Here is a 57,671-nt window from a genome sequence, read left to right as displayed (position 1 = left end):
TGTCATACATCAAGCCATCGTTTTCATTTTTGGAAGTGAGGAAAGAAAAAGGAGGTCCGGTCGTCGTGCCACCAATGACAACAGTTCCTTTATCTTTCCATTTTTGTAAGGAATCGTCCCCGGAAGTAGAAGAAGAGGCTGGTGTGCTGCTTCCGGATTGGGAGCAAGCACTCAGGAGGAGCATGACACTTACGACGAAAGCTAACGCGGTCATCCATTTTTTCATGAATCGGTACCCCTTTCTCTTTATAAACAGACTGGTATTGCCCCAAGATAAAATGAAAGTGAACTGGCCATTACTTTAGGGATAACAGATTCCCTTCTCATGATAGCACCTTAGCGTGCGGAAGTAATTCACCTCCCATAAAAATTGTCGCATTTTGAGTAAAATTTTGAATTATTGAATTACAACTTGTTGAATTGCAATTCATATGCCAAATCAGCATAACGGTATCAGCGCTGCAAGTCCCTCCGCTTTTTCACCTCTCCCCCCGCTCGTTACCCTATTAACCACCCGAAATTTAACCCAAAAACGGGTAATTTATCGAGTGCTATCCTGCTGCTCCTTTGGCTGCTCCCTCTTCCTGCATCCGTCGACTCAGGCTCGGAACGTACAGCCACAGAAAGAGGGAACGCGACAGATTAAACAACAGATACGCAGCCCATACCCCGTGATTGCCGAATAGAGGCGTCAGCACTCCCAGCATCCCCAAGTACAAGAGAAAAGAGGCTAGCATCGCATTGCGAATTTGACGGACTTCGGTCGAACCGATGAAAATGCCCTCAAGCTGCAGCCCCCAAAAGCTTGCGATCGGATAGAGGATCATCCACAGCAGAAAATGGGTGGCGTATTCCTGTACAGCCCTGATCGACGTAAAGACGGCAAGCAGTGAATTTCCTGCGAGCCCGATTCCCAGAGCCAAAGCGATCGCTGTCCCCATCCCCCACCATGCTGTCAGTGAATACGCCCGCCTATAGAGGGCTGGATCTTTTTTTCCTACCGCTCTCCCTACAAAAATGCTGGAGGCATCTGCAAAGCCGCTAAATAAATACGCCATGATGAAATGAAGCTGGAGCAGAATCGCATTGGCAGCCAGAGTCAGCTCGCCCAAAGCCGCCCCCTTTGCCGTCATGATCGTAAAGACAGACAGCAGGCAGATCGTACGAATGAACAAGTCCTGATTCACCTTGAGCATTTTCAGCAGCGGCTTCGTTTCCAAGATGGCCGCCATATTTTTCCTGCTCAGCACCAGCTGCCGCATACGAAAGACGATCACAGCTCCGATCGTGAACGTACACAGCTCCGAGAAAAGCGCTGCCGTCGCTGTACCTGCGACGTTCCAGCCCAAGCCGATCACGAAGAAAACGGATAGAGCGATATTGAGGCCGTTCATGAACATCAGCAGCAGAAAAGCATAACGAATTTTCCCCATGCCCATGAGCCAGCCGTTGATTACCGAAAGCATCAGGGCAAAGGGCGCCCCCCATATTCGGATCGAAAAATAGCTGGAAGCATACTTGCTGACCCCCTCCCCCGGACTGATGAGAAAAAGGGCGGATTGGAGAATGGGATGTTGGGCGATCACGAACAGCCCACCGAAAAACAGCGCGATCGCCAGCGGCCGAAGAAATGCCAGCGTCATTTCGTGCTGACTGTTTACCCCTTGTGCCTGCGCCGTAAAGCCAATCGTACCTACCCGCAGAAAACCGAGTGGCCAGTACAAATTGTTAAAAATGAGAGAGCCCACCGCCACTGCCCCGATGAAGGCCGGATCAGGCAGAGTACCGACGACAGCGGTATCGACGGCGCCAATGACCGGTGCCGATATCCCCGCCAAAAGGACGGGGACCGCGACCGCCAGAAATTGTCGCTGCGTAATCGGCGTGATCATACAGCCTCGATCAGAGCAATTACCGCATCCAAGGAAAAGATTTCTTCCTCGGAGACGTAGTGGATCATAATCATGCCTGTTGCAGGTGCCTCTACATCGAGGGTAATTTTCTCCGTTTCGATCTCGGCGATGGCCTCTCCTTCCGCTACGAAAGAGCCCACTTCCTTTAGCCATCTGACCAGAACCCCGCTCTTCACACTGGACCCGAGCTTGGGCACTTTCACTGCGATTGGCATGTTTCTGCACCGCCTTATCGTTATACTTTCAACCTTTTCCAAGCCAGCCAGCTCCAGTGACTCGATCGTATAAGAAAACCTCTATCGCGGCCTGTTCAAGGAGGAGCGACCGCGTTTTGGCGGAAAGTTTTACCGAAGGAATGCCAGAAGCGGACGCTGAGGCACTTCGTCATGCGCTCCAGAATTCATAAGCATTACGCTTATAAATTCTTATACGTTGAAAAAGGCATAATCTGCGAGGAGATTATGCTAGGTTGTGTGTTGCGATCGAACTAGCGTAGCTCTTCCAGCTGTTGAATGTACGCTTTTGGAAAGCCAAATTCGCGTGCGCCTTTAATCATGTGATCCATGTACTCCGTGCTAGGCGAGGATTTGCTCGTAGGATTTTTGATGGAGTGGGAAACCGTCTGATAGGTCTTTCCGTTCTCACCGTTCACTTCGATATATTTTTTGGTGTAGGAGCCAAACTCCACACGAGTCAGCCGATCGATCAGAGCTACATCGTCCTCAGATACCTCGTAAAGGACACCGTAGAGCAGGTTGCCAGGGGCGCTTTCCAGATGGCATCCCCCATTTTTAATCACATCAGAGCCATCTTCATGAAAGGAAGTAAAGGCTACCTTGTAATCGGCCAGCGTGACCTTTGTTTCAAACTTTGCATGGGGCACATAGCGTTTTACCAAGTCAGAATCCAGCCACTCGCAATACAGAAACAGATACATAGCAAATCTCCTTTGAAAATGAAATGGTAGGGGGAGAAGAGGTCCTCCCCCGAGATGCACACGGTGAAACTAGCGCGTCGCAGCCGACTTTCCTGGAATCGCCGAAGGGTTCGGACGATCTGCACGCGGGCATGGCGCCGCATCGTCATAGATTTTCTGAACCTGCTGAATGTACGCTTCTGGCAGATTCCAGTTTTTCAGACCAGCAGGGATGTGCTCCCAGTAGAAGTTTGGTGGACGCATCGCGATACCTGGCGTGATCAGACGATAGGTCCAGCAATCGTATGCTTTGCCGTCTTCCCCATGCACGGTCAGCGAGCAGCGCTCAAAATCGTCGTAATCCTCTTCGTAATGCTTCGGATCGTGCGAAAAAATGACTCCGTGTGCCTGATGACCATAAGCGGTTCCCGTGTCGTCCAAATGGCACCAGCCACGGTCTTCCCGCTCCCCTGCCGCATGAAAGCGGATCAGATGGTTTTGCGCATACCCTTTTGCCACAAACTCAGCATTTGGCATGTAGCGGCGCAGCTCAGGATCGTTCAGCCAGGTGCAATAAGCGAAGTAATACATGTTTCATGACCTCCTCAAAGTAAGTTGAGATAGCTTTGTGATCTCGCTTTTCCTTTAGTGCAACACCCGTGCCAACGAAAAAAAGGACAGAATCTTCTAGGATTCGTCCTTTTTCTATGCGGAGCACCCATTCCTTCACCAATTTTATTACCGAAAAACGGGTAAATCCTACTCTGTCTTCGATGAGCTATGCGCGAATCGAATCGATAAACGGCCGCAGATTGTAACGGTCAATCTTGTTATTCAACGTTTGTTGGGGGATATCCAGATCGCGGGCTGCTTTGGAGATGTTGGCTCCGGTCTCGATCAACGCTTCCTTGATGATCTTGATCTCCAATTCGACGATCTCTTCCTTCAAACGGACTCTTCCATTCTTTTTGGTCACCGGAGAAGGAGATGAGATGTCCTTTTGCTTTAATGCCAGGTAGGGGGAAAGCTCTGTCTCATCAAAGCGGATCACTTTGCCGTTGGTGACGTTGAACAAACGCTCCACGATGTTTTTCAGCTCGCGGATGTTCCCGGGCCAGTCGTAGCCCATGAAGAAGTCCATCGTCTTCTCATCAACACCGATGACCTGCTTGTTAAACTTTTTGTTGTACTCCTGGATGAAGCTTTGGACGAGATAGGGGATATCCTCTCGCCGCTCTCGGAGTGGGGGAATCTCCAGATAAAGCACGTTCAGACGATAGTACAAATCTTCCCGAATGTCGCCATTTTCCAGCAGAATTTCAGGCTTGACGTTGGTAGACGAGATCAGCTTGATGTTGATCGGAATCTCGCTTTTTCCTCCGACGCGTCGCACCTCGCCTTCTTGGATAACCCGCAGGATTTTCGCCTGCAAATTTTTGGGCATGGAGTTGATCTCGTCCAGAAAAAGGACACCGCCATTTGCCAATTCAAACAAGCCTTGGCGGTCTTCTGCGCCTGTGAAGCTGCCTTTCACCGTTCCAAACAGCAGGCTCTCCAATAGGGATTCAGGAATAGCTGCGCAGTTCTGGGCGATAAACGGAGCGTTTTTGGAGTTGCTGCCGAGCGAAAAGATGGACTGGGCCAGCAGTTCCTTTCCGGTACCTGTTTCCCCGTAGATGAATACGTTCGAAGGGCTGTTGGCAGTAATGACGGCTCGCTCCTTCAGCTTTTTCATGCTGCTGCTCTGGCCGATCATCGAGTCGATCGTGTAGAACCTGTTGTCCTCTGCCTTTTGCTTGATGAAAATATCGTTTTTCTTTTGAATCAACTGATTCTTGATCAAATCCTCAGAAAGCTTGCTGATCCCGGAGATGTCCTCTGCTACCTCGTACACACCGATTACCTTTCCGTCTTCCTTGATCGGATAGGTCGAGGTGAGCGACATTTTCCTCTCGCCTCTGCTCGTGATATAGGTACAAATATTTCCGATCACCGGATTCCCCGTCTCAAATACTTTTACGATCGTGCTGTTCTCCTTTTTCAGCTGCGGGAACACCGTAAAAATGGTCTGATTCAACACACTTTCTTTGTTATAGCCAAACTTTTGCGGTCCGTTGACATAGATGATTTCCATGTCCTCGTTCACGACGAAGATTTCCTCCTTGATCGTGGAGAGGATTTGATGCAGGAATTTCTTCTCGTGCAATAAGGCATTTACGCTCATCAGTAATCACCCTACTATTTCTCAAAGTAGTTACCTTTATGAATAATAGAAATAGTATATCTGAAAAATAAGACTCTTTTAAAGAGTCTTTCTTTTCCGAAAGAGGGAAGAACCGAAAATGCAAGATATAGTATAATATGTAAAAAATATTACAAAGGGTTTGATAAGGATGCTTCCCCTGCAAAAAATCCAGGTCGAAAATAAAACGTATTGGCAATTGGCTGCTATCGTTTTATATCTTATTGGTGCGCTGGTCGTCTGGAATACGGTGCAGAATCAAAACAGGCAGTTCCATGAAGATGTTTGGTCACAGCGTTCTCTGTTCACAGGGTATATGTATCAGATCGAGTTCGACAAAGTGATCGATGGACAAAAAGGGGATCTGTACCTATTCAGCACCCCCTCCGGACAGCTTGAGAGAATGCAATACGATCAAAATGAGCAGCATGTGTTGTTCAGAATTGAGCGAGAAATTCATTCCATGGCAAACGAAGAGGATGACATTGTTTTTTCTGTCATCATGCTTTCGTACGTATGGCTCTGCTGGTTGGTCCTGCGCAAGTACCTAATGAATACCAACATCCTTCTCCTTCCTGTCCTTGCTTCCTACTATTTTGGCATATCGATCTGGCATGATTGGCAATCTCTTCAGGATCGCGCAGAGGATGTCGCGAGATGGATAAGCAGGCTGTAGCATTACTTGATGGACAAAAGGGCAAAAAGCTCTCCGGCAAAAAATGGAGAGCTTGCGTTTTTTCCTATGATTTTCTCGAGACGAGAATCCTCGCGGCATGACGATGCGGGATTCCGCTCGATTGGCAGTCAAAAATCATTTCTTCCGTGAGTACGGTTTCCCAGCCCGTATAATAGCCTAGCAGCTCGTCCCTCTCGTAGAGATATTCATTTTCTCCCCAGTCCGGAGCGATCTCCACCTCGGGATGCCGGGTGAAGGCAAACAGCACATGCAAACCGCCAGGCGCGGTGCACTCCTGCCACTGCTTGAATTGTTTTGCCCGATTTTCGGGATGAATATATTGCAAGGCTCCTATCGAATAAAGCAGGTCAACAGGCTCCGTAAGAAGAAATTGATTGATATCCCCTTCCACCGTATGGAGCGTCGTTCCCATTTCCTTTGCCAGTTGTTTGGCTTTTTCCAGACCGGCAGGAGCAAAATCCATAGCCGTTACCGCAAAGCCTTGCTTGGCCAAAAATACGCTGTCTCTTCCCTCTCCTGCACCCAGGTCTACGGCTCGTTTGCCTGGAACAGGTTCATGCTGGTAATAATTCAGGACGCTTTTGGCCAACTGATTCGGTTCTTTTCCCCAATAGTACTCTTCCTGTAAATAGAGCGTCTGCAATTGTTCCTTGTCCAAAGGTATTCCCCCCACGTTTTTTCTTTTTCATCGTAGGGCTTCACGCGGCGTTAAGGTCAATCCTTTTTGAAAAAAAATCAAAAACCCTCTTGCACCTTACGCGACGTCAGGTTTTAAGCTAAAGTCACCGGTAAGCAGCTAGCGCCTAGAAAGGAGTGGATTATGCAACAGCATTGGAAAGTCGGGGATCTTGCCAGTTTGACTGGACTTACTGTACGCACCCTGCGTTATTACGACCAGATCGGCTTGTTTTCACCGTCCGGGCATTCCCCCACTGGTCATCGCATGTATAATGAGGCGGATATCCAGCGGCTGCAGAAGATCCTGTCTCTCAAAGATTTGGGATTATCTCTGGAAGAAATAAAAAGAGTCCTGGAAGGTCAGACGTATAGCTCTGCGGAAATCGTTGCGATCCAAATCGAGCGCGTCCGAAAGCATTTGAAAATCCAGCAAAAGCTTCTGGCTGAGCTGGAGCGTGTAGCCGAAAAAATGAACCAGCAGGAGCCGCTTTCCATTGACGCCTTTCTTTCCCTTCTGGAATCGATGAAGCAAAGCCAAGAAAAGTACATCATCGACCATCGGTTAAACTGGGAAAGCCATTTGGATTTGCTCGGCGAATTTCTGAACGATAAATAATAGGGATGCCTTTTCCTACAGGGAGGTTTTTTGGATGAGCCAACGCTTTACCACTCACTCTACCTTCAAAATTGAGCGGATGTACCGCGCTAGCTTGGAGCGTGTCTTTGCGGCGTGGTCGGAGCAAAACGCCAAAGCTCGCTGGTTTCAGCCAGCTGAGGAGTTCGACTTCCGCGTCGGCGGCCGAGAAGTTAGTCGCGGGGGTCCCCCCGGTGGACCTGTCTTCACCTTCGAGGCTCTCTACCAAGAAATCGTGCCGAATGAACGCCTCGTCTACACATACAGCCTGGACCAGGAGGATATCCGGATATCCGTCTCCATCGCGACTGTCGAATTTCTGCCTACCGATGAAGGCGTGAAGCTGGTTTTCACCGAACAAGGAGTGTTTTTCGATGGGCACGACACTCCAGCGCAGCGTGAACAGGGCACGCATGAAATGCTGGATCTTCTCGGTCTCTCTCTCGGAGAAAGCCATCCCGACCGCTTCGAGCTGCTGTCTCGCCGGACACTGCCTGCCCCTCGCAGCCTCGTCTACCGGGCTTGGACAGAGCCTGCGCTGCTCGCCCAGTGGTGGGGCCCAAACGGGTTCACAAACACCTTTCATACGTTTGATGCCAGCCCAGGAGGCATCTGGGAATTCACCATGCACGGTCCAGAGGGGGCCAACTTCCCAAATCGAAACGTGTTTCACGAAGTCAGCGAAGATCGTATCGTACTTCGTCACGAATCCAGACCCCACTTTATTCTGACCGCCACATTTGCTGACGTCAGTGGCGGGACCGAGATTACTTTCCGTCAAACCTTCGAAACTGCCGAGGACTACAACAATCTCAAGCCCATTTGCGAGGAAGCGAACGAGCAAAATTTAGACAGGCTCCGTGCAGTTTTGAAAGGACTGTCTTCCGCTGAATGATAGTCGCGTGGGGATGTGTATGAAGCAAAAAGGGTCCAGACCTGGATAAACACCAGGCGGACCCTTTTTCACGCTTTTAAAAAGGCAGCTTGATTTTACTCACCATGCGTTTGCTCCGACTGTACCTCGATGCCATGTCGGCGAAACAGTGCTGCTGTCAAACCTGTCCCCGTCACCTTTTTGCCAGAAAACGTCCCATCGTATACGAACGTGCTGCCACAGGATGGACTGTTTTCTTTCAAAATCGCAGACGTGGCTCCCACGGTTTGGGCCAGCTTCAAAGCTTGGCGTGCCCCAGCGAGAAATTCTTCCGTTACGTCATTCCCTTTTTGATCGACGATGCGTGCTTTACCGTCCAATACATCAAAGCCGTCTCCTCCCACGATCTCGGCTGGCGGACGAGGGGTAGGCAATCCTCCCAGCTGCTCTGGGCATACCGGGATGACCTTGCCTTCTCGCAGCAGCTGCTCCAGCTCCTGGTCGCGGCAAGACTTTTGATCGTAACGGCACTCACAGCCGATCAAGCAGGCACTGATCATTTTCATGGTCTCCCCGCACTCTCCTTTACAGCTTGCGAAGTTTTACACTCTGCACCATATGATCCTGCCCCTTATCGAGAATCAGCTGCGCGCGGACACGGGTTGGCAAAATATTTTGGCGGAGGTTGGCTCCGTTGATTTCTTGCCAGATGCCTGTCGCGACTTCTGTTGCTTCTTCATCAGAGAGGCTCGCATAGCGGCGGAAGTAGGAGGATGGATTGGAAAATGCCGTCTGCCGCAGCAACTTGAAGCGCTCGACGTACCAATGGCGGATATCTTTTTCATCGGCATGAACGTAAATCGTAAAGTCAAAGAAATCGGAAACGATCACTTCCGAGATGCGCTGATCTTTATCCGTATCTCTTGGCGGCTGCAGCACGTTCAGCCCTTCGACGATTAGGATGTCGGGCTGGCGAACCATTTGCCATTCGTCAGGGACAATATCGTAAACCAAATGAGAATAGACAGGTGCTTTTACTTCTGGAATCCCTGACTTCACATCGGACAGAAAACGAATGAACTTGCGCAAGTCATAGCTTTCGGGGAAGCCTTTGCGTTTCATGATCCCCCGCTCTTCCAGCACACGGTTTGGATACAAAAAACCGTCTGTAGTCACGAGATCCACCTTGGGATGGTTTGGCCAGCGGGACAGCAGTGTTTGCAGAATCCGCGCAGTCGTGCTTTTGCCTACAGCCACGCTGCCGGCAATCCCGATAATAAACGGGACTTTCCCGTCTTGATTCCCAAGAAACATATGGGTCGCCTGATACAGCTCCTGAGTGGCACCTACATGCAAATTGAGCAGGCGTGAAAGAGGCAGGTAAATCTCCGCTACTTCTGTCATGGAAATATTCTCGTTCACGCCCTGCAAACAGGCTAGTTCCTCGTCAGATATGGTAAGCGGCGTGGAAGCCCGCAGAGCTCTCCACTGCTCGCGGTTAAACGTTACGTATGGTGATGCCATGGGAACGTACATCCTTTCCTGCATGAAAGTGCTTTCTTTTTATCATCACACAGCTAGTTTACACCAGCAGGCGACTCTTGGGAACAAGGGGGTTGTCCTCATTCCCGCAGAAAAGCATTTTCACGATCGAGAAAACCTTGGATGGAGGCTCATACTGGGAAGAGCGAACTCGTCTGATGCCATGATCTTCCTCTCTTGAGCATATGGAAAAAGACAAGCCAATACCAGCACTACCTGGCATCAGCTCGCCTTTTTGTCCCTCACGATTATTTGCCTAAAAACGATTTCAGCATCCAGACGTGTTTTTCCAGCGTCTCGGTCATGCCTAAAAACATGTCGCCAGTGGCTTCGTCATCAGCCGCCTCTGCAGCTGTGATTCCTTCTTTCAGTTCGCTGACCATGGTCGTAAAGTCGCTCACGACGGCTTGCACCATTTGGTCGGCAGACTCTCCACCAGCTGCTTCCTTGATGGATGCGTTCTCCATACAGGATTTCATCGTCGACACAGGCTTACCTCCGACAGCCAAAAGGCGCTCTGCCAGATCATCCACGTACTGGGCTGCTTCGTTGTAAAGCTCCTCGAACTTGGCATGCAGGGTGAAAAAATTCGGGCCTTGCACGTACCAGTGAAAGTGATGGAGCTTTATATACATCACCGACCAGTTGGCCACCTGTTTGTTCAATACCTCAGTCACAGGACGGGTCATCGTCATGCTCAAAGAGACGCACCTTCTTTCCATGGGAATTAGGTAGATCGTCTGTATTGTGCCGCCGTCCACCCTCAGATATACTCGTTATCCTCTGGGAGCCGTTTACTTTTCCGTCTGCAGACGCTTTGCGCGCTCCTGCAAAAAGGTCATGGCATTGAAGGCTTGCATCGCTGCTCCGACAGCCAGGCTATTTTCATCCAGATCGAAGCGCGGGTGGTGAACAGGGTAAACGCAATCCTTTTCCTCATTGCGTACGCCCAAATGGTAAAAGGCACTCGGAACATGCTCCGCAAAGAAAGCGAAGTCCTCTACCCCCATCATCGGAAAATCGTTTACGCGAACGTTTTCTGCCCCTAGCAGCGCTTCCCCGCAGCGTTTCACCTGATCCACCATTTCACTGTCATTGATCAGAGAGGTGTACCCTTCCTCGAAGAAAACCTCTGCCTCGCCCCCCAGGCTGCGTGCTGTCAAATCGGCTACCTCGCACACACGTTCTTTTACAAAAGCCCGGACACTCTTATCCAGAGTGCGGATCGTTCCCGTCAGCTTCACTTCCTGCGCCAAAATATTCGATGCCGTGCCGCCGGAGATGACGCCCAAGGTAATCACCGCTGCCTCCCGCGGATCTACGTTGCGGCTGACGATGGTCTGCAGAGCTGTGATCACATGAGCTGCAATCACGATGGCATCCTTCCCTTTATGCGGATAGGCTCCATGTCCGTTCTCTCCACGCACCGTAATATGCAGATCGTCCGAGGCGGCATTCATCTGCCCGTACTTCACGGCGATTTTGCCCACCGGCAGATCAGCTGAGACGTGCAGGCCAAAAGCAGCCTCGACCCGCGGATTTTCCAGCACGCCCTCACGAATCATCGGCAAAGCTCCGCCTACCGTTTCCTCAGCCGGCTGGAAGAACAGCTTGACGACTCCTGCCAGCTCCTGCCTGGAATCGTTCAGAATCCGCGCCGCTCCCAAAAGGCAGGTCATGTGAGCGTCGTGTCCGCAGGCGTGCATTTTTCCTTGAACCTTCGAGCGGTAGGACGTCTCGTTGCGTTCATCAATCGGCAGGGCATCCATATCCCCGCGAAGCGCGACAACCGCGCCAGGCGTGGCCCCCTCGATCAGCCCGACGACTCCCGTGCCAGCGGACTTGTAATAAGGAATCCCCATTTCCTCCAGGTAACGAATGATCTGCTCCTGTGTGCGGAACTCCTCCATGCCAAATTCGGGGTACTGGTGAAAATCGCGGCGAACCTCTGTCAGCCACGGCAAAATCTCCTGCGCCTGTCGCCAAATGCGAGCGGTTTGTTCTGTACTCATACCGTCACACTCTCCTCGATCGTCAATTCGCAGCCCGTTGCATCCAGACTCGCTTCCACCCCGAAAGGCAGAGCCATATTGGTCGTTCCGTGTCCGATCTGCACATTCCAGAGCGTAGGTTTTCCATACGGCACGACGATGTTTTGAAAGACATCCAGAACGCTGAAGCCTTCCCGTTTTTTCGGCAAGCAATCGGTCCATGTCCCGATGATCACGCCTGCACAATCGTCGAACAAGCCGCCAAGCGCCAGCTGCGTCAACATGCGATCGATTCGGTACGGCTCCTCGTCGATATCTTCGAGGAACAGCAGCTTTCCTTTGGTATCCACTTGGTAGGGAGTGCCCATCAATGCAGCGACCAATGCCAGATTTCCGCCCACGACCTGACCGCTTGCCTGACCTTCTACCAGACACGAGATCTCTTCCCCTGGTGGATTGACGATTTTCCCCAATGGCTCTGGACGTGTCATCGCGCGCAGCAAGTATTGCTTGGTCCAGTCGTTCAGACCGTGTGCAATGTCAGAGGTCGCCATCGGGCCGTGCAGCGTTGCCAAACTCGCATGCTGCCCAAACGCCGAATGCAGGGCGGTAATATCGCTATAGCCGATGAACAGCTTCGGGTTTTGCGCGATTAAATCGTAATCGAGGTAGTTCAGGATTTGAGGAGCCCCATATCCGCCACGCATGCACATGATTCCGTCTACTTCCTCATCCGCAAACATCGCATTCAGCTCAAACGCACGCTGCTGGGGTGTTCCTGCGAGATAGCCTCCATACGTTTCCCGGCATGTACCGGAGACTTTCACCTTGAAGCCGAAGTCCTCCAAGGCTGCTATCGATTTGACGAGCACTTCTTCTGTCGCCGGACTCGAAGTGGCAACTACCCCAATCGTGTCACCTGCACGCAACGCTTTTCCTTTGTTCATCCCGCATTTCTCCTCTTCGTCCATATATGCCCATTTGAAGTCGATTTTGCCGAGTGGATGGATCCGCACACCTTTGACCTTGTCGCTCTGCACCCAGGTGTTTACGTCGCTGAAAATGCCTGTTACCGGCATTTCCTCCATCAACAACGCTTCGGCTTCCAACAGGATTTGGGCTCGTTTTTCTGTATCTGGCTCTGCGTATGCCTTTTGTATCAGCCCGGAATAGGCGGGGCTGTGCCAGCGCGTAATGTTGGTTGCGCTGTACTTATCTTTGAACTTCTGCAAAAAGTTGATCGGGTCGTTGTAATCCGCTGCCCAGCCAGACCGGGTGATCGCAAACTTGCCTTGCTCCTGATCGTCCAGATACACCTTGGTCTCTTTGTTCAGCAGCTTAACCTCCACACCCAGGACGTTTTTCCACTTTGCCTGCAGCGTTTCTGCAATGGCCTTGTTTCGATCGGACGTATTGTAGAGATAGGTGATCGGCGGGAGCTTCGTGATGCCAAGCTCCCGCATTCCTTCGGCCAACAGCCTTTTCGCCTCTTCGGGTTGATTGTCTGCAAAAAAACCGTCTGGCTTCAGACTGGCAGTGTACGCGGTAATGCCCATCAACGGCTTTTGGCCTGCCTGACCGATATACTCAGCAATCTCTTGCCGGTTGATGGCATAGGCAAAGGCTTTCCGTATTTTCGCATTCGTAAATGGCGGACGCTCGGCATTGAAGCGCAGGTAGTAGGAACTGGCCTTTGCCTGGCTCCTCAGCTTGCCTTCCCGCTTGAGAGGTTCGACAGCATCGACAGGCAGTGCGCTGATCGGACCTCCCGCCCAGTCGAGATCGCCATTTTCGAACATGGCCAGCTCTGTGCTGGGATCCGCAATCATGGAGAACTCGATTCGCGCAAGCTTCACGACATCCTTTTCCCAATAGGAGTCGCTCTTTGCCAGGACGATTTTATTCTTATGCTCCCACGCTGCAAGCCTGAACGGTCCATTGCTGACCAGCGTCTTCGGGTCGTTCGCCCACTTTTCATTGGCCAGCACCGTCTCTTGGTGGATCGCCGGAAGAAAAGCAGCTGTGGTCGGAAAAAACGGGGAAGGATGCTCGAGCCTGACCTGCAGTGTCTTGTCATCGAGTGCCTTGACCCCTACCTCCTCCGCTTTTGCCTTCCCCATCGTAAACGCCTGCCCATTTTTCAGGACGTAGTACCGGTAGGAAGCTGGCGATCCTGTCTTCGGGTCCAGTGCATGCTTCCAGGCAAATTCAAAATCGTGAGCCGTGACTCTATCGCCGTTCGTCCATCTAGCCTCTCTGAGCGTAAAGGTGTAGGTCAGCTTATCAGCAGAAACCTCCATGCCTGAGGCTAGCGATAAGATCGGCTCTCCTTTGTCGTTCAATCGTGTCAGTCCGTCAAAAATAGCGTAGATAATCGCTCCCGAGGTAGAATCCTCGGCAAAGGTGGGATCGAGCGCAGCTGGCTCCTCCGCGTTCATACGCAGCACTTGCGGCACGCTTTTCTCAGGTTCCCTCTGCTCTGCAGCTGGCGAATGAGAGAAGGGGGATGCCGCAGCGAGTACTGCTCCATCACCTGCCATGCTCGCGATCAGCAAGGTCGCCATGATGCTTGCAGAACGAATCAAGGTAAATAGAAACGACAAGTCATCCCTCTTTTCCATGATTACTGTTTCAATTTTGCAAAAACGATGCCAATCCGAATTCCTTTTGATTCGTGATCAGCCTATTCAACGGAGAATACATATTCTCACAAACGCTCATCCAGCTTGTCGTTTCTCACTATTCTACGCTGAATACGACTATTCACGAGAGAATACCCATTTACGCAGCTTTCGACTGGCAGAAGGCTGGCTGATTCCGAGCGCTTCCGCTACCTTTATCGACGTCTTATGGATGTCAAAAGCGCGCTGCATCAGCTGCTTCTCCACCTCCTCCATCGCTTCCTGCATTTGCATGACCCGCTCCACCTTTATTCCCTGACTCGCACTCGCCTCCTGAGCATGGATGTATCGCGGAATCTGGGCCGGGGTGATCACCTCTTCATGCGAAGTCACAACCAGTCTCTCCACCACATTTTCCAGCTCGCGAACATTTCCGGGCCAGTCGTAGTCCTCAAGGATGCGGTAGCACTGGTCGCTGAGCTGCCGATCCAGGCTGTACTTTTCGGAAAAGACGCCGAGAAAGTAATGAACGAGCACGGGAATTTCTTCTCTTCGTTCTCGCAGCGGCGGGATCTCCAGCGGCACGACGTGAATCCGGTAGTACAGATCCTCGCGAAACTTGCCGTCCCTCACCATCTGCCGCAGGTTTTTATTCGTTGCCGTGATCAGCTTGACGTCCACTTTCCTCGGTACAGAGCTGCCTATCGGGGTGATCATTTTCTCTTGCAGTACCGTCAGCAGCTTCACTTGCAAATTGAGCGGAAGTTCACCAATCTCGTCCAAAAATAGGGTGCCCCCGTTCGCCTTTTCAATCAATCCGGATTTGCCGTCTTTATCCGCGCCTGTAAACGCCCCTTTTGCGTAGCCGAACAGCTCCGATTCCAGCAGCGTCTCCGGAATAGCACCACAGTTGATATGCACAAAAGGCTTGTGGGTGCGGGGACTGCACTCATGAATGTATTTCGCGAGTACGCCTTTGCCGACGCCGGACTCTCCCAGCAGGATCATGGAGGACTCCACCTGCGCTAGCTTTTCCGCCATGGCGGCAACCTGCTGCATGGAAGGGCTGCGGTAGATCAGAGCGGTATTTCCCTTTTGCCGCCCTCTCTCCTTGGTGATTTCACTTTGGTAAAGTGTCCCAATGTATTTGATTTCATTCAGCCCTTGTTCCAGCTTGTCCTGATCCGTGATGTCCACGTACGTATGCACGACCCCGCTTAAGCTGCCCTCCTGATCCCAGATCGGGGTTCCCTCCACGAAGAGCTTGCGGTTGCGGAGAGTAGTCTGAATCGTTTGCACCTTTTTCCTGTCCCGAATCACACGCATGGTAATCGTGGGTAATAAGAGACCTTTGTGAAAAAAATCCTCGATGGGCTTGCCGAGCATATCCTGTGGGTCGATGCCGAAGTACTCTGCATATCCGCTCGAGCAGTAGAGCGTCTTGCCTTGCGCGTCCGTGACATGGACCATGTCGAACAACGAACCCAGGACGGCCTCATGATCGATCATCTGGCTGCCCCCTCCCGTTATGATTTGTGCACCCGCATGTAGCGATTGGTCGGTCTGCCGATTCCACCGTAGCTGACGTCCAGTCGTACCTGTCCGACCTTCACCAGATAGTCCAGATAGCGTCTGGCTGTTACCCGTGCGATCCCGACGCGCTCAGCTACCTCTTCAGCGGAGAGAGACTGGCTTTCCTCGGCCAATTGACGTGCTATTTGATCCAGTGTAACAGCGTGCAATCCCTTGGGCAATGCCTCTGTTTCCCGAGCTGCATCGCCAGCTCGACCGGCCGGCTCAGACGTTTTGCGAAACAGGAGACGATCCACCTCCTCCTGCGAGGCAAAGCCGCCTTGTCCCAGCTGTAGACGGTACTGCCGGTACGATTCGAGAGACTGCCGAATCCGCTCGAACTGGAAGGGCTTGATGATGTAATCCACCGCTCCATTTCGCAGCATCGCCTGGATGGTCGGCTTGTCCTTTGCTGCGGTGATGACGATGACATCAACGGCCTCGTTATTGACACGCAGCTGTGCCAGTGCTTTTAACCCGTCCTGGACAGGCATGAACACATCCATGACAACCAGATCGGGCGACAGCTCCCCAACCAGCCTCACTCCCTCTGCGCCATTTCCGGCGACGCCCACTACCTGATAGCCTGCGACACGCTCGATGAACTGCGTGTTGATTTCCTGCACCATCGGATCATCCTCGATGACGACTACCCGTATCACTTCCTCTTTCACTGCTCGTCCACCTCCTTCATGGGAAACGTAATGAGAAAGCTGGCCCCTTCTCCTGGCCGAGACTGGCAGGACAGCTCCCCTCTTCCTTTTTTCACTTGCTGATGCACCAGATACAGGCCCAGTCCCCGATGCTGCCTTTCCTTGGTCGAATACCCGCGCTCCAGCATGCGAGACAGTGTCTCTTCGTCCATACCGTCTCCATTGTCCTCTACCAATAGGGAGCAGATCTCGCTGTCCTGCTCGATGCTGATGGTGATTTCCTTGTCGGGGCGATCGCTCTTTTCCAAGGAGTCAAAGGCATTTTCGATGAGGTTCCCCAGAATGAGCACAAAGCTGTGATGATCCATATAGGGAGGAAATTGCTCCAAATGGCTGAACCGGTCAATCGTGACACGGATGCCCAGCTCTCTGCCCCGGCTCACTTTGCCGAGCAAGAGGCCGGATACATTCTCGTCCGCAATCTGGCTGCTTAAAAAGGAGGTCAGCTCCTCCTGCTGATCGTGGACTTCAAACAGATAAGCAAGCGCCTTGTCGTACTCCTGGAGCTGGAGCAAGCCTGCGATCGTGTGCAGCTTGTTCATATGCTCGTGGTTTTGGACGCGCAGGGCTCCCACGAACTCCTTGACCCCTGTCAGCTCCTCTGCCATCCGGGCCACCTCTGTGCGATCCTGGAAAATCGCCAATGCACCTACGACCTTGTCTTCCACCCGGATCAGAAAACGATTGGACCACAGCAGGGTGTTGCCTACGTGGATTTCCGTATTCGTGAAGTTCGTTTGCAGCTCCAGCACCTCTGGCAGTCTCGTATCATGCAAAACGGAACGAATCGGCTTGCCCAGCACCTCGATGTCGTTATCGATACCGAAGATCTGCTTGGCGCGATCGTTGAATATCGTAATCCGCTCGTGGTTGTCAATCGCGATGACCCCCTCATGCATCGCATGAAAGGTCGCTGTCCGCTCGACCAGGATACGGGCAATTTCGTCCGGCTCCAGATCAAACATCTGCTTCTTCATATGACGGGCCAGCCGATACGAACCCCACACTCCAAATACCAAGGAAAGAAAAAACGTCATGACGATATTCGCACGCTCGCCCTGCATGATTTCCCATACTCCTGGCATGACACGGCCGACGAGAACCACGCCTACCTGCTGATGCTGATCGTCCATGATCGGCACATACGCCCGCAGCGCCACCCCCATCTCGCCCCTCACCTTTTGCAAGTACGAGTGCTCGGCATACGCTGCTTCTACGGCAGGGTCTTGAAACACCGTACCAATGCGCTCGTCCAGCGGATCTGAGTAGCGGACACGATCCTTGTTCAGCACCACGATATAGGTGACGTCATTGACGATACGCAGCCTGCGTGCAGTCGGGCTGATCGTCCTCCAGCCATCCGCCTCCTGAATGCTTTTCTGGACATTGGGAATCTCCGCTACCGTACGTGCGGTCGTCATCAAGCGCTGCCCCAGCTGAGTCTCTGTCAGGCGAATCACTCCACCGATCAGAATCAGGCCGCCGATCAGCAAAGAAAACAGAACGATCCCAATCGAGAGCAGCATAATCTTCCATTTAATGCTCAAGCGTTTGAACAAAAAGTCTCTTCCTTCCGAAATGATTGCTTGCTACCCTATATTTTGGTACAGTACTCCCAGCAAATCAACTCATGCTAAGTGGGTGGCTTCTATGAAATCTTTTGCGAGTATCGCCCTGTTTGTCCTCCTCGGTCTGATCAGCGCCGTCGTCATCGGGTTTGGTCAGGATCTCTCTTTTGCAAAATGGAGCTATGACGAGGAGCAGGAGAAGCTCTCGGAGCGCATTATTATAAAATTTAGTCACGTCGTCGCCGAAAACACGCCGAAGGGACTGGCGGTCGACCGCTTTGCCCAGCTGGTGAAAGCGAAGACAAAAGGCCGCGTCGAGGTACAGGTCTTTCCCAACAGTACGCTGCATTCTGAAAAAACGGAAATTCCCGCCTTGGTCAAAGGAGAAATCCAGATGATTGCTCCCGCCTTCTCGCATTTATCCGGTACGATTCCACAGTGGGCGGTTCTCGAGCTGCCTTATGTCTTCCGCGATCAAAAGGATGTCGATGAAGCCTTTCGCGGAGAGATCGGCCGGATGCTGTTCTCTACCCTGAACCAGTCCAACATGAAAGGCATGGCTTTCTGGGCGAATGGCTTCAAGCAGATCACGGCCAATCGCCCAATGATCACGCCGGACGACTTTTACTCGCAGCGGATCCGGATCATCCCCAGCGAAGTGCTGGATGCCCAGTTCCGTACGCTCCATGCCATTCCGATCGGCTCTTCCTTTAACGATCTGTACAGCATGCTCGCCAGCGGAAAAGTCGACGGGGAGGAAAATACGATTTCCAACGTCTATACCAAACGGCTCTACCAGGTCCAGAGTCATATGACCGTCAGCAACCACAACTATTTAGGCTACGCCGTGATCATGAACCAGTCTTTCTGGAACAAGCTTCCCCCGGATATTCAAAAGGCGATTGAAGAGGCGTTGGCAGAAGCGACGCGTTTTAACAATGAACTGTCCGTATCCATGAATGAGAGCCAGTTTGAAAAGCTCAAAGAAATGAGGGTGATGGAAATTCACGAACAGACGGAGGAAGAGCGTGCCATGTGGCGTCAAGCTCTCCAGCCTGTCTACGATCAGTTCGCCCCCTCCATCGGCAAGCCGCTTATGGATCAAATCAAAGAGCTTCACAAGCTTCCCAGGTGAATCGGATCGCCTATATAATGGAATCAGATCAGAATGAACGTAAAAAGAGAGGCAGACCGATTACGAGTCAGGTCTACCGACTGAGGCGGGAGAGATGAAACCATGTTTGAGCTTTTGAAAGAAGTAGGACGGGGCAAGCGGGGGGCAAAGGATTTGTCCTACGAACAAGCAGCGCAGGCAGCCAGCATGTTCCGGGATGGGACGGCCACCCCTGCCCAAATAGGTGCCTTTTTGATGGCCGAGCGGATTAAAATGGAGTCCCCAGACGAAATCACGGCATTCATCGATGTTTATCGCGAGACGATTACCCCCCTCTCCTTTCCGGGGAGCATCGACTGCGCCGGCCCTTACGATGGGCGACGGACTTCCTTTTTTGCCACATTCCCTACTGCTTTTGTGCTCAGTGCCTGCGGGTTGCCTGTCACATTGCACAGCAGCCGCTCCCTGCCGCCAAAATGGGGGATGACGCTGTCCGATATTCTGTCGGCGAACGGAATCGCTGCGGAGCAAGAGCGAGCGGCGAGCGAACGATTTTTGCAGGCAGCTGCGCAATCTGGAGTCATGTACGTCCAGACAGAAGGCAGCTGCGCAGCATTGCGCGACATAAGGCCGCTTCGTCTGGAAATCGGCATCCGCACGATGTTCAACACGGTAGAAAAACTGCTTCGCTTCACAGACGCGCCCTACATGGCAGTCGGTGTCTATCATGGAACGGTATTTGAAAAGGTTGCCGCCCTGCTTTTGCGTCTGGGTGTAGAAAGAGGCATCGTGGTCCAGGGAATGGAAGGCTCCGAAGATGTGACGGTCGCCAAGCCGACCCGCACGCTGATCGTAGAAAACGGCGATTTCTCCCCCGCTACGATCGACCCCGACTCATTGGGACTGATGGCTGACGTACCGGAAACGGAATGGACAGCCGAGCTGCACTGGCAAACGGCAGAAGCCGTTCTGCGCGGCGAGTCCCATCTGGCTTATCGAAACATGGTACTGCTCAACAGCGGCCTGAGACTGTGGGTCACGAAGCATGCAGAGTCGCTCGAGGAAGGCATCTCCAAAGCCCGGACAGCGCTCGAGGAAGGGCTCGCTCTGGACAAGTACCGCCAGTGGCTATCCTGCGTCAAGTAACTTCCGCTGCTCCCTTGCAAGATGGAAGCTAATCCGAAGACACACAAAAGGCCCGCTCCTTGTCAGCAACGCTGTCAGGGGCTGGCCTTTTTAGGCAGCAGATTTTGGCAGGATCAAGGTAAAGGTAGAGCCAGCACTCGTACTCTCCTTGAGCAACAAGTCCCCACCAAGCGCTTTGGCAATCATCCGCGAAAAGGAGAGGCCAAGTCCCAGCCCCCGCACCTTGTCTTTCTTGTTGCTTCCACGGAAGAATCGCTCAAAAATCAGTGCTTGCTCCTCTTTGGGAATTCCTTGTCCGTTATCTTTTACATCGATCCGCATGTCTGCGTTCGTCTCGTACAGCTCCAGCTCGATTTTGCCGCCTTCCCCGATGGCCTGGCGCGCATTGTTTAGCAGATTGATCAGGATCTGCTGGACACGCCCCGGATCTACAAAGACTGTGACCTGTTTTTCCGGTATGTTCGTATAAAGAGAAACTCCATCCGGGTCCTGCACGATTTTCCATTGGGAGGCAATTTCTCTGATGAGCTTGTTCAGATTTTGCTCTTCCTGCGCCACGGCGATAGCTCCTACCGCAAACGAGTTGAAATCGAGCAAATCCTCCACCATCTTTTGCAGGCGCCTCGTCTCCTTCAGGCAAATCTCCAGGAACTCTTTTTCTTCCTCACCCGTGACCACTTCATCGTTGATCGCCTGCACCAGCCCGCTAATGGATGTGACCGGCGTCTTCAGCTCGTGCGTTACGCCCGCCAAGAGCTCTGTCCGCATACTTTCCAGCTGCCGCAGACGATCTGCCATCTCTTTAAAGGTGTAGACGAGCTCGTGAATTTCCCGTTCCTTGATCGCCTTGTTGACCGGCACATCGTAATTGCCCTCCACGATCTGCCTGGCAGCCATTACTACATTCTGAATCGGTTCTGATAGTCGCCGGGAGTGAAAGTAGATGACCGCCCAGCCCAGGATGCCCAGACTCACTAGCATGATCACCAGATATTGGAGCTGTTCCTTGCTCACTTTGATATCCGCCTCGGGGAAGAGCAAGATAACTTTCCCGATTATTTTGTCATTATATTCCAAATCCTTTTTCACCACGTACAGAATGTCGCCATTTGGCTGCTTCACTTTTTCGGATCGATCGGCGCTGGAGAGCATCCTGTCGAGACCTTGCTGAAGCAAAGGAGGCAGTTGATCCGGACGGCTGTAGATCAAGTCTCCTTGCTCATTTCGAATGAACAGCAAGAGATTGCGGTCTACACCCATGAACTTGCGTCGATTGTCCAATACCTGATGCAGCGTCGCGCCCACGAGCAAATGACCGTCATCATCCACGACACGGTCTGCTACTTCCTCGGCAAATAGCCGTGTGACCTCCAGCTGCTTTTCTGTCGCCGCGTATTTGATCCAGTAGCCGGAGACGATCCCGACGATGACCAGCCCGCAAATCAATGTAATCAGGTAGCGCACCGTCCAATAACGCAGGAGGGATACTGGCTCACTGTTTTTGTTTTTGGTAAACACAGAACTGATACCCCACCCCTCGCAGCGTCTTGATCTCCCCTTCAAAGGAAGGCCAGTTTTCCAACGTTTTGCGAATTCGCTTGATTGCCAAATCTACTGCGCGATCGCTCCCGCCATAATCCATTCCCCACACCTGATCGATCAGCTGATCCCGCGTAAAGGTCTGATTCGGATTCTGTGCCAGAAACAGCAGCAGCGACAGGTCCCGCGGATGAAACACCACTTCCAGTCCATGCAGCGTTACGTTGTGGGACTGAAAGTTGATTTTCAAACTGCCATAGATGCGCGTCTCCTGGTCCTTTATCAGAATGGCTGATCGCCGCAGCACAGCATTGACACGCGCCACAACCTCTTCCGCCACGAAAGGTTTTGTGATGTAATCGTCCGCCCCTTCATTTAACCCCATCAGCTTTTGATCGGTTTGTCCGAGGGCGGTGATCATAATGACCGGACAGGCACTTTTCTCCCGTATGTACTGCAGGATTTCCCACCCGTTGCGCTCGGGCAGCATGACATCTAGCAGAACCAGATCCGGCTTCTTTTCATCGAACAACTGCGTAGCCTCAAGTCCATCGACCGCCTGCCATACCTGATAGCCCGCCTTTTGCAAATAGGCTTTCAGCACTCTCGAAATTACGAGCTCGTCCTCTACCAATAGTATGTTTTTCATGGTAGTCGTTCCTGACTGATCGACATATCATCATTCCCCATTCGCGATCACCTTTTGATTCGCCCTTCTCTCTTTCTATACTATCAGTTTACCTCTTTCTTTTTATATGTGGATTTGCTCTTTTTGGAAATAGGAAAAAAGCCTTGCTTTCCCTGTTGGGGTGCAAGGCTTTTTTAAGTGTAGTATCAATTAAATTTCATCGCCATCCAGGTAGATTGCTTCATCATCAGAATCTCCCTCGAAGTCGTAGAGCTCTTCGTCATCGTCGCTTTCATCGTAGATAGTACCTGTTACATCTACGTTGTCATCGTACTCGTCCCAGATGTATTCAACAACTTCTTGGACCAGATCTTCCAGAGCGTCTGTATCGATTTCGTCACCAGTGGAATCCTCGTAGTTTTCTCCATCTACGTAGATCTCTACTTCTACTTCGTCTTCGTCGCCATCGATCTCGATGCTGATCGAGCCGAGGTCATCATCGTAATCTTCGAACTCATCGTTCAGCTCATCTTCCAGATCGGAAAGATCGTCATCGATGTCGCTATCATCGTCGTCTTCATAATCAGCCAGATCGTCTTCCAGGCCATCGATTTCGTCATTCAGATCGTCGATTTGTGATTTCAGTCTTTCGATCTCCGCATCTTTTTGAGCCAGCATCGATTCATACCCAGGGTCTGCTTGGTCTTTTACGTTGATCGTGTAGTTCGTGCCATCCCACGTGATGTCTTTGTTGAATACGCCTGCCATCATGCGCAGAGGGATGTAAGTGGTTCCGTTTACGATGAATGGCTCGATCGTAGTGGAAACTTGGCTGCCGTTATACAGGACTTTGATGTTGTTGTAGTTCGCTGTCAGGTTCTTCTTTGCTACTTGTGCGTCGGAGCTAGCAGGAAACAGTCCCGCTGTCAGAATCAAAGCAGAAGCAACCGCCAGATACTGTTTTTTAATCATGGTAGATCCTCCATTCTCCCGGGTGTAAATACGTAACGTACGTTCTATGTACAAGTACTACTTTACCTGCGATTCATGTCGAGAGTATGTCAATGCCGACATTTTCGCTTGGCAATTTTCGGTACATGCTTACGTCCCTCTGGCAAGACCAAAAAGACCAAAACAACCAATATGACCGTATTCTATGAAACCGCTTCCCCATTCTATAAAATGCGAACTAAGACTATTGAAGACGCTTTCATCACAGACGAGAAAGGACGGGGCCACATGCGGATCAATTTAAAAAATCTGACTGTGCAAGTTGTTATCGCCATTATTCTTGGAATCATCGTCGGTCATTTTGCTCCCAAATTCGGGGCGGAGCTCAAAGTATTGGCGGACGTGTTTGTCAAACTCATTAAAATGGTTATTCCTCCGATCGTCTTCTTCACCGTTGTTAACGGAATCGCCAGTATGGGTGACATGAAGAAGGTCGGCAAGATCGGTGGCAAAGCGCTGATCTATTTTGAAATCGTTACCACGATTGCTCTGGCGATCGGCCTGCTCGTAGTGAACCTGATCAAACCAGGAGCTGGCTTTGACAAAACCGGCTTGACGAGCGGGGACGTCTCCCAGTACACAAAAGCTGCTGCGGATAGCAATCACGGCTTTATCGACTTTTTTGTAGCCATCATTCCGGAAAACATCGTCGGAGCCATGGCCAAAGGCGAGCTGCTGCCGATTTTGTTCTTCGCCGTGCTCTTCGGTCTCTCGCTGGCCGCCATGGGTCAAGCCTCCCAGCCTGTCATCAAGCTGTTCGACAAGCTGACTCACGGGTTCTTCGGAGTCGTCAACATGATTATGAAGGTCTCTCCGATCGCCGCTTTCGGTGCCATGTCCTACACGATCGGCAAGTTTGGGATCGGCTCGCTTACTAGGCTCGGACTCTTGATGACCGCTGTGTACATCACGATGTTCCTGTTTATTATCCTGATTCTTGGCGGTATTGCCCGCTACTATAAATTCAGCATCTTCTCCTTTATCTCGTACATTCGCGAGGAAATCCTGCTCGTGCTCGGAACTTCCTCCTCGGAGTCCGCTCTGCCGCGCATGATGGCTCGCCTGGAGAAATACGGCTGCTCCAAATCGGTCGTAGGTCTGGTTGTTCCGACAGGCTATTCATTTAACCTCGACGGCACCTCAATCTATCTGTCGATGGCTGCCATGTTCATCGCACAAGCCTATGGAGTAGATCTGAGCATTTGGCAGCAAATCACGCTGCTCGGCATTTTGATGATTACCTCCAAAGGAGCGGCAGGTGTGACAGGCTCCGGGTTTATCACGCTGGCTGCCACCTTGGCCGCCTTCCCGATGATCCCGGTAGAAGGAATCGCACTGCTCCTCGGAGTCGACCGCTTCATGTCCGAAGCACGCGCGATCACCAACCTGATTGGAAATGGCGTAGCGACTGTCGTAATCGCGAAGCACGAAAATGAATTCCATCCCGAAAAGGCAGCCTCGGATTCCGAGCCTGTCACGGCCTAACGAAGAAAAACCCCCTAGTCGCATAGCGGTGAGGATCGACTCCTCTGCCGTTTGCGATCAGGGGGTTTTCTATTCCTACCTTCCCACTATCGTCAAATCAAGCCCAGCAGCTCTTGCGTACTCGAGCGGCAGCTCTACGCGGGCCGTCTTCAACGGGTCAACTACCTGGCAAACACGCAAATCTCCGGCGGCAGACAGCAAGAAGGTCGCTTCCGCTTTTGGCAGATCCAGTTCGTCATGCAGAAAACGAACCATGTTGACCACTGCACGATCAGCTGCTTTGTCCAGTTCCTTTTCCGAAGCAATCGTCATCAGATGCTCCTCGTTGATCGCCATGGGTAACGGCCAGCTCTTTCCCTTTATGACGTCCAGCTTCACGGTCACTTCTCCCGCGATCTCCACGCCACAAACAGCCACTTCTCCGTCCGCCATCGCTGCGTGCAGATCGCCTAGTGCAAACAGAGCCCCCGGCACATTTACCGGCAAAAGCAGCGTAGTTCCTTCCCGCATTTGTTTGCAGTCCATGTTACCTCCATGGTCTCCTGGTGTCCCGCAAGAAATGCCTTCCTTTGCCGGAGCCGTTCCAATCACACCAATCATCGGGTTAAGCGGCACCTGCAGCTTGTCCGTCAGAATGGCTTTTCCATCCTCGATGGGAATCATCCTGATGACGTTTTCTTGCAGCTCGAAGCCCATCACACCTAAATTCGGCCCCGTAACCATGACACCTCGGTTGTTAATCTCAATTTTCTGAATATGTACAGCAAGAATATCTCCTGGCTCTGCCCCTTCGATAAAGACTGGGCCGGATGCAGGATTGATCCGATTCCAATCCAGCTCACCAAAGGCTGTGTCGGCTGACTGGATCTGATCCTCAAAGCAGTCGCAGGTTTCAAATGTGACCACACTGCCACTCTCGACACGAAGAGTTGGCGAGTGATCAGGAGACATCGTATAAATCAGATCCTTTTTTTCTACCTTGTACATCGTGCTTCATCCTCCCGCGAATCTTTTTGATCTTTTCCCAAAATCAAACTGCTCACCATGAAGTTCGTCGTTGTCTTCCTCTAGTAACAATATCATGAAAATAAAAGCGAAGCACAAGGGTTCTGCGCGAGTTTTGTAAATAGTATGTCACTTTTAGATTAATGTGTTGTTTTATTTCTGAATTTTAATTATATTAGTATAACATAATAAATTCTGTTCCTTCACGATCGAGGGGGGTATTCACCTTGGAACATCTGAAAACGACACTCAAGCAGTTCTCCTTTCCCTTTCTGCTCCAGCAGATTTTGAACGCTTCGCTCATTTTTCTCGCCGTCATCCTTATTTATTTGCTTGGCAAGGAACTGATTTACTTTGCCCAAATGACGTTCCTGCACGAGACGTCCCTCGGTGAATTCCTTGAAAAGATCCTGATCTTTTTTCTTTACTTTGAGTTCATCTCCATGATCGTGAAGTACTTCCGGGAGAACTATCACTTCCCCATGCGCTACTTTCTGTACATCGGCATTACCGCTATGATCCGGCTCATTATCGTCGACCATCACAATCCCGTACATACCTTGTTGTATGCGGGTGTGATCCTCACCTTGATGATCTGCTACTACATCATCAACAAAACCCCTGTCGAGCGTCCCGGGCGATAGGCAAAAAACCGGCAGTCCCGTCTATAGATAACGGGGTTGCCGGTTTTGTCGTTTAATCCTGTGGCCACGTATTGCGTATTTCCTGCTCAAACACACGCAGCTGCTCCATCCGCTTTTGCAGCTGCTCCACTTCCTGCTCCCAGTTAGCCCTCTGCATCTGGCTGATGCTCTCTGCCTTCTTCTCCAGTTCTTTGACCTCGACTCGAAGCGCGATCACAATATCCAGAATCCCCTCCATGTCCATCTCCCGCATTTCCTGAATAAAGCGCCATTCAGCCTCTGTAAGCCGGTACTGCTTGTTTGCCATTTGTGAACACCCACCCTAAAACATGTGTCATTTTATTATATAAATGTTTCATTTTGAAGCTTTTTTGTCGTCATTAGTATATAATTATATTGTAATATGTTTGTCGACAAGTAAATCGCGGAAAAGGGGGACATTACTAAAATATCACTGGAATGGCGATCATTCCAAATCTTATTTGCTTGTAGACAGTAGATGGCCAAAGGAGGTTGCGCATGTTTTCAATCAGAGAGTCAGATTTGCCGGGTATCGGGCGGAAATACCAAGTAGAAACAAGAGGTGGCGACAAGCTCGTCATTATCATTCACGATGACGGACGCCGAGAGCTTTTTCACTTTGACAAGGACGATCCGGATGAGACTATTTCCATGGTGACCCTCGACGACGATGAAGCGAGGCAAATCGCGGCCATAGTAGGCGGTCTGACGTATAAGCCGTCTGCGCTGGAAACCGTTGAAGTCGCTCTGGATAAACTCGTCATCGAATGGTACAAACTAGAACCCGGAGCGCGTTGCATGGGAAAAACGATCGGCGAAATGAACATCCGTCAGGAAACGGGTGCCACCATCATCGCGATTATCGAAAAAGACCACCGTCAAACCATCAATCCAGGTCCAGAGTATGTTCTCCAGGCAGGGGCCACCTTGGTCGTAGCTGGCGAGCGGAAGCAGGTGAAAGCGCTAAAATCTACATTTAGCACAGGGGGTGAGTGATTTGGAGCACATTGTCTTTGAAGTCGGTCTCGCTCTCGCTTTAATTGCGTTGGCCGGCTTCCTCTCCGTCAAATTAAAATTCTCCATTGTTCCTTTTTACATTCTCGTGGGAATGGTCGTGGGCCCGCACGCTCCCGACATCGGCTTGTTTGACCTACGTTTTATTCAAAGCGCACCACTCATTGAATTCATGGGCCGTGTCGGTGTACTCTTCCTGTTGTTTTATCTGGGACTTGAGTTTTCTGTAGGCCGTTTGATCAAAGCCGGCCGTTCCATCGCAGTCGGCGGTACCATCTACATCGTCATCAACTTTACCCTGGGCCTTTTGTTTGGTTGGGTCGCAGGCTTCCCTTTGAAAGAAATCCTCATTATCGCTGGAATCACTACGATCTCCTCCAGCGCCATCGTGGCGAAAGTCCTGGTGGATCTCAAACGTACAGCAAATCGCGAAACAGAGATGATCTTGGGGATCATCATGTTCGAAGACATATTTTTGGCCGTGTACATCTCCATCGTGTCCGGTCTCGTCTTGAGCGGAGCCACCTCTCTCATGGGTGTTCTCAGTTCCGCCCTGATTGCCCTCGGTTATATGCTGCTCCTCATCATCGTGGGGCGCAAGCTCGTTCCCTTCCTCAATCGTGCCTTGAATATCAAATCAAATGAAGTGTTTATGATCACTGTTTTTGCCGCTCTGTTCCTGATTGCGGGCTTTTCCGAGACCATCCATGTGGCGGAAGCGATCGGTGCCTTGTTGGTCGGCCTCATCCTGGCAGAAACGCAGCACATGAAACGTATCGAGCATATGATTTTGCCTTTCCGTGACTTCTTCGGAGCGATGTTCTTCTTCAGCTTCGGTCTGACCATCGATCCGCTGTCACTAGGAGGCGCTGTGTGGCTCTCGATCGGTGCCGTCATTGTCACCATCATCGGGAATGTCGCAGCAGGTATGCTCGCCGGGAAAAGTGCTGGTTTGAACGCCAAGGCTTCTACCAACATCGGACTTACCATCGTCTCTCGCGGTGAATTTTCTATCATCATGGCCAATCTGGGAAAAGCCGGGGCACTCATGGAAATTCTCCAGCCGTTTGCAGCGCTTTACGTGCTCATTCTCGCGATTCTAGGTCCGCTATTGACCAAGGAGTCCAAGAAAATTTACGGTTTGCTTAGCAAGATTCTTCCCGTAGACAAAGCCGTTCCAGCCAAACAGACAGATAACAATCCAAATACCTGATCTGCGCGTGAACCGCGCAAAGAACCGACAGCTCCCTTCTGGCTGTCGGTTCCTTTTTCACCGGGCACTCACTTTGCCGCTTCGATCACGCGAATCAAGGTTTGTTCGATTTCCTCGGCTTTTTCACTCAACTCAGAGCTGTTGAGAAACCCGAGCAGGGCAGTAGGTCTGGGCAACCCAATGCGCACGTGGCTTTGGTCGGCATAGACCACGATCTTGCACGGCAGAAAGTATCCGACCAGCTCGTTGTGGCCGAGGACCTTGGCTGCTTCATGCGGATTGCAAACCTCCAGTATGTGAAAAGGTCTCGTGTAATCCTCGATCCCTTTCTCTCTCAGCTTTTGCGTCAAATCCAGCTGCCACAAGATGCTGAAATGTTCCGCTTTCAGCTGTGCATCCAATGCTCCGATAACGTCCTCAACCGACTTGTTGGAAGTAACCGTGTAATGAAATTCCATGTTCCTCATCCCCTCCCTGGTAGTATGCGGGGAAAAACAAGGCTTTATGCTGGCGTACATGCGGCTGCAGCGTGTGCCTACTCGAGGGACGAGATCATTTTCTCCATCTTTTCCTGATCCATCGGCCCAATGAATTTCTCCCGGATGACACCTCTGGAATCGATGATGTAGCTCGTCGGTATCGATATCGCCTGAAACTGGCTTCCTACCTCTTTGTCGACGTCCAAAAGAACAGGGAAGGTCATGCCGTACGTTTTGACAAAAGCGGCTACGTTCTCTACGCTGGTTTCCGTTGCTGTCAGATTGACCCCGAGGATGGCGACGCCGTTGTCTTTATTAGCTTCGTAAAAGGCCTGCATGTCTGGTATTTCCGCCCGGCACGGCGGGCACCAGGTGGCCCACAGATTGACAATCACCTTTTTCCCGCGCAAATCGGACAGTCTGATCGCTTCCCCTTCTGCTGTCATCAGAGAAAAATCAGGAGCCAGATTCCCGCGCTGGGTACCGACTGTTTGCGAGGTCTCTTGTTCAGGAGCAGCCTCTTGTGTAAACCACCCCCAGCCTAGCAAAGCTGCGAGTGCGATCAGAGCAAACCCGCTATTCCTTTTCATGCGTTGCACCTCCTGTTTGTCGCGCTCGACTGACCAAAAACCAGGCTAGCACTGCGAATAAATAGTAGAGCCACTGTGTTTTCGACAGTCCTGCAAACAGAAGGGAACGCTGCTGAGAAAAGAAGCCCACGTATACCTGACTGATTCCAAACCACATCAACAGACTCAGCCAGGGTACTGCACTCGTGAGTGTCTCCCATTTGCGGATGACGAGCAGCAAAAAGACGACGCCAATCGCCGCTTGCTGGACATCGTACCACCCGTTCTGGCCGTCCACAGCCCATGAAAGTAAAAAAAATGCTGCCCAGGTCGTCCACCCGCTCAGCGCAAGAGACGCAGCGAATGCCGGTGCAGGTATCCCTCTTTTGCGTACGGTCACTACCAAATAGACGATGACAGCCAGCAAAGCCAGCCAAAATCCCCGGTCTCCCCCTGAGAAGTAGAGGATCGATGCGGGCTGTGCCATCGCTTTTGATGGGTAGAGAAGGATGTAACTGAATTTCCAGACCACAAACCCTAAGAGGATACTGCTGCTCATCACTTCCCAGATGGTCTTTTTGAAGACTCTCTCCTCTCGCAGACGCAAGTGAACGGCAGCAAATGCCAACAGGATCGAGATCGCGATGATCAGCATGCTCATTTTGACCAAGAACGGTCCGAGCTGTATGACGTCAGGTAAGTTCATATGGTGGTTCCTCCTCCATTGCCCTTCCATTGAACAGCAAGCTTAGCTCATCCTAGCATAATTCTCCAGCCCTCAGCACCTACCTTCTGCGAGGATACAGGAAGCTGGCGCTTGCGTCTGTGGGCAAAGTCGAGACAGAGTACAGCACTCCCTGACTCAGCTTCGTCTACGAAGTGAAGTGCTGCCCGGATTGTTTTGTGCTATTTTAGATAGAAAATGCCAATGATGGGGGAGCTTGTTTATGACTGCGCTGCTGACTCTCTTGAAAAGCAAAGACGTCTCTTTTGAAATGATTACTCACCCTCAAACCATCCGCTCGGCTCAGGAAGGCGCCGATTATTTTGGTATCGAGATCGGGCAAACCGCCCCCCATCTGGTGCTGGAAACGGAAAACGGCTACGTCTCGGCCATCCTGTCGGGAGACCGCGGGCGTCTGGATTTCCAGGCAGTCGCAGCGATCCTCGGCTGTCAGGAAGTGAAGCTCGCCTCTCCTAAAAAAGTGGAGGAAATCACGGGCTTTCGCATTGGCACGGTTCCCTTGGTAGGTCTTTCTCTTCCTTGCCTATTTGATCGCAGTCTCTTTCGCTATCCGGTGGTTTACGGAGGAACTGGCGAAGCTCAATCGACATTAAAGATCGCGCCTGCTGCTGTGGAAGCATGCAATCAAGTAGTCGGTTACCTGGATTGATGAATGCGGGGCAAAAGAAAAAACGCAGCTGCAGCGGCTGCGTTTTCGTGATTTCGGCGATTTGATCATGCTTTGCCGAGGAATCCTTCTTTAAAGATTTTCAGCAAGTACTCGAGTGTAGTAGGATCGCTGTATGTGGATGCCTCTGTGTCGATTTCAATGATGTGCTTTTGGCTGACGGCAGGGATGTTCTTCCACGTATCCGACTTGAGGAAAGCATTCTCTTCACCCGTTGGTTTGCTCAAGATGATGTAATCTCCAGCAAATTGAGGGATCACTTCCACTGACATCATGTAATACCCGGGGCCAAGCGCTTCCTTTTTCACTGCGTCCGGCATGTTCAAGCCCATCGCCTGATACAATACCTCTGTTCCCCGCGCCCAGTTGTTTCCAAATACATAAAAGCTCTTCGCATCGTACTCAAAGACCGAGACAGTCGCTTTTTCACCGATCTTGGCTTTGATCTCTTCACCTGTTTCCTTGGCGCGCTTCGTAAAATCATCGATCCAGGCCTTGGCTTCTGCTTCCTTGTTCAATACTTTCCCGATCTCCAGCTGCTGAGCCAAATAATCGAGCTTGCCCCATGTGTACACAATCGTCGGCGCAATTTTGCTCATCTTATCCAAATTTTTCATGGTGGAGCCAGCGATGATGAGGTCGGGCTTCAACTCGATGATTTTCTCCAGGTCTTCATCGGATACAGTTTCTACCTCGGTCAATTTGTCCTTGAAAAGAGGATTCTTCTTGGTCCACTCATCTACCCCTACCAGCTTGCCGTCGAGAGACAGAATGTTCGGAGCGTTGGTCAGGCCGATAATACGCTGTGGATCGGCCGGTATCTCAATAGGGCCATTTTCCGACTGATAGGTCATGGTTCCCGTTTTCGTTTCGGTTTTCGTTTCATTGCCTGCAGCAGCATTCTCCTGTGGGGCAGGTGCTTCTTTTCCGCATGCACTCAACACCATCGTCAGGATGAGCAGTACAGGTAGTAGCATTTTTCTCATGGTTGACTTCCCCTTTTATGTAAATGATAGTGCCTTTTCTTCAACGCGCTTCTTCCCTACGATGTGCCTCCCTTATGTATGGAAAAGTCCATTGTCTACACTTATTCTCGATATTGATAATCATTATCAAAAATGAGCATACCAAACGGCTTTCTGCCTGTCAATTGTTTCGTTCATTGGCTTTGCGCCCAGCAATGATCCGAAGCTCTTGCCCTGGAAATCACCCTCCCCCTATTCACTGAGATCATGGGAAAGAGTATGCAGCATCTTTTGCAACGAAAATAAACTTCTGCCCCTACACAAAAAGGCTGCCGGATCGCTCCAGCAGCCTCTGATGCACATGATATCGAATAGGGGGTTATCCATTTGCGCTAATGAATATCTTTCTTCTTAAAACGTCCACCATGCACAGAGGATACATCTGTTGCGATCGTAAAGGCTTGCGGGTCCAATTCGCGGATGATATCTTTCAGCTTGGTTTCCTCTAATCGGGTAAAAACACATAAAATGACGCGTTTATCTTCCCCGCTGTAAGAACCTTCACCGTGTAAATAAGTGACCCCGCGACCCAGGCGCTCTGTGATAGCATCTGCAATCTCAGTCGTATTGTCACTTATGATGTACACGGATTTCATATCGTCCAAGCCTTTTACGACAATATCAATCGTTTTAAAGGCAACATAATAAGTGATCATCGAGAATAACGCATTTTCCAAAGAGAACACGAAGGCTGCGATCGCGAAAATAATCACGTTCACAAACATGATGATCTCGCCAACAGAGAACGGCAGACGCTTCTCCACCAAAATCGCCAGCGTTTCTGTTCCATCCAAGACCCCGCCATTGCGGATCGTCAAGCCTACACCTATTCCTAAAATGACGCCACCGAAAACTACGGCCAGCAATTCATTTTCGACTGCCGGTTTGACATGGTGCATAAAGGAAGTAGCAACGGAAAGCGCTACGATACCATACAACATGCTGATCGCAAAGGTTTTTCCGATTTGCTTATATCCCAGGAAAAAGAAGGGCAAGTTTAAAATAACCAAGAACAAGCTCAGATTGATCGTCGTGACATGGCTCAAGATCATGGACAAGCCTGTGACCCCGCCGTCAATGATATTGTTCGGGATGAGCACAGCTTCCAGGCCGTACGCCATAATGACGGCACCAATGGTAATAAAGATCGCCCTTTTAATAATATTTCGGATGGTTAATCGTCTATGATTCGCCTTCTTTTTTTCTTCCGATGTGTTCATTCATTTCTCCTCCTGTTTTTCAGTCTCTCTATCCTCGATCTATTTTACCACATTCAAACCATGGATATATTTCCCAGTACCTAACGCATGTGAATCTATGCCCATTCTCTTCTACGCTTGTCGCGTTTTTACAAGACTTGCTACTGTATTTCCTATATGATGGAAAATGATTACAAAAACTGTCTGGCTAATGGAAAGGGAGGTCTACTTGTGGAACTCACGTATGTCACTTATATTGGCGCTAAACCGGAGGAAGTATGGAATGCCCTCCTATCGCCAGAAGGAACCAAAGCGATCTTTTTCGGATCTGTCTTGCAATCTACCTTTGAGATTGGCGCTCCCTATGCGTATGTAGGTCCTGGAGCAGACGGCGAAGAGACGGTTCACGTCTACGGCAACATTCTTGCCTTTGAACCCTACCGTTTTATGAGCTATACCGAGCATCCTGGTCCTTCTTACAATGAGAGACATGCCGAGCTTGAAACGAGGATCTCTTTGACCCTCGAAACGGTAGGCAGCTGCACGCGTCTCACTCTGGTGAACGATCAGTGGCCGGCTGATCATCCTTCCTACGAGCGGACAAAGGACAGCTGGCATTACATCATCAGCAGCATCAAAACCTATGTAGAAACCGGAAAGGCCCTCGATTTTGGCTGGTAATCATCAAATCTACGTCGCCCTGCTGCGAGGAATCAACGTAGGCGGCAAAAACAAGATAAAGATGGCAGAGCTGCGGTCAGCGCTTGAAAATATCGGTCTACGCCGTGTCAAAACGTACATCCAGAGCGGGAATGTTCTCTTTGAATCCTCCGATGCGGAAGCCACGGTCCGGCAGCGCATCGAGCAGGAAATTGCAGCGGTGTTTGGAATGACGCTGCCTGAGCCGCCTCTCCCCTTTGGCATCGAGAAGCTGGCGACAGCCAACAACGAGGATGATGCGTACGAAATAGTCGGACGAGATGTATATCTCTTGTTCCGTCGCAGTGTCCGCGACGCCAAGCTCTCTGTCAATCTGCAAAAGCTCGGCAAACCTGTCACGGTACGCAACTGGAATACGCTGAGCAAGCTCGTGGAAATGGCTAAGGAGCTGCGTGAATAACGAAAAAGGAGGCGGCCTGCGCATGATGCAAGGCTGCCTCCTTTTTCGCACGCTATACCTTTTTCACAAACTCCGATTTCAGCTTCATCGCGCCGAAGCCATCGATTTTGCAATCAATGTCATGGTCGCCCTCCACCAAACGGATGTTTTTCACGCGCGTTCCTATTTTCAAAACGGAGGAGCTTCCCTTTACCTTCAGGTCCTTGATGACCGTCACGGTGTCCCCGTCGTTTAGGACATTCCCATTCGCATCTTTCACGATCTTCTTTTCTTCCGTGCTATCGGCACCTGCTTCTTTGGACCATTCATGGCTGCATTCCGGGCAGACCAGATTGGCTCCATCCTCGTACGTGTATTCGGAGTTGCATTTTGGACAGTTTGGCAAAGTTGACATGAATTCACATTCTCCCTTGGTCTTTTCAATTATGGTAGGGCATTTGCGCAAATATAGCAAATGACATTAGAAAACTTGGCTCCGCCGAGCTTTGTGGCGGAGCCTTAGTGGCACTTATCCTGGCTAAGAATCTTATAAATTCTTACTGTAAAACAAAGACGCCTGATAGCTAGACGCCCGTTCCCTCCTGCTAGCAGCGAAGTTTTGCCGATGCTTCAACGGCTCCCTTTATGACGGGCAGACGAATTTCCAGCGTCGTTCCTTTGTTCCACTCGCTCTCAATATGGACTTCCCCGGAATGGTTTTCGATGATTTTTTTACTCACCATAAAGCCTAGACCGGTCCCTTTTTCTTTTGTGGTGTGGAACGGCTGTCCCATTTTGCTGAGGAATTCTTTCGGTATTCCTGTTCCTTCGTCGATGAAGCGCACCATGATTTTCTCATCGTCTGTTTGCTTGATTTGAATGATGAGCTTCCCGCCCTTTTGCATCGCTTCAATCGCATTTTTCATAAAGTTGATAAAGACCTGTTTCATTTGATTCTCATCACAGTAGGCGACGGGTACCCCTTGTTGAAATTCCGTCACGATCTCTACGTTGTTCATGATTGCCTGGGTGTGCAAAAGAGTGATCGTCTGCATCATGATTAACCGAATATCTCTCGGCTCCACCTTGCTTGGATGCGGCTTTGCAAGAACGAGAAGCTCTGTAAGGATTTGTTCAATCCGTTCACATTCCGATGACATGATGTTGAAATATTCCTCTTTGTCTCCAAAGCCCGACTTCATCAAATAAATGAAGCCTTTGATAACCGTGATGGGATTTCTGATTTCATGGGCGATTCCGGCTGCCAATTGACCCGCCACCGTTAATTTTTCTGAATTTTGCAGCATGAATTGAGATTTTTTCCACTCCGTAATATCCCTGAGAATGACGGACCAGCCATCCATCTTGCCCTCTGCATCATACACGGGGAATTTGGAGAACGCGACATCCAGTATCGCGCCATCTTTCCGGTAACGAACGGTCTCCAATCCTAAAATCGGTGTCTGCTGATCCTTCTCTACTGCCCGTCTCTCTTCTGCAAGGATCTCAGGAGGAATAAAAGGCAAATCATACAAATGGACGCCGAGGATCTCCTCTTTTGTCCAGCCAAACGTGTTTTCAAAAGCGATATTGACTTGTACCACTTCTTTGTCCAGATTGAAAATCAAAATGCTGTCCACATTGTTTTCCATGAAGGACTCGAGCTGCTTCGTTTTGGCCTTCAAGGTTTCCTCGGCTATTTTTCTGGACGAGATATCCCGGCAAATTCCTGTAAGCCCAATTACATTGCCATCGAAGTCAAGAATGGGAGAGAGAGTGGCACTGACATGGATCAGACTGCCATCTCTTCGCTCCCGTATCGTTTCTAATCCCATAAATGAAGTACCTGTCTTGACTCGTTCATGCAGCTTTTGAATGCTGTCTTTTAGAAAATCGGGGATGATGGGCAGCTTCTTGCCGATCACGCTGTCGGCAGACCAGCCAAACATCGTTTCAAAGGCAGGATTTATTTCCAGCACCCTCTCTTCCAGATCGATGACCCATATCGCATCTGCGTTATTGCGGACGAAGGATTCCAGTCTTTCTTTTGTCTTCCGCAGCTCGTCCTGCTCCAAATACCGATCCGTAATATCCTTCGCGACTCCATAGACCCCGACGACTTCATCATTGACGATGATCGGCATATTGGTCACATCCACATACACAAAAGAGCCGTTTTTATGGACCGCTTTCGTTTGGTATCTTTGTGTGATTCCGCTTGCCGCTTTTTGGTAGTACGCAATGGTTTGCTCCACGTCTTCTGCAGATACAAACGGGATAAACGATTGCTGTAAAAATTCCTCTTCACTGTACCCTAGAAGCTGTTTCATGGCAGGATTGACCGTCAAATACTTCCCTTCCAGATCAAAGGAAAAAACAGCATCCGGGTTTTGTTCAAACAGCGACTTGTAGTGCTGCTCTTTATGGCAAAGCACGATTCTTTGATGCGTAATGTCTTGGAAGAACACGCTAAGTCCCGTTACGGACGGATACACCCTCACATCAAACCACTTTTTCAGCGGAGGGAAAAATGCATCGAACATGACCGAGGTTTGTTCGCGAATGGCTCGATGATACTGATCATAAAATGCTAACTCTACGGCCTCCGGGAACTCCTCCCATATATTCCTGCCTACCAGATCATCCCGATCGCGAAAGAGTAAACGAGTAGCTTCTGAGTTCACGTATGTAAAACTCCATTTTTCGTCTACTGCAAAAAAACCATCCGTAATTCTATCTAATATTTCATAGGCATTATCGATAGGATTACTCATTGGCATCCTCTCTTTACATGGTTATATGATTAGAATGATCATTTTCAATTTTTTATGAAAACCACCTTATTATAACATGATTTTCCATGATGTTATACGAAAAGGGCCTGCACAAGCTTGTGCAGACCTGCATGAAAAGCCCTGTTTATTTGGCAGAAACTACTTTCTCTTGTAAAGCGTCGTATGCCTCTCGCTCCATCCCGATATACGCCGGCCCAAAGATGGACAGCCCTTTTTCGGTTTCCCAAGCAGCCGGTGCGGGGAACGTCACAACGTCTACGATCATTCCTGCCTGACAAGACGGATTGAGGATGGGCTCCCCTGTTGTGTGATCGAGGATGGTCAGCAGCTCTGGAATGATCGAGAGAATTTCCTCGCCTCGCCTTGCGATCATAAATTCATTTCGGAACCAGACCGTTAGCGGCTCACTGCCGTCCTTTTCGATCGGCGCAATCGTGACCTCGCCCTCGATGAAGCCTCCGACATCCTCCCACGTCGCTTCGCTTATGACCCCGTGAAAGAGGTGGGATCCGTTCCCTGCCGCTGCGATTGCGTAGGCAGGAATACTCCCCACTGCCCTCGACAGCCTCCGCGCTCTTCCTACCTTTTCTGCCTGTGATAAAGTTCCGGGGATGACAGACTCTCTCAGTCTTTTCCCTTCTACAGGATGGTCGCATACACCAGCCAAATTTCCAGATGTGGCAGCAAAAGCGCGGGCAATCTGTTCTGCTCGGTCATGATTGACGGCGTGCTGGACGATCAAGGTGTCCCCAAAACGATTGGCAAGGGCAAAAGGAGAAATCGATACATCGTAAATATGGAACGTGGTGTGAGCAAGATCAGGTACTGCCCGTCCCGCCGGATCTGCATCAATCAACGGAACACCCAAATGAATCGCCGTCTCGATCGCGCAGGCTGTATTTCCACCGAGCTCCGTCGCGATCACTGCCTTGAGCTCTTTTCCTAAATAGTCCTGCAACGCTCTCGCCGCGAGTGTAGCTACTTCATCGGGAAGAACCGGCAATCCCTCCAAGCGTTTTCTCACTTCCTCAGGTGGAGGAGCTACAGAGCCCACATAATAAGGGGACGCAACCAACCAGTCGTCCTCGACTTGATCCAGTGAAATAATCGAAACGGCTTTCCCGTTCGCATACAGCTTGCGGACCAGCTCCAGTCCCTCTGAGAGGCTCCCTCCTCCCCCCGTTCCAAAAATGCACGCTCCATAAAGCAAATCTTCTACTTCCTGCAAGGTTAACTTTCGCAAAGGCTAGTGCTCCCTTCTCCTGATTCTAGCTGTCCGAACCTACGCTTATTCCAAGATGTGACCTTCCGTTTCGGGTATGAACAGAATGATCAGAAGTGTAATCACCATGAACACCTGAATGAAGGATACAGTCGTGTTGAAAGCCCATCCCCAGCCAATGACCATCCCGATCAAGGATGGCGCCAAAGTATTCGCCCAGCGCTGCGCTCCAGCACCGAAGCTGTAGCCCGGGACTCGTCCACTCGTCGGATAGATTTCACCAAACCATGTATTCCAGACTCCCCACGCTCCCAAGCTGAAAAAGGCGAGAGCGAAGTTGTAGATATAAAGCTGAACCATGTCACCTGCATAGGCGAAGCCAAAGCCGCTTGCTACGGCCAGCGCAACGAAAGCCACCATGACCTTTTTCCGGCCGTATTTGGATGTCAGCCACGCTGCTACCATGTAGCTTGGGATCTGGAAGAGCGTCGACAAAGCGAGGAACGTCAAGCTCTGTGACATCGACAAGCCCTTTTGCGCCAGCAGCGTTGGAATCCATGTATAAAGTCCCCAATACCCGAACGCAAAGGCAAAGTTAACGACGGTCTGAAAAGCGGTCAGCTTGCGAAAACGTTTGGAGAAAATCGTAAAGTAGTTCCCTTTTTCAATCGGCTCCACCCACAGCTGCTCGTGCTCACCCACAACCATTTTGCCTTGGCTGAGGTAGCGGATCGCTTCTTTGGCTTCCGCTTGTCTTCCTTTGCTAGCAAGCCAGTAAGGAGATTCCGGAATCTTGCGCAGCATAAACGCCCACAAGCCTACAAAAGAGCTCAGGATGATGACGCCACGCCAGCCCCACAGCAGTCCGCCTCCTTGCATAAATAAGGCAGTCACTCCCAGAGCCAGCAGCATTCCGAGCGGCCAGCCTGCCGATAGATAGACGACGCCCTTTCCCCTCTGCTTGACTGGGAGCATTTCTTCAAAATAGGGATAGCCGGAGATCATGACTCCCCCCAGTGCGATCCCTGCCACGAGCCGAACGGTATACAGCATCAGAAAGCTGGTGGAGAATGGTGTCAGCAAAGAAATGACACTAAAGCTGATCAAACTGTACATGAGTGTCTTTCTTCGCCCGACCCTGTCCGCTACGATCGCCCAGATATACGTTCCCGGGATCATTCCCAGATAGATAGACCCGATCAATGAGCCTTCCTGCAGCGGCGTCAACTGGAAGTCTGCGGCGATAGAGCTGCTCAGAAAGATAATCAGCATCATCTCCCACGCTTCAATCACGGAAACGATAAACAAGACAAACCCTACAAATAAGTGCATCTTCGTAAACGGCATTCGCTCGAACAATTCGCCTACTTTTACCAGGTGCTTCTTTTCCTTGGAGACTTCCATACGCTTCGCTCCCCTTTTTGTAAAAACGCCTTGACGTTTTTGCTAAACGACCTTTTTGCTTTGGCTCCCGTTCATGTTCCTTTTAATATTCACCAAAAATTCCGCATATTTCACAGAAGCATCCGGTAATGGTCGCGTCCTATCCTCGTTCCCATCCATTGCGTCCTCCAGAGAGGGTTCATTGGTCTGCTTTTGGTCGCAGACATGTGCGAGAGAATCCCCCACAGCATGTCTGCCTACAGCTAAGTGTACGAAATCTTACTGCCGAAACTGTGCTCGCTCGCTTGTTTCCCCGCGCAGCTCATACGTCGCTGGGTCGATCAGGACACCGTACTTCATCTTCGCCTGCTCTACTGACACATAGCCATTCTTCGCATCCTGTGCCACTTGCTCCGCAGGGCGATGGAAAGGATGACCATAGCCGCCGCCCGTTCCGGTGACCAGCTTCACGACATCGCCTTTATTCAACGGATAGCGTGCAAAGATCCCAAACGGTCCATCGATTTCCCCATTGGCTTTCTCCACATAAAACTCGTTGGGAGAGCCCGAATCCCCGCCATGGAATCCCCACGGCAAGAACTTGTTGCGCCCAAAAGTCACTGTCACCGCTTGCTGATCTGTCATGGCCCGATAGGAGCGCACCACACCTGATCCACCGATGAACTCACCTGCTCCCGCGCCGTCGCAACGCAAGCTGTACTCATCGACCATGACACCGTACCGTGCCTCCGCAATCTCAACGGGCATATTGTAGGTCTCCCCATCCCCGATGCAGAACTGTCCACGGACGCCATCCTGACCCTCCCCTGCTCCCCATCCGCCTACAGAAGGCTCGACGATCAGGAAAGGCTCGTCCGTTACATGATGCTTACCGGACAAAGTGACCGCGCAAACGGAAAGGAAATGGCCTGCTGTCAATCGCTTCGGCAGGATCGGTGCCAGAGCTTTCCATACGAGATCTCCCCCGGCCGATCCACTTTCCCAATACACAGAGACAGGAGCCGGCCGCTCAGCGGAGAAGATCGTACCCGGATCGGCAATAATCTCCAGCGGTCGGAATACCCCATCGTTAATGTCGTGAGAAGGATTGGTGATCGCCAAGTAAATCGTGCGCACATCGGATACCAGTGTCGTGTAGGAGCAGTTTACTGGTCCCAGCACTTGCGGATGGCTTCCTCTGAAGTCGCAAATGAACTGATCGTCTGTGATCGTGACTTTCACCTGAATGCGAAACGGTCCATTTCCCATTCCGTCCGAGTCGATGTAGTCTACGGCTTCATAAACCCCATTTTGCAAAGAGACCAGCTCCTTGCGCGCGAGCTGCTCGCCATGATCGAGCAAATTCTCGATGGAAGCGGTAACCACGTCTTTTCCGTGTTTTTCACACAGCTCCTGGAATCGTCTTTCCCCGGTGCGTAGTGCCGCTACCTGTGCCCACATATCGCCCAGCGAAAGATCGGGAAAACGCACGTTGGCTTGAATGATGTCCACCAAAGCTTGGTTGACGACTCCTTTATCAAACAGCTTGACGCAAGGAAATTGCAGACCTTCCTGAAAAATGTCCGTCGAGTCGTTCGTAAAGGACCCCGGATCTTTTCCACCTACTTCGGTCCAGTGCGCTTTGTTCGCAGAAAAGGCTACGATTTCGCCTTCGTAGTAAATCGGCATGACCAGACCTACGTCAGACAGATGAGAGCCTCCACCACTGTACGGATCGTTGATAATGATGATGTCGCCAGGAGACAGATTCTTGCCTTCCGCAAACTTCTTCACGGTATCCCGCACCATAAAGCTCAGATTGCCGATAAAGCCTGCTACCCCGTGCCCTTGTGTCAGCAGCTGCCCCTGTGCATCCGTCAATCCGCACGCGTAGTCCAAAACTTCATAGATGATCGGGCTCATGGATGTGCGACCCAAGGTGTAAAACATCTCATCCCCGATGGCGATCAAGGAGTCTTTGACGATCTCGAGGCTAAACGGGTCTACTTTATTTATGCGCATCTAGTTCACCCCCGTGAGAATAATCAGGTTGCCGTACTCATCTACCGTAAGCGACTGCCCCGGGTGCATGACCGTTGACGAGGAACGCTCCTCTACGATCGCAGGTCCCTCGAAGCTGGCCCCGGGCGACAGCTTATGACGGTCGTAGACGTGGGTGGTGACCCAGCCTTTGCCCTCGAAATAGACGGGACGTGATTCAATGATAGCTTCAGATAAAGGAATATCCGTTATCTCCAGCTTTTTAAGTGTTGGCTTCTGCACTTTGCCAAAAGCCGTTACATGGAGGGACACGATTTCTGTCTCTGTCTGCTCGAGGCGGAACGTGTACGTTTTTTCATGGAGCTGATGGAATCTTTCCACGATCTCGGCGAAAGTTTCTGCCTGCCACTCACCATTTGGCACCTGAACTTTGACCGTATGCTCCTGCCCCACATAGCGCATGTCAGCAAAGCGCGCGTAGAGTACCGCAGCCCGGTCGAGTCCGTCTGCTTCGTACTGCTGCCATGCTTCCTGCTCCAGCGCATCCCACGCCTGGTTGATTTCCGTGATGTCCGCCTGCCCCAGACGCTTGATATACGTCTGAATGTAATCGCGCCGCAAGTCGGTCATCAGCATGCCCCAAGCCGAGAAAACAGATGATGCTGTCGGTACCACTACCTTTTTGACACCCAGCTCTTTTGCCAGAATCGGCGCGTGCATGGGTCCTCCGCCTCCGAATGCGACGAGGGTAAAGTCACGCGGGTCGTAGCCTTTGCGGACAGAGACGAGCTTCAGTGCATTGAGCATATTGGAGTCAGCGATTCGAATCATCCCGAGAGCCGCTTCCTCTACCGACATGTCAAAATGGCTGGCAACCGTCTCGTGAATCGCTTGCTTCACCTTTTCCAGATCGACGTTGTAGCCGAAGTTCCTCGCTGCCAACCGACCTGCTACGAGATTCGCATCGGTCGTAGTCGGCTTCGTCCCCCCCATGCCGTAAGCGACAGGCCCAGGGAGCGCTCCCGCAGACTCGGGTCCCACTTTCAGCGAGCCCGCATCATCGATCCAGGCGATAGATCCGCCTCCGTTTCCGATTTCCACGATATCGACGACAGGCACCTTGATCGGATAGCCGGCACTTCGCTCCGAGCGCTCGATGTAGTAGTCCGTAGATACCTTCACTTCTCCTTTGTCGATAAGCGAGCACTTCGCTGTGGTGCCACCGATATCAAAAGCGATCAGGTTTGTCTCCCCGATCAGCTCGCCGAGTACCGCAGCCCCGTACACACCGGCTACCGGACCGGACTCTACCATGTTGATCGGAGTTTCCTTTGCCTGGGCAAACGTGGTCGTTCCCCCGTTTGACTGCATGATGTAGTTGTAGCTGTCTACCCCATTTTCTTTGAGCTTTCCTTGCAGCTTGTTGATATAAGAAGCTGCTGTCGGCTTCACGTAAGAGTTCAGTACCGTAGTATTGGTGCGCTCGTACTCTCGCCATTCCTTCGTGACTTCATGGGATGCAGTCACGTGGACTTCCGGCCAAAGCTCTTTGATCAAAGCAACAGTAAGCTGCTCGTGAACCGGATTCACATAAGCGTGCAAATAAGCGATTGCAACCGCTTTCACTTCTTCCTGTTGAAAGTAGGAGACGATCCTTTTGACCTGTTCGCGATCCAGAGGACGAATGATTTCACCCTGGTAATTCAGACGCTCCTCCACTTCCAGCCGCAAATGGCGGGGAACGAACGGCTCAGGCTTGTGGTACCGCACGTTGAAAAGATCCGGGCGATTCCCACGGGCGATCTCGAGCACATCTCGGAAGCCCTTTGTGGTGATCAGACCCGTCTTGATTCCCTTACGTTCCGTCAGCGCATTGATGATGACGGTAGAGCCGTGAATGAACGTATGGATCGCTTCTTTTTCGATGCCGCTTACCTCGATCACATCCATGACCCCTTGTTCAAAGTTCGGCGGTGTCGTAGGACTTTTCGCGACGCCGATATCCCCTTGCTCGTCCACGTAGACCAAATCGGTAAATGTGCCGCCAATATCTGTTGCCACTCTCATGGAGATCCCCCTTTTTGCAAAAGCGTGTAATGGCTGTCTATCAAAAAATGACTGGCGTGAGTACGCAGAGCAGCTGTGTTTCTTCCTGAAGCGGGTTCTCGTACTCGTGCTCGATATGCGATGGGAAGTGAATGGAATCTCCCTCTCGCACGAAGTACTCCTCTCCCGCAATCTCAAATAGGACAGCCCCTTTGAGGACAAAGTAAAATTCCTCCCCGGGGTGGCTAAAGGTCTGTTCTTTTTTCTGATTCGGGGCCAGCTTGACGATCATGGGCTCCAGCGAGCGTTTGGGGAACTCTCCCCCCAGTCGAATAAAAGAGGTAGCAGAGCTCTCCACGCGAAATGGCTTCTGTTCCTCTGTCTTCACATGGTAGTTGGCGTGCATCTGTTCTTCAAAAAAGAACGTCATAGTGACACCAAACGCATCCGCAATCTTTTTTAGCGAAGTAATCGCGACAGAAGAAGCGCCCCGCTCGATCTGGGATAAAAAGCTGACAGACAGATTCGTTTTTTCGCTTAAATCCTTCAAGGTCAGCCCTTGTTCGATCCGTAAATCCTTAATCTTTTTGTGAATATCATCCATGCTTTTTCACCTGCTCATCATCTATTACGGAATTGCAGTATTCGAATGACAATTCCATATATTCTTCATTTATTCTGATATTACTATAATCAATTACCGTTTTACAATAATTAATTCTTTTATTACTTCATTTATTTACACATATACGAGAATGAATACATTCATAGCGGAAAGAAGACCTCACGGCTCAAATCGACTTGTTCGTCGATATGCTGCTCAAGCGCGCAGAGGAGAACAAGCAAAAATAACGGCAAAAAAGCCAGCCAAACATGTACATGTTTGGACTGGCTTTTGTATGATGCGAGGACAAGACGCGTCAGTCCTGCCCGACTATGATTTTCCTGGACTGGCAAAAGCGGAGAACACACCCAAAGAAATATAAATCCAGCCTGTGATCCGATTTTGCAGCCTGGTCCCCACCTTGCTCCCCGTCATCCGCTTACGAATATGCGCGGCAAGAAGGGCATAGCTGCCATCGCTGAGAAAGGCCAAGACAAGAAAGAGAATCCCCAACCCGATAAACTGTGCAGGGACGGAGCCTGCTGCAGGTGAGATAAACTGCGGAAAGAATGCGAGAAAAAACAATGCCGTCTTCGGATTCATGATTTCTACTAGCGCTGACTGGTAGAGAATCTTCTGCAGATTGACAGCAGGTGCTTCTTCCTCTGTTTCAGCTGCCTCAGCTTCATTTCGAGAGAACAAAGTCTTGCATCCTAAATAGATCAGGTAAGCTGCCCCTACATATTTCACGATGGTAAATGCAGTCGCCGATGTCATGAGAATCGCTGAAACTCCCAGCGCCCCTGCCACCACGTGAACGGCTCCACCAAGCGATACTCCCAGCACGGATATGACTCCCGCTCTTTTTCCCTGGTTGATACTTCTCGCCATAATGTAGAATACAGCTGGTCCCGGTATGATTAGCATAGCTAGCGCCGCGACTACAAACAGCCAAATCGTTGTCCACTCCACCAAGCATGCCTCCTTTTCTAGAAATACCTTAAAAGAAGATTGCTCTCACCAAAAGGGGCAGTTTTCAATGGTTGCTGCAGGTCAGTGTGCTTGTATCTCGCGACGATATCTGACTAAAGCAAAAGCTGACAAACTCCCATACCTTATAGAAGCTGCTGCTTCGCTTGGTAAAGGAGAGTGGGTCAAACAGTGGGAAAAGGCAAGAAAAAAATCATTGTTGGGATTGCTTTCAACTCGAAAAAGCTAACGTACAACCGCAAAAAGAGATTCTCAAAGCGTTGGATCAAGAGTCGCATGAAGATCTTTATGAAGTATACGAGAAGGAGCCTGCAAAGACAGACGAATCAAGGCTTTGACGCTCTCATAGAGTACGAAGACCGTTCCCGAAAACACATCAAGAAGCAGCTGCGAAAATACAAAAAGCTCCCGAGAAATATCAGGTTCATCCCGAAAAGCATGTATCAGAGAAGCATCAAGAAGCGTCTGAAGGGCTATCGTTATTTATACCTCGTCCGCCTGGATTCGGATGACCTGTACCGTAGAAGCTACATCCAGCAGCTCAGGAATCATCGCAGAAGAAAAGGCGTCAAAGCAATCATTAACCAGAATGGCTATATGTACGACTCGAAAAAGAAGCGAATTGCCCCGATGTATGCCAAGTCCCCTGCCTTTTATACGCTGATCTATAAAGCCAAACGCTATCTGCGCGGCAAACGGTATAAACTTCGCGGAGGGCATCCGGCTGTCATTCGCCTGCGCCATGACAAGCTGCGTCTGCGAAACTATGTGCATATCATCCACTCCGGCAATACGACTAGCAAATTTCGCTCAAAGCGCAATAAGATAATCGATAAACGTCGTGTGGTCAAAGATCGCCGCAGAGTCAGGAGTATCCTTTCTTCTTTCATGTAAAAGAAGCTGCCTAGTGAGCTAGGCGGCTTTTTCTCACTCCCGCTCGGATTGACTTTGCGAGATTCGGATCTCGACACGTGTGCCCACATTCGGCTTGCTAGTGATTTCCAGCTTGCCGCCCATATTCTGAAGCCGCCTTTCTATATTGCGGAGCCCGACACCCTTGCGCTTCATTTGCTGGGTCTTTGCACCAGCCGAAAACCCAGGTCCGTTGTCTTCTACCCGAATCACCGTATCGTTATTTTCAGCGTAGACAGCAAGCTTTACTGTTCCACCTGACAGTCTGGTCGTCACGCCATGACGAATGGCATTCTCCACGATCGGCTGTATCGTCATTGGGGGGATATTGCCTAACAGATCTTCCTCCACTTTATAGATCATATCCAATCGTTCTCCAAAGCGTATCTGCTCAATGCGAAGATAGGCTTCTACCAGCTCCAGCTCTCGTTGAATGGGGATCAACTTTTCATGCTGCTCGAAATCAAAGCTATGCCGCAGATACGTACTAAAATCAAGCAGCAAATCTTGCGCCTTTTTCATATCGTCTTGGCTAACTGTCAGTATGGCCGTTAAAGCATTGAACAAGAAATGAGGCTTGATTTGGGAACGTAAGAACGCCATCTCTGCTTCGATCGAGTCACTGACAGAGCGTTTCATCTGTAAAAGCGTCTTTACTCTGGCTCGCAGCTCCAGCGCCTCGACGGGCTTGGTGATATAGTCGTTCGCTCCTGCGGCAAAGCCTGCCAGCAAATCTTCCTTTTGGCCGCGCGCTGTCACCATCAGTACAGGCAGCTCAGAAGCTGAGTACTTTTCCCGCAGCCTCTGACAGACTTCGTACCCTGACATTTTCGGCAGCATCACATCGAGAATAACCAGGTCCCAATGCCGCTGCTTCTCCAATGCCTCCAGCGCCTCATGCCCGTCAGAAACGGCTACAATCCGGTACGGCTCTGTCGCGAGCAGCCTCATCATCACGTATTGATTGGTCGGTTCATCATCCACCAGCAAAATGGTGGCTTCCTTTTTCTCTTTTGCTGATGCCTGCGTAAATGGCAAAAGGGCAGGAGGGAGATCCTCGGAAGCAGCAGCTGCCAAACGCGCAACGGAATGCATCATGGCTGACTCGATATTACTTGGGTGGATGGTATCTCCACTCCTGCTTGCTGCAGGCATGGTAAAGGAAAAGCTGGTTCCTTGACCGACTGCAGAGGTGACAGAGATCTCGCCTCCGTGCCGTTCCACGAGCATTTTGCATATGTAAAGACCGAGTCCTGCTCCCTCCTGACTCGTTCTACGATCTCCCTGCTCAAATCTATCAAAGATTTTTTCCTGTCGATCCTCCGCGATTCCGATCCCTGTATCGGTAATCCGAATCTCCACCATCTTTCCCATTTGCTCCGCTTCGACGGTGATGGTTCCAGCCGGTGTAAACTTAATGGCATTGTACAGCAAGTTAAAGATAATTTGCTGGAATCGCTGCTCGTCCGCTTCTATCCAGTGCAGCTGCTTCGGCACTCGATTCACGAGTCGTACCGATTTTTCATCCGTCAAATAGCGCATGACATCTAGCGCAACCGCCGTCACGTCGTGCACATCCAGGCTAGACAGCCTCAGCTCCATTCCCGCCTGCAGATGGGAGATATCCAGAAGATCGTCCAGCAGATAGGTGAGCCGCCTTCCGATCCCCACGGCCAGCTCCAGCTCCGCTTTTTGCCGGTCAGTCAGCTCACCAGCCCCTCCATCCACAACAGCTTGCAAAATGCTTAACGTAGCATGAAGGGGGGTACGCAGCTCATGCGATGTATTGGCAAGAAACTGGTCCTTCGTCTTGTCCAGAACCAGCAATCGTTCGGTCAATTGCTCTGCTTTTTGCAAAGCTGTAAAGTACCCGCGCGTACTTAGCATCGCCAGCGATAGTGCGAATCCGATGATCTCCAGCGGAATCCAGCCGTCATCCTGCGTCCAGCCAAGTGCCCGCAGGTTTTCAAAGACTCCGTAGAAGAGCAGACTCAACGTGCTGATCACCACCCATTGCACACTGGATGGATTGTGCCACACTCTGCGAAGCATGCGAAGGAAATGATACATGACCGTCATCCAGCAGATGAAAATAAAAACACTTTGCAGAAAAGTAAATTGTTTGGCTTCCAGCAGCAGGACCAAGATCGCAGAGAGACTGATGAGCGTCAGCAGCACTCTGCTGATCGTATCCTTCACTTTTGGCAGCACGATCTGTTTCATGAACAGCGAGTAGGTAAAAGCAAGTGCCAGCATGGAAAGAAACTGGATGCGTGTCGCCCAATCATAGGACAAGTCAAACCAGTCCAGAGCCACGCGCTCACGGCCGGTAACAAGATACAAAGCCGCAAAAAGATTCGACAAGGAGAAGTAAATGAACTCCCGGAATCGACGATTGTACGCATACAAAAGCAGGAAATACAGGCTAAATAAAAGAAGGACGCTTCCTGCCGTCGTATCAAAATATTCGGAACTGCGCTTGCTCGCCAAAGTTTCTTGTATAGGGCCAAGCATAATCGTACCAAATACGCCGCCACCTGCTGCAAAATCAAAATTGGCTACCTGCAGGACGAGATCGACCTGGTTTCCCGTTACGTTTGCAAACGACAAATACGGGACGTTTTTTGCGATCACTTCTTCTGGATGAGGCGATGGCTGGCCCTGCTGCCCTACGACCTGCCCGTTGATGAGCAGACGATGGGAGGAACGTATATTGGAAACCCGAATTCCCCAGATGCTCTGTTTCGCTTCGGGCAGCAGTACCTTTAGATGATACGTGCCGTAGCCGAGGGACGTCTTCTTTTTGTCGGACACGTACTTGTCCCACTCCCCGGGAACCTGGACGATAAGCGGCGGAGTCCCATCCATCGGCAGCTGCTCGCTTGTGACCAGCTCTCCCCGGTAGAACTCCCATTCTCCGTTCAGTTGGATACTGCCATTCCCGGCGAAGTCCCAGCTGCTTGCGTCCAGGACGCCTTGCTTGGCAAATGGCATCACAGCCGGTTGGTACCAAAAGCCCCATGCTAGCCGAATCCCCATGAGCAGGAAAAACAGGGTGAAGATCATCAGCAGTTTACCTTTATTGGCCATTCTTTCCCCCTCTTTCCTGATGGTCCACTCCACATTTTGCCAGATGAGAGGTCGATGTTGTCAAGGACAAATAAAAAAGACCTCGCCCAAGCGAGGTTTTCAGCCTTAACCCAAGAGGGTCATTTCTCTATGATGAATATCCAGCACTTCCATTCTCACCGTTCCGCCAAGATGATAGGAGACAAGTTCTGACAGCTCGTTCAGCGCCGTATGAAACTCATCGCTTCTGGATTCATCTATCCATTCCATACAAAGGAACGCATTTCTCGTATTTTCTGTCAGCATCGTTCTCTCGGCTTCTCGCCAATTCCAGCATCTACAGATGGCGCCTGCATCATCCTTGTAGACGATTTCTCCCTCGTACGGCGAAGCATTCTCATCGCTTCCCAATGGAACAAACGGTTCGCTGCCATTTGCCTGGGTAAGCCGAATATCGCCTACAAAAGTATCCAGATCTTCGCCACCACACGGAAGCCCATAACGCAATGAAATGGAATTATAGATGTCTACCAGCGGATTTATGGTTCCGATGTGATTGCCATTTTTCACCCTTTTTAATAAAGCTTCAATGGAGCATCTTGCTCCTTTCTTTGTCTTGAATTTCTGGTAAGCTTCCCGCCAAACGGATATGACTGGATTGCTGCTGAACTCTTCCAAACGGAGAAATTGATCGGCATCTGCCTCAGCCTCCCTCAGCAGCTTCTCGTAGAGTTCTACATCTCTAATAGAATTATCCATTCCTCGGCTAATCACCACTCCGATTTTGGCATGCGGAAACAGCGACCAAAACTCATCTTCCACGATGAATCTAGACATGAGATACTCATTCCTTTCCTTTTCCGTTTTGAAAAAAGAACGATTGCTAGATTGCAAATAGACAATTCCAGGCTTAGCGCGAGCAAGAAAAAGCTCTCACCCTAAGTATGAGAGCTTTCTCTTATTATTCTCCAGATTCCTGTCCTTGCAGCAATCGTTCTGCTTCCCGATCTCTGCGCTCAAGCTCGCCGCTCCTCGTCCAGTCCAAAAAACGCTCGTCAAGCAGCTCTGCGAGAATGGCACGCTTCTGGCTCTCGGACAAATGCAGGCGAAGAACGCGCTGCCGCATTTCTCCGAGAAACTGCGTGTAGTCGCCGTACTCCGGTCCAAACCATTCCTCTACCTGCGTACGCAGCTTTTTCGCCAAACCGGGGTTATTGCCTCCCGTGGAGATGGCGATCTGCATGTCGCCTCGCTCCACCACTGCCGGCACAGTGAAGGTGCACAGATCTGGCCGATCGACGATGTTGATCCACTGCTGAGGCCGACATGCCTGGTAGACCGCTAGATTAACGTCTGGCTGGTTCGTAGCCGCTATGATCAGCACCGCTTTCTCTGTGTCCGTGGGTTCAAAGATGCGACGCTCCCAAGCAATTTTGCCTTGCTGTGACCACGTGTCGACCTGAGCCGTACACGAAGGGGCGACGACGTACACATCCGCGTCCGCATCGAGCAGACCGCGGATTTTCCGCTCCGCCACCAGCCCGCCGCCTACGACCAGACAACGCTTCTTTTGCAGATTGACCATCATCGGGTAATAGCGCACCAGGCTTTGCGCCCCTTTCGATTTAGCCTATAAGGTGTTCATTCGTTTCTGCTCGTGCTGTCTCGAACCAGTTGATCTTGTCCCGCAATTGTACCACGTTTCCTACCAAGATAATCGCCGGGTTGGTGATCTCACGGTGTCCAGCCAAGCGCTCCTCGATGTCAGCGAGTGTACCTGTCAGCGTCACCTGCTGGGGAAGCGTCCCCCACGAGATGATCGCGACAGGCGTCTGTGGATCTCGCCCATGCTTGATCAGCTGTGTGCGGATCAACGGCAGGTTGGCGACACCCATATAAAAGGCGACCGTATCGATGCCGGTAGCAAGCGCACGCCATTTCTCTGTCGCCAGCTCCGGTTTGTCTTCGCGCAAATGTCCTGTGACGACAGCAAACGACGATCCGTGCTCGCGATGCGTCACGGGAATCCCGGCATAGGCAGGGGCCGCTATGCCAGCAGTTACACCTGGCACGATCTCAAAAGGAATGCCACGCTCTGCCAAATGCTCCGCTTCCTCACCCACACGCCCAAACACACAGGGGTCTCCCCCTTTGAGCCGCACGACCACGTTTCCTTCCAGTGCCTTTTCCGCCAGCAGCTCGTTAATTCGCTCCTGCTGCAGCGTATGGTTATCTGGCAGCTTGCCGCAGTAAATGCGCTCGGCTGCAGCTGGCGCGTGCTCCAGCAGCGCTGGATTCGCCAGACGGTCGTATACGACTACATCCGCCTGCTGCAAGCTCTCCAGCCCTTTTAGAGTAATCAGCTTGGGATCTCCCGGGCCTGCTCCGACCAAATAAACTTTGCCCGTCCCGTTCATCGGTCACTTACCCCTGCCGAGGCAAAGGTCGCCATTTCACTTACCATCCGAGCAGCCGCTTCGACAATCGGGAATGCCAGCGCTGCACCGCTGCCCTCACCCAAGCGCAGGTTCAGGTCGAGCAGAGGCTCCTTGCCTAATGTCTTCAGTACAAAGGCGTGCCCCGGCTCCTGCGAGCGGTGTCCGCCGATCAAATAATCCGCCGCTCCCGGCTGCAGACGGACTGCCAGGAGTGCCGCTACGGTGGCGATAAATCCATCCAGCAGGATCGGTACGCGACGGGAAGCCGCTCCGAGGATGGCACCTGCCATCGCCCCGATTTCCATCCCGCCTACCTTTGCCAGCACATCGATTGGATCATGGGCGTCTGGTCGATGCAGCGCGAGCGCTTCTCTCACCACTGCTTTTTTTCGCTGCCAGCCCTCATCCGTCAGGCCGGTTCCGCGTCCCACGATCTCATCCGGGTCGGCTCCCGTCAAAGCGGACAGGATCGCACTGCTCGCGGTCGTATTGCCGATGCCTACTTCCCCGACGATCAGCACTTTCGCTCCCTCTTCCACAATCTCGTGGGCCGTGTCCATGCCGATCTGGATGGCACTCTCCGCTTCCTCGCGAGTCATAGCGGCTTCCCGCAGAATATTGCCCGACGCAGCCTTGATGCGCTTTTTGGTGATGCCAGGTGCATCGACTTCCACCGCTACCCCTACGTCTACGAATTTCTGCAAGGCGCCGATCTGACGGGCAAACACGTTGATCCCTGCTCCACCCCTCGTCAGGTTCAGCAGCATTTGGGCGGTTACTTCCTGCGGATAAGCGGACACGCCTTCTGTCGCAACGCCGTGATCTGCAGCAAAGACGATGACTCCTGGTGGGGTCACGGCTGGGAATGCTTTTCCTGTCATTGCAGCCAGCTCGACTGCCAGCGTCTCCAAACGTCCCAGGCTGCCAAGCGGTTTGGTCAGTTGATCAATATGCTGTCTGGCTTGTGCGGCCGCTTCTTCGTTTCTTGGCTCAATCTCGATAAGCTGTTTCGTGGAATCTCTCATCCTGCATACACCTCTTTTTCCTGATAAAGCCTCATTTGCTCTTCGATAGCCTCTATGTTGACATGCTTGCGGACGGTATCGGCCAACAGATCGTAGCCTTGCTCCCGCAGCGCCACAAAGGACGGGCGATCCATGATCGGGGAAAGTCCTTTCTGTTCTCGAATGGCATTAAGCAGCCGTGTCCGGAATTCATCGTTGTGGAATAATCCGTGGAAATACGTCCCGATGAGCTTCCTCTCCTGCGTGCAATAGCCGTCAGTGCGATCCGCAAGCTGAATGAACGGTGCGTCGTTCTCTGTGTAGACCGATTGCCCCATGTGAATCTCGTAGCCTTCCAATTCTAGCATGTGGCCAGCAAAACAGGCAGTACCGCGAGAGAGTACAGTCGTCTTGCGCGGCTCCATCGTCGTTACCATCGGGATCAGGCCAAGCCCTGCCATTTCGCGCAGCGGCGACTCCACCCCTTCTGGATCATGAATGGACTGGCCGAGCATTTGATAGCCGCCGCAAAGACCAACTACATACGTCTTTTCTCCGCTATGCAGCTCGCGGATGCGGTCTGCCAAACCTGTTTCATGCAAAAACTGCAAATCCTCCAGCGTGTTTTTGCTGCCCGGCAGGACGATCAGATCAGGGTCACCGAGCTCTTCCAGACGGCTGACAAAACGCATGCGGCAATCCGGCTCCACAAAAAACGGATCGATGTCCGTAAAGTTGGAAATGCGCGGGTACCGTATGACCGCGATATCAATATCTCTCGGAGTCTCTCGCTGACCCTGATAGCGATGCAGGATGAGCGAATCCTCCGCATCGATCCACAAATCTGGGATAAAGGGAACGACACCGAGCACAGGCTTGCCTGTATACTCCTCAAACCAATCCAGGCCCGACTGCAAAAGCGTTAGGTCTCCGCGAAAACGGTTGATGACGACTCCGATCACCCGCTCCCGGTCCTGTGGCTCAAGCAGCTGAAGCGTCCCCACCAGACTGGCAAAGACGCCGCCCCGCTCGATATCCGCTACCAGAATAACAGGTGCATTCGTCAGACGGGCCACCCGCATGTTGACCAGCTCCCGGTCGTTCAGATTGATTTCCGCCGGACTGCCCGCTCCCTCGATCACGACCCGTTCGTAGTTCTCGGCGAGCCGAGTATAAGACTCTTGGATGATCCGCAAGCCTTGGTCGTAAAAATCGGTCCGATACGCCATCGCTTTCATGTTTCCGTACGGCTCCCCGTTGACCACGATCTGCGACTCAGAGTCACGCGTCGGCTTGATCAGGATGGGGTTCATATCTGTCGTGGCGAGCACTCCTGCCGCTTCTGCCTGCACGCCCTGCGCCCTTCCGATTTCCTTGCCGTCGATCGTCACGTAGGAGTTGAGTGCCATGTTTTGCGATTTGAAAGGAGCTGTCTTGTGACCTGCCTGGGCGAATATTCGGCAAAAGGCAGTCGCGATGGCGCTTTTCCCCGCATCCGAGCTGGTCCCTTGAATCATCAACGGAAGCGCTTTAGGCACGCGCGCCCACCTCCAGGCAGCGTTCGAGCCAGCGTGTAACCAGCTCTGGATTCGAGCCAAAGTGCAGATGCGTATAGCCTGCAACCAGATTCCCTGCTACGAAGCCCTCTGGCTTGGTCCCGCGAAGGCCCTTCGTCTCGTAGGCATGCGGCAGCTCGGCATCCGTAGCGTACGTGGAGTAGTGGAATTCATGTCCTTTAGCCTGCTGCCCGGTACCCAGGAGGAAGTTTCCTTCTTTTCCACGCACCTCGCGATAGCCCAGTGCAGCCAGTTTCTTTTGCATCGTCACTTTACCTGGGATCAGTCCGACCATCGGATAGCTCTCTCCATCCGTCGTTACGATGGCTTCCGTCAAAAACATGAACCCGCCGCACTCAGCCAGCGTCGGCAGACCGCCGCCAATGGCTGTACGGAACGATTCCAGTACCGTTTGATTTTGGGAAAGCTCGGAGGCAAACTCCTCCGGGAAGCCGCCCCCTATGTACAATCCGTTCGCCTCAGGTGGCACTGTCTCCCCAGCTAGCGGTGAAAAGAAGCGCAGCTTGGCACCGTACGCTTCCAGCAGCTCCAGGTTTTCCGGATAGTAAAAATGAAAGGCCGAGTCCTTGGCCACGGCGATCATGACACGCTTTTCTTCCGGCAACTGCGTAGCTATTGGTGCAAACAGCTTCGGCTCTGCCTGCAGCTCCTCCGCTTTCGCGAGCTCCCAGATCAGCTCCAGGTCTACTGTTTCCCCAATCAGATCCGCCAGCTTCTCGAACAAAAAAGACAGCTCTCCACGCTCTACAGAAGGAACGAGGCCAAGATGCCGCTCTGGAATCTCCAGCTCGTTCTCTCGCTTCAGGTAGCCGACCACCGGAATTCCGCACTCCTGCTCGATGGCTGCCTTGACGATTTTGTGATGGCCTTCGCTTCCGACCTTGTTTGCGATGACGCCGACGATTCGCGCCGCAGGATTCAAGAGCTGAAAGCCTTTGACGATGGCTGCTGCACTGCGCGCCATGCTCTGGCAGTTGACCACGAGCAAGACAGGTGAGCCCGTCAAAATGCTGATCTCCGCCGTGCTTCCCTTGTCGCTGGTCGCTTCCTTTCCATCGTACATTCCCATGACGCCCTCGATGATGGAAATGTCCGAGCCCGCCGACCCGCGAACGAAAATCTCCTTGACCGTGTCATGGGAGAGCATGAAGCTGTCCAAATTGCGAGAGGCACGCCCCGTAACCGCCGTGTGGTAGGTCGGATCGATGTAGTCAGGACCGCACTTGAAGCCCTGCACGATGTGTCCTTTGCGTTTCAATGCCGCCATCAGCCCGATGGTCACGGTCGTTTTTCCCGCTCCGCTGCCGGTTCCGGCGATAACGATGCGACGACTTTCGCTCATGCGCGTCCCTCCCTCTGATACGGCATCAAGCCGACGGAAATGGTCGTATTCCCTGATTTTTTCTTGGTCAGCACCAGCTCGCCTACGCCTGCATACAGCTTGGCAGCCGGTTCGCTCACGCCATAGGCTCCGGTGAATTTATAGACTGTCTCCGACGGGTCCTCGATCTGCACCTGATTCAGCTGCTCAGGTGAGTACCAGACAAAGGGCCAGCCGTATTTTTCGCAGACGGCGATCAGACCAGCCTCGTCCTTCTTCAGCTCGATAGTGGCGAGCGCCTTTACGCTTTTGATCGAGAATTGCAATTCATCCAGCGTCTCCTTGATCACGGCTTCGATCTCTTCTGCCGATGTCCCGCGATTGCAGCCCATGCCGAGCACGATCACCTTTGGGCGGTACACTACGCCGTTGTTCAGGATGGATTGCTCGTCTGGCTTGAGCAGCCTGTGCGTAACAACCAGCGCCGCTTGTGGCTCGACTGCCTGTGCTTCTGCGATGGTCCTGTATTCTTGAATCGAAGGCGGCATAGGAGTATCGTGCATCCACCAGTCAGACTCCCCGGACTCATTGACGACTGCCACCCGTTCTTCGTTCACCACGGATGCACTGACTGGTGTGAGCTTTTCAGCCGAATCCCACTCCCAGCCAAAACGACGGCCGAACAAATCGACCGGTATCGTCTTCTGTACATCAGAAGCCGTCGTAATGATCGGGCGTGCTCCCATCACAGCAGCTACCTCGCGTGCCAGCTCGTTTGCCCCGCCGAGATGACCGGACAGGACGCTGATGACGTTTTCGCCGCGATCATCGACGACGACGACGCCCGGATCTTTCTTTTTGTCCTCCAAGAGCGGTGCGATCATGCGCACAACTGCTCCTAGCGAGATAATGATAATGAGTCCTTTATAGGCAGGCCAAAGTGCAGGAAACAGCATCCGCACGCTGTTCGTGAACAGCTGGATTCCGCGAGATTCTTCATCTCCGCGAGCAAACTTGCTCATGTAGTACAGGTCCGTCCCCGGGAACTTCTGCGCCAGATCGCGTGCCATCTCGACCCCATGCTTGGTAATCGCCACGATCGCGTAATCCCCGCGTTGCTGGATGACCGGGATTTCTCCCTCTTTCAGTTCAATGACCATTACTCTTTCACACCTTTTCTGTACCCGTGCGTGAAGGTTTTGTCATAAAGCTTCGAGCGGTACTGCTCGTTTTTCTCGTGGATATGGGGATCAAGTGCCCAACCCGCCAGGATCATGGCATGCTTGCGGATTCCGTTTTTGCCCATGTCTTCGTCGAGGTTTTTCAGCGTCGTACGCAGGATGAACTGATCCGGCCAGCTTGCGCGCTGTACCACTGCGACAGGTGTGTCCTCGCTCCAGCCCGCCTCAACCAGCTCACGCACGACCTTTTTGGTCAGGGTAGCGCTCAAATACAGAGCCAAGGTGCTATGATGCTCCGCGAGTGCACGCAGCTTTTCCCTCTCTGGCACAGGCGTACGCCCTTCTGCACGAGTCAGAATCAAGGTCTGTGTCAGCTCGGGAATGGTCAGCTCTGCACCTACTGCAGCCGCTGCTGCGAAAACAGAGCTCACGCCAGGGACGATCTCCACTTCCACACCCGCTGCTTTCAAGAGCGCGATCTGCTCCATAATCGCTCCGTACACGGACGGATCGCCAGTCTGCAAACGCACGACCGTTTTGCCCTGGCTCACGCGATCTACCATC

The 57,671-nt window shown here is 51.5% G+C and carries 55 protein-coding genes (2 of these 55 running past the window's edge); 13 read left to right on the top strand and 42 right to left on the bottom strand.

All coding sequences use genetic code 11. The features are described from left to right. From EDM59_RS14720 to EDM59_RS14695, 6 genes are all read right to left on the bottom strand, one after another. Nucleotides 1-226, bottom strand: partial view of a substrate-binding periplasmic protein gene (locus EDM59_RS14720; protein ID WP_122924290.1) — the beginning only. It extends 581 nt beyond the left edge of the window; the window shows 226 of its 807 coding nt (coding positions 1-226); its start codon is at nt 224-226; the stop codon falls past the left edge of the window. A 325-nt stretch (nt 227-551) separates the two neighbouring features. After that, nucleotides 552-1,892 (bottom strand): MATE family efflux transporter, encoded by a 1,341-nt coding sequence (locus tag EDM59_RS14715; protein WP_122924289.1) that lies wholly within the window; start codon nt 1,890-1,892, stop codon nt 552-554. Then, nucleotides 1,889-2,128: a biotin/lipoyl-containing protein gene (locus tag EDM59_RS14710; RefSeq protein WP_122924288.1), complete on the bottom strand. Its 240-nt coding sequence runs from the start codon at nt 2,126-2,128 to the stop codon at nt 1,889-1,891. The genes EDM59_RS14715 and EDM59_RS14710 overlap by 4 nt, the downstream gene beginning before the upstream one ends. Nucleotides 2,129-2,400: 272 nt before the next feature. Continuing rightward, nucleotides 2,401-2,850, bottom strand: a complete 450-nt coding sequence (locus EDM59_RS14705; protein WP_122924287.1) for a gamma-glutamylcyclotransferase family protein — start codon at nt 2,848-2,850, stop codon at nt 2,401-2,403. A gap of 69 nt (nt 2,851-2,919) precedes the next feature. Beyond that, on the bottom strand, nt 2,920-3,420 hold the full coding sequence (locus EDM59_RS14700; RefSeq protein ID WP_122924286.1) for a gamma-glutamylcyclotransferase family protein: 501 nt from the start codon (nt 3,418-3,420) through the stop codon (nt 2,920-2,922). A gap of 187 nt (nt 3,421-3,607) precedes the next feature. Next, a complete protein-coding gene (locus EDM59_RS14695) occupies nt 3,608-5,053 on the bottom strand; it encodes a sigma-54 interaction domain-containing protein (protein WP_122924285.1) in 1,446 nt (481 codons plus the stop codon). Between the two features lie 169 nt (nt 5,054-5,222). Between EDM59_RS14695 and EDM59_RS14690 the strand changes: the two genes are divergently transcribed. Beyond that, nucleotides 5,223-5,747 carry a hypothetical protein gene (locus EDM59_RS14690; protein ID WP_122924284.1) on the top strand — a complete coding sequence of 175 codons (525 nt, stop codon included), beginning with the start codon at nt 5,223-5,225 and terminating at the stop codon, nt 5,745-5,747. 64 nt (nt 5,748-5,811) lie between these two features. Here the strand turns inward: EDM59_RS14690 and EDM59_RS14685 are convergent, their stop codons facing one another. Next, nucleotides 5,812-6,426 carry an SAM-dependent methyltransferase gene (locus EDM59_RS14685; RefSeq protein ID WP_122924283.1) on the bottom strand — a complete coding sequence of 205 codons (615 nt, stop codon included), beginning with the start codon at nt 6,424-6,426 and terminating at the stop codon, nt 5,812-5,814. Between the two features lie 162 nt (nt 6,427-6,588). Between EDM59_RS14685 and EDM59_RS14680 the strand changes: the two genes are divergently transcribed. Both EDM59_RS14680 and EDM59_RS31690 read left to right on the top strand, forming a co-directional pair. Continuing rightward, complete coding sequence (locus tag EDM59_RS14680; protein ID WP_122924282.1) at nt 6,589-7,062, top strand: MerR family transcriptional regulator; 474 nt, start codon at nt 6,589-6,591, stop codon at nt 7,060-7,062. Between the two features lie 34 nt (nt 7,063-7,096). Beyond that, nucleotides 7,097-7,975: an SRPBCC family protein gene (locus EDM59_RS31690; protein WP_122924281.1), complete on the top strand. Its 879-nt coding sequence runs from the start codon at nt 7,097-7,099 to the stop codon at nt 7,973-7,975. Nucleotides 7,976-8,070: 95 nt separating this feature from the next. On the opposite strand, the gene EDM59_RS14670 is transcribed toward EDM59_RS31690, so the two are convergent. The 8 genes from EDM59_RS14670 to EDM59_RS14630 all read right to left on the bottom strand — a co-directional run bounded on the left by EDM59_RS14670 (nt 8,071) and on the right by EDM59_RS14630 (nt 17,919). Further along, a complete protein-coding gene (locus EDM59_RS14670) occupies nt 8,071-8,520 on the bottom strand; it encodes a 2-thiouracil desulfurase family protein (RefSeq protein WP_122924280.1) in 450 nt (149 codons plus the stop codon). A 19-nt stretch (nt 8,521-8,539) separates the two neighbouring features. Continuing rightward, nucleotides 8,540-9,478, bottom strand: coding sequence for a type I pantothenate kinase (coaA, locus tag EDM59_RS14665; protein ID WP_246011056.1), 939 nt, complete (start codon nt 9,476-9,478; stop codon nt 8,540-8,542). A 266-nt stretch (nt 9,479-9,744) separates the two neighbouring features. Continuing rightward, nucleotides 9,745-10,191, bottom strand: a complete 447-nt coding sequence (locus EDM59_RS14660) for a Dps family protein (RefSeq protein ID WP_373863291.1) — start codon at nt 10,189-10,191, stop codon at nt 9,745-9,747. A gap of 99 nt (nt 10,192-10,290) precedes the next feature. Continuing rightward, on the bottom strand, nt 10,291-11,508 hold the full coding sequence (locus EDM59_RS14655) for a M20 metallopeptidase family protein (protein ID WP_122924279.1): 1,218 nt from the start codon (nt 11,506-11,508) through the stop codon (nt 10,291-10,293). After that, nucleotides 11,505-14,090 carry an ABC transporter substrate-binding protein gene (locus EDM59_RS31685; RefSeq protein WP_342769206.1) on the bottom strand — a complete coding sequence of 862 codons (2,586 nt, stop codon included), beginning with the start codon at nt 14,088-14,090 and terminating at the stop codon, nt 11,505-11,507. Before EDM59_RS31685 ends, EDM59_RS14655 begins: the two co-directional genes overlap by 4 nt. 156 nt (nt 14,091-14,246) lie before the next feature. Further along, nucleotides 14,247-15,617 carry a sigma-54 interaction domain-containing protein gene (locus EDM59_RS14640; RefSeq protein ID WP_122924278.1) on the bottom strand — a complete coding sequence of 457 codons (1,371 nt, stop codon included), beginning with the start codon at nt 15,615-15,617 and terminating at the stop codon, nt 14,247-14,249. 17 nt (nt 15,618-15,634) lie between these two features. Beyond that, nucleotides 15,635-16,309 carry a response regulator gene (locus EDM59_RS14635; RefSeq protein WP_246011103.1) on the bottom strand — a complete coding sequence of 225 codons (675 nt, stop codon included), beginning with the start codon at nt 16,307-16,309 and terminating at the stop codon, nt 15,635-15,637. A 41-nt stretch (nt 16,310-16,350) separates the two neighbouring features. Next, on the bottom strand, nt 16,351-17,919 hold the full coding sequence (locus EDM59_RS14630) for an ATP-binding protein (RefSeq protein WP_122924847.1): 1,569 nt from the start codon (nt 17,917-17,919) through the stop codon (nt 16,351-16,353). 124 nt (nt 17,920-18,043) lie between these two features. On the opposite strand from EDM59_RS14630, the gene EDM59_RS14625 reads away from it, so the two are divergent. Further along, complete coding sequence (locus EDM59_RS14625; protein ID WP_122924276.1) at nt 18,044-19,096, top strand: DctP family TRAP transporter solute-binding subunit; 1,053 nt, start codon at nt 18,044-18,046, stop codon at nt 19,094-19,096. A gap of 102 nt (nt 19,097-19,198) precedes the next feature. Continuing rightward, complete coding sequence (locus EDM59_RS14620; protein WP_122924275.1) at nt 19,199-20,221, top strand: anthranilate phosphoribosyltransferase; 1,023 nt, start codon at nt 19,199-19,201, stop codon at nt 20,219-20,221. Nucleotides 20,222-20,311: 90 nt separating this feature from the next. Here EDM59_RS14620 and EDM59_RS14615 read toward each other — a convergent pair whose 3' ends face one another. The 3 genes from EDM59_RS14615 to EDM59_RS14605 form a co-directional block, all read right to left on the bottom strand. Next, on the bottom strand, nt 20,312-21,739 hold the full coding sequence (locus EDM59_RS14615; RefSeq protein ID WP_122924274.1) for a HAMP domain-containing sensor histidine kinase: 1,428 nt from the start codon (nt 21,737-21,739) through the stop codon (nt 20,312-20,314). Further along, on the bottom strand, nt 21,714-22,409 hold the full coding sequence (locus EDM59_RS14610; protein ID WP_092266194.1) for a response regulator transcription factor: 696 nt from the start codon (nt 22,407-22,409) through the stop codon (nt 21,714-21,716). The genes EDM59_RS14615 and EDM59_RS14610 overlap by 26 nt, the downstream gene beginning before the upstream one ends. A 189-nt stretch (nt 22,410-22,598) precedes the next feature. Then, nucleotides 22,599-23,360, bottom strand: a complete 762-nt coding sequence (locus tag EDM59_RS14605) for a stalk domain-containing protein (RefSeq protein ID WP_122924273.1) — start codon at nt 23,358-23,360, stop codon at nt 22,599-22,601. A gap of 267 nt (nt 23,361-23,627) precedes the next feature. Between EDM59_RS14605 and EDM59_RS14600 the strand changes: the two genes are divergently transcribed. Further along, nucleotides 23,628-24,884: a dicarboxylate/amino acid:cation symporter gene (locus EDM59_RS14600; protein ID WP_122924272.1), complete on the top strand. Its 1,257-nt coding sequence runs from the start codon at nt 23,628-23,630 to the stop codon at nt 24,882-24,884. 75 nt (nt 24,885-24,959) lie between these two features. On the opposite strand, the gene EDM59_RS14595 is transcribed toward EDM59_RS14600, so the two are convergent. After that, nucleotides 24,960-25,871: an acetamidase/formamidase family protein gene (locus tag EDM59_RS14595; protein ID WP_122924271.1), complete on the bottom strand. Its 912-nt coding sequence runs from the start codon at nt 25,869-25,871 to the stop codon at nt 24,960-24,962. 245 nt (nt 25,872-26,116) lie between these two features. Here EDM59_RS14595 and psiE point away from each other — a divergent pair, with 245 nt between their 5' ends. Continuing rightward, entirely contained in the window at nt 26,117-26,533 is a 417-nt protein-coding gene (gene psiE, locus EDM59_RS14590; RefSeq protein WP_122924270.1) for a phosphate-starvation-inducible protein PsiE, read from the top strand. A 52-nt stretch (nt 26,534-26,585) separates the two neighbouring features. On the opposite strand, the gene EDM59_RS14585 is transcribed toward psiE, so the two are convergent. After that, entirely contained in the window at nt 26,586-26,840 is a 255-nt protein-coding gene (locus tag EDM59_RS14585; protein WP_122924269.1) for a hypothetical protein, read from the bottom strand. Nucleotides 26,841-27,052: 212 nt separating this feature from the next. On the opposite strand from EDM59_RS14585, the gene EDM59_RS14580 reads away from it, so the two are divergent. Together EDM59_RS14580 and EDM59_RS14575 are read left to right on the top strand one after the other, a co-directional pair. Continuing rightward, the gene (locus tag EDM59_RS14580) at nt 27,053-27,550 is read left to right on the top strand and encodes a cation:proton antiporter regulatory subunit (protein ID WP_092266199.1); all 498 of its coding nucleotides are present in this window, start codon (nt 27,053-27,055) and stop codon (nt 27,548-27,550) included. Nucleotide 27,551: 1 nt separating this feature from the next. Further along, nucleotides 27,552-28,781, top strand: coding sequence for a cation:proton antiporter (locus EDM59_RS14575; RefSeq protein ID WP_122924268.1), 1,230 nt, complete (start codon nt 27,552-27,554; stop codon nt 28,779-28,781). Nucleotides 28,782-28,849: 68 nt separating this feature from the next. On the opposite strand, the gene EDM59_RS14570 is transcribed toward EDM59_RS14575, so the two are convergent. The 3 genes from EDM59_RS14570 to EDM59_RS14560 form a co-directional block, all read right to left on the bottom strand. Continuing rightward, the gene (locus tag EDM59_RS14570; RefSeq protein ID WP_122924267.1) at nt 28,850-29,239 is read right to left on the bottom strand and encodes a DUF302 domain-containing protein; all 390 of its coding nucleotides are present in this window, start codon (nt 29,237-29,239) and stop codon (nt 28,850-28,852) included. A gap of 77 nt (nt 29,240-29,316) precedes the next feature. Next, nucleotides 29,317-29,850: a peroxiredoxin family protein gene (locus EDM59_RS14565; protein ID WP_122924266.1), complete on the bottom strand. Its 534-nt coding sequence runs from the start codon at nt 29,848-29,850 to the stop codon at nt 29,317-29,319. After that, the gene (locus tag EDM59_RS14560) at nt 29,837-30,535 is read right to left on the bottom strand and encodes a prolipoprotein diacylglyceryl transferase (protein ID WP_122924265.1); all 699 of its coding nucleotides are present in this window, start codon (nt 30,533-30,535) and stop codon (nt 29,837-29,839) included. Before EDM59_RS14560 ends, EDM59_RS14565 begins: the two co-directional genes overlap by 14 nt. 241 nt (nt 30,536-30,776) lie before the next feature. Here EDM59_RS14560 and EDM59_RS14555 point away from each other — a divergent pair, with 241 nt between their 5' ends. Then, nucleotides 30,777-31,223 (top strand): aminoacyl-tRNA deacylase, encoded by a 447-nt coding sequence (locus tag EDM59_RS14555; protein WP_122924264.1) that lies wholly within the window; start codon nt 30,777-30,779, stop codon nt 31,221-31,223. Between the two features lie 65 nt (nt 31,224-31,288). On the opposite strand, the gene EDM59_RS14550 is transcribed toward EDM59_RS14555, so the two are convergent. Both EDM59_RS14550 and EDM59_RS14545 read right to left on the bottom strand, forming a co-directional pair. Beyond that, on the bottom strand, nt 31,289-32,227 hold the full coding sequence (locus EDM59_RS14550) for an iron-hydroxamate ABC transporter substrate-binding protein (protein ID WP_122924263.1): 939 nt from the start codon (nt 32,225-32,227) through the stop codon (nt 31,289-31,291). Nucleotides 32,228-32,598: 371 nt separating this feature from the next. Next, a complete protein-coding gene (locus tag EDM59_RS14545; protein ID WP_122924262.1) occupies nt 32,599-33,486 on the bottom strand; it encodes a YitT family protein in 888 nt (295 codons plus the stop codon). Nucleotides 33,487-33,696: 210 nt separating this feature from the next. Here EDM59_RS14545 and EDM59_RS14540 point away from each other — a divergent pair, with 210 nt between their 5' ends. Together EDM59_RS14540 and EDM59_RS14535 are read left to right on the top strand one after the other, a co-directional pair. Beyond that, the gene (locus EDM59_RS14540; protein WP_246011055.1) at nt 33,697-34,146 is read left to right on the top strand and encodes an SRPBCC domain-containing protein; all 450 of its coding nucleotides are present in this window, start codon (nt 33,697-33,699) and stop codon (nt 34,144-34,146) included. Next, nucleotides 34,136-34,585, top strand: a complete 450-nt coding sequence (locus tag EDM59_RS14535; protein ID WP_246011054.1) for a DUF1697 domain-containing protein — start codon at nt 34,136-34,138, stop codon at nt 34,583-34,585. Before EDM59_RS14540 ends, EDM59_RS14535 begins: the two co-directional genes overlap by 11 nt. A 52-nt stretch (nt 34,586-34,637) precedes the next feature. Here EDM59_RS14535 and EDM59_RS14530 read toward each other — a convergent pair whose 3' ends face one another. The 8 genes from EDM59_RS14530 to EDM59_RS14495 form a co-directional block, all read right to left on the bottom strand. Next, nucleotides 34,638-34,979, bottom strand: a complete 342-nt coding sequence (locus EDM59_RS14530) for a zinc ribbon domain-containing protein YjdM (protein WP_122924261.1) — start codon at nt 34,977-34,979, stop codon at nt 34,638-34,640. Nucleotides 34,980-35,169: 190 nt separating this feature from the next. Continuing rightward, nucleotides 35,170-37,338: a PAS domain-containing sensor histidine kinase gene (locus EDM59_RS14525; RefSeq protein ID WP_183192921.1), complete on the bottom strand. Its 2,169-nt coding sequence runs from the start codon at nt 37,336-37,338 to the stop codon at nt 35,170-35,172. A 145-nt stretch (nt 37,339-37,483) separates the two neighbouring features. Continuing rightward, entirely contained in the window at nt 37,484-38,602 is a 1,119-nt protein-coding gene (locus tag EDM59_RS14520) for an S-methyl thiohydantoin desulfurase family protein (protein WP_122924259.1), read from the bottom strand. A 45-nt stretch (nt 38,603-38,647) separates the two neighbouring features. Next, nucleotides 38,648-39,985 (bottom strand): MFS transporter, encoded by a 1,338-nt coding sequence (locus tag EDM59_RS14515; RefSeq protein ID WP_122924258.1) that lies wholly within the window; start codon nt 39,983-39,985, stop codon nt 38,648-38,650. A gap of 258 nt (nt 39,986-40,243) precedes the next feature. Next, the gene (locus EDM59_RS14510; RefSeq protein WP_122924257.1) at nt 40,244-41,986 is read right to left on the bottom strand and encodes a hydantoinase B/oxoprolinase family protein; all 1,743 of its coding nucleotides are present in this window, start codon (nt 41,984-41,986) and stop codon (nt 40,244-40,246) included. Further along, complete coding sequence (locus EDM59_RS14505; protein ID WP_122924256.1) at nt 41,987-44,032, bottom strand: hydantoinase/oxoprolinase family protein; 2,046 nt, start codon at nt 44,030-44,032, stop codon at nt 41,987-41,989. It abuts the gene before it with no gap. Between the two features lie 40 nt (nt 44,033-44,072). Beyond that, on the bottom strand, nt 44,073-44,615 hold the full coding sequence (locus EDM59_RS14500; RefSeq protein WP_122924255.1) for a helix-turn-helix domain-containing protein: 543 nt from the start codon (nt 44,613-44,615) through the stop codon (nt 44,073-44,075). Nucleotides 44,616-44,945: 330 nt separating this feature from the next. Continuing rightward, nucleotides 44,946-45,587 carry a LysE family translocator gene (locus EDM59_RS14495; RefSeq protein WP_122924254.1) on the bottom strand — a complete coding sequence of 214 codons (642 nt, stop codon included), beginning with the start codon at nt 45,585-45,587 and terminating at the stop codon, nt 44,946-44,948. 177 nt (nt 45,588-45,764) lie between these two features. Here EDM59_RS14495 and EDM59_RS14490 point away from each other — a divergent pair, with 177 nt between their 5' ends. Then, complete coding sequence (locus EDM59_RS14490; protein WP_122924253.1) at nt 45,765-46,499, top strand: glycosyltransferase; 735 nt, start codon at nt 45,765-45,767, stop codon at nt 46,497-46,499. A 33-nt stretch (nt 46,500-46,532) separates the two neighbouring features. On the opposite strand, the gene EDM59_RS14485 is transcribed toward EDM59_RS14490, so the two are convergent. The 9 genes from EDM59_RS14485 to cobM form a co-directional block, all read right to left on the bottom strand. Beyond that, nucleotides 46,533-49,607, bottom strand: a complete 3,075-nt coding sequence (locus EDM59_RS14485; protein ID WP_122924252.1) for an ATP-binding protein — start codon at nt 49,605-49,607, stop codon at nt 46,533-46,535. A gap of 105 nt (nt 49,608-49,712) precedes the next feature. Next, entirely contained in the window at nt 49,713-50,423 is a 711-nt protein-coding gene (locus EDM59_RS14480) for a B3/B4 domain-containing protein (protein ID WP_122924251.1), read from the bottom strand. Nucleotides 50,424-50,547: 124 nt separating this feature from the next. Then, nucleotides 50,548-51,189 (bottom strand): precorrin-2 dehydrogenase/sirohydrochlorin ferrochelatase family protein, encoded by a 642-nt coding sequence (locus tag EDM59_RS14475; protein ID WP_122924250.1) that lies wholly within the window; start codon nt 51,187-51,189, stop codon nt 50,548-50,550. 22 nt (nt 51,190-51,211) lie between these two features. Continuing rightward, nucleotides 51,212-52,003, bottom strand: a complete 792-nt coding sequence (cobA, locus tag EDM59_RS14470; protein WP_122924249.1) for a uroporphyrinogen-III C-methyltransferase — start codon at nt 52,001-52,003, stop codon at nt 51,212-51,214. After that, nucleotides 52,000-53,049, bottom strand: a complete 1,050-nt coding sequence (gene cobT / locus EDM59_RS14465; RefSeq protein WP_122924248.1) for a nicotinate-nucleotide--dimethylbenzimidazole phosphoribosyltransferase — start codon at nt 53,047-53,049, stop codon at nt 52,000-52,002. Before cobT ends, cobA begins: the two co-directional genes overlap by 4 nt. Continuing rightward, entirely contained in the window at nt 53,046-54,566 is a 1,521-nt protein-coding gene (locus tag EDM59_RS14460) for a cobyric acid synthase (RefSeq protein WP_122924247.1), read from the bottom strand. Before EDM59_RS14460 ends, cobT begins: the two co-directional genes overlap by 4 nt. After that, nucleotides 54,559-55,947 (bottom strand): cobyrinic acid a,c-diamide synthase CobB, encoded by a 1,389-nt coding sequence (locus EDM59_RS14455; RefSeq protein WP_122924246.1) that lies wholly within the window; start codon nt 55,945-55,947, stop codon nt 54,559-54,561. The genes EDM59_RS14460 and EDM59_RS14455 overlap by 8 nt, the downstream gene beginning before the upstream one ends. Continuing rightward, the gene (locus tag EDM59_RS14450) at nt 55,944-57,086 is read right to left on the bottom strand and encodes a cobalt-precorrin 5A hydrolase (RefSeq protein ID WP_122924245.1); all 1,143 of its coding nucleotides are present in this window, start codon (nt 57,084-57,086) and stop codon (nt 55,944-55,946) included. The genes EDM59_RS14455 and EDM59_RS14450 overlap by 4 nt, the downstream gene beginning before the upstream one ends. Continuing rightward, on the bottom strand, nt 57,086-57,671 hold the 3' portion of the coding sequence (gene cobM / locus EDM59_RS14445; RefSeq protein WP_122924244.1) for a precorrin-4 C(11)-methyltransferase. The gene runs 194 nt beyond the window's last position; only the last 586 of its 780 coding nucleotides appear in the window; the start codon falls outside the window, past its right edge; it ends in the stop codon at nt 57,086-57,088. Before cobM ends, EDM59_RS14450 begins: the two co-directional genes overlap by 1 nt.

This window comes from Brevibacillus nitrificans (assembly GCF_003710965.1).
Lineage (GTDB): Bacteria > Bacillota > Bacilli > Brevibacillales > Brevibacillaceae > Brevibacillus > Brevibacillus centrosporus.
Note: the sequence above shows the minus strand (reverse complement) of the source record. Positions and strands in the feature narration are given on the sequence as shown.

Bases quoted from the DNA above. Each gene is read 5' to 3' on its own strand.
- EDM59_RS14585 (WP_122924269.1), bottom strand. From the start codon at position 26,840: ATGGCAAACAAGCAGTACCGGCTTACAGAGGCTGAATGGCGCTTTATT.
- EDM59_RS14710 (WP_122924288.1), bottom strand. From the start codon at position 2,128: ATGCCAATCGCAGTGAAAGTGCCCAAGCTCGGGTCCAGTGTGAAGAGC.
- EDM59_RS14480 (WP_122924251.1), bottom strand. From the start codon at position 50,423: ATGTCTAGATTCATCGTGGAAGATGAGTTTTGGTCGCTGTTTCCGCAT.
- EDM59_RS14670 (WP_122924280.1), bottom strand. From the start codon at position 8,520: ATGAAAATGATCAGTGCCTGCTTGATCGGCTGTGAGTGCCGTTACGAT.
- EDM59_RS14530 (WP_122924261.1), bottom strand. From the start codon at position 34,979: ATGTCAACTTTGCCAAACTGTCCAAAATGCAACTCCGAATACACGTAC.
- EDM59_RS14455 (WP_122924246.1), bottom strand. From the start codon at position 55,947: ATGAGCGAAAGTCGTCGCATCGTTATCGCCGGAACCGGCAGCGGAGCG.
- EDM59_RS14655 (WP_122924279.1), bottom strand. From the start codon at position 11,508: ATGAGTACAGAACAAACCGCTCGCATTTGGCGACAGGCGCAGGAGATT.
- EDM59_RS14600 (WP_122924272.1), top strand. From the start codon at position 23,628: ATGCGGATCAATTTAAAAAATCTGACTGTGCAAGTTGTTATCGCCATT.
- EDM59_RS14620 (WP_122924275.1), top strand. From the start codon at position 19,199: ATGTTTGAGCTTTTGAAAGAAGTAGGACGGGGCAAGCGGGGGGCAAAG.
- EDM59_RS14630 (WP_122924847.1), bottom strand. From the start codon at position 17,919: ATGCTGCTCTCGATTGGGATCGTTCTGTTTTCTTTGCTGATCGGCGGC.
- EDM59_RS14560 (WP_122924265.1), bottom strand. From the start codon at position 30,535: ATGAACTTACCTGACGTCATACAGCTCGGACCGTTCTTGGTCAAAATG.
- EDM59_RS14515 (WP_122924258.1), bottom strand. From the start codon at position 39,985: ATGGAAGTCTCCAAGGAAAAGAAGCACCTGGTAAAAGTAGGCGAATTG.
- EDM59_RS14640 (WP_122924278.1), bottom strand. From the start codon at position 15,617: ATGATCGATCATGAGGCCGTCCTGGGTTCGTTGTTCGACATGGTCCAT.
- EDM59_RS14565 (WP_122924266.1), bottom strand. From the start codon at position 29,850: ATGAAAAGGAATAGCGGGTTTGCTCTGATCGCACTCGCAGCTTTGCTA.
- EDM59_RS14570 (WP_122924267.1), bottom strand. From the start codon at position 29,239: ATGGAATTTCATTACACGGTTACTTCCAACAAGTCGGTTGAGGACGTT.
- EDM59_RS14580 (WP_092266199.1), top strand. From the start codon at position 27,053: ATGTTTTCAATCAGAGAGTCAGATTTGCCGGGTATCGGGCGGAAATAC.
- EDM59_RS14525 (WP_183192921.1), bottom strand. From the start codon at position 37,338: ATGAGTAATCCTATCGATAATGCCTATGAAATATTAGATAGAATTACG.
- cobA (WP_122924249.1), bottom strand. From the start codon at position 52,003: ATGAACGGGACGGGCAAAGTTTATTTGGTCGGAGCAGGCCCGGGAGAT.
- cobT (WP_122924248.1), bottom strand. From the start codon at position 53,049: ATGAGAGATTCCACGAAACAGCTTATCGAGATTGAGCCAAGAAACGAA.
- EDM59_RS14610 (WP_092266194.1), bottom strand. From the start codon at position 22,409: ATGAAAAACATACTATTGGTAGAGGACGAGCTCGTAATTTCGAGAGTG.
- EDM59_RS14550 (WP_122924263.1), bottom strand. From the start codon at position 32,227: ATGAGAAAAATGCTACTACCTGTACTGCTCATCCTGACGATGGTGTTG.
- EDM59_RS14635 (WP_246011103.1), bottom strand. From the start codon at position 16,309: ATGGTGCAGGAAATCAACACGCAGTTCATCGAGCGTGTCGCAGGCTAT.
- EDM59_RS14690 (WP_122924284.1), top strand. From the start codon at position 5,223: ATGCTTCCCCTGCAAAAAATCCAGGTCGAAAATAAAACGTATTGGCAA.
- EDM59_RS14485 (WP_122924252.1), bottom strand. From the start codon at position 49,607: ATGGCCAATAAAGGTAAACTGCTGATGATCTTCACCCTGTTTTTCCTG.
- EDM59_RS14695 (WP_122924285.1), bottom strand. From the start codon at position 5,053: ATGAGCGTAAATGCCTTATTGCACGAGAAGAAATTCCTGCATCAAATC.
- EDM59_RS14680 (WP_122924282.1), top strand. From the start codon at position 6,589: ATGCAACAGCATTGGAAAGTCGGGGATCTTGCCAGTTTGACTGGACTT.
- EDM59_RS14715 (WP_122924289.1), bottom strand. From the start codon at position 1,892: ATGATCACGCCGATTACGCAGCGACAATTTCTGGCGGTCGCGGTCCCC.
- EDM59_RS14705 (WP_122924287.1), bottom strand. From the start codon at position 2,850: ATGTATCTGTTTCTGTATTGCGAGTGGCTGGATTCTGACTTGGTAAAA.
- EDM59_RS14555 (WP_122924264.1), top strand. From the start codon at position 30,777: ATGACTGCGCTGCTGACTCTCTTGAAAAGCAAAGACGTCTCTTTTGAA.
- EDM59_RS14510 (WP_122924257.1), bottom strand. From the start codon at position 41,986: ATGCGCATAAATAAAGTAGACCCGTTTAGCCTCGAGATCGTCAAAGAC.
- EDM59_RS14605 (WP_122924273.1), bottom strand. From the start codon at position 23,360: ATGATTAAAAAACAGTATCTGGCGGTTGCTTCTGCTTTGATTCTGACA.
- EDM59_RS31690 (WP_122924281.1), top strand. From the start codon at position 7,097: ATGAGCCAACGCTTTACCACTCACTCTACCTTCAAAATTGAGCGGATG.
- EDM59_RS14545 (WP_122924262.1), bottom strand. From the start codon at position 33,486: ATGAACACATCGGAAGAAAAAAAGAAGGCGAATCATAGACGATTAACC.
- EDM59_RS14450 (WP_122924245.1), bottom strand. From the start codon at position 57,086: ATGGTCATTGAACTGAAAGAGGGAGAAATCCCGGTCATCCAGCAACGC.
- EDM59_RS14505 (WP_122924256.1), bottom strand. From the start codon at position 44,032: ATGAGAGTGGCAACAGATATTGGCGGCACATTTACCGATTTGGTCTAC.
- EDM59_RS14700 (WP_122924286.1), bottom strand. From the start codon at position 3,420: ATGTATTACTTCGCTTATTGCACCTGGCTGAACGATCCTGAGCTGCGC.
- EDM59_RS14500 (WP_122924255.1), bottom strand. From the start codon at position 44,615: ATGGATGATATTCACAAAAAGATTAAGGATTTACGGATCGAACAAGGG.
- coaA (WP_246011056.1), bottom strand. From the start codon at position 9,478: ATGGCATCACCATACGTAACGTTTAACCGCGAGCAGTGGAGAGCTCTG.
- EDM59_RS14660 (WP_373863291.1), bottom strand. From the start codon at position 10,191: ATGACGATGACCCGTCCTGTGACTGAGGTATTGAACAAACAGGTGGCC.
- EDM59_RS14595 (WP_122924271.1), bottom strand. From the start codon at position 25,871: ATGTACAAGGTAGAAAAAAAGGATCTGATTTATACGATGTCTCCTGAT.
- EDM59_RS14625 (WP_122924276.1), top strand. From the start codon at position 18,044: ATGAAATCTTTTGCGAGTATCGCCCTGTTTGTCCTCCTCGGTCTGATC.